This is a genomic window from Campylobacter sp. IFREMER_LSEM_CL1890 (genome assembly GCF_025772045.1).
Classification (GTDB): domain Bacteria; phylum Campylobacterota; class Campylobacteria; order Campylobacterales; family Campylobacteraceae; genus Campylobacter_D; species Campylobacter_D lari_D.
The window spans coordinates 1-57,671 of sequence record NZ_JAKMRK010000011.1; the positions used below are offsets into that span (position 1 = coordinate 1).

Consider the following 57,671-nt stretch of genomic DNA (forward strand, 5'->3'; position numbering starts at 1 on the left):
AAAAAGAAGATAAAAAAGAAGATAAAAAAGAAGATAAAAAAGAAGATAAAAAAACTTCGGCACAAAAAGAGCTTTTTATTCTTGATGTTAAAAAATTAGATAATGGTGTTTTGCTTGATTTGAGTGAAAAAATTAGCCAAAAAGATATAAAAAATTTTACTTTAAAAGGTGATAATTTTCGTTATGTTGCAGATTTTGATGGAATTTTAAAAGGGCCAAAGAGAAATTTTGAATTTAAAGATTTTGATATTATTGTATCACAATTTAATCCAACTAGCATGCGTTTAGTTTTGAGTTCTAAAAAAGAGTTAAAAGTAAAAATAGAGCTTAAAGATCAAAGTCTTTTTATGGGACTTGAAAAAATAGAAAAAAAAGAAGAGCCTAAACCTATAGTTAAAAAACAAAGCGAGATTAAAAAAACAGAAGTTAAAAAAGAAGTTGTTAGAAATGAACCTTTATATATTTTAAAATCAAGTAAAGATAAAAGTGGTGTTAATTTAAAATTAAACAATGATATTGATATTGAAGATATTAAAATCAACTCTTTTAAAGATGGTAAAATGTATCGTTCTATTGTGAGTTTTGAAGCCATTCTAGAAGGTGATAGAAAAAAAATTGATATTAATAAAAATCAATCTATCACAATAGTGCAGTTTAATAAAACTACAGTAAGAATTGTTTTAAATTCTACTAGTGATTTTAAGACTAGTCTTGATTTGGATGATGATGAGCTATTTGTAGGATTTGAGAAAAAGATTAAGAAAACGCCAGTAAAAAATACTTCAAAAGTAGCAAAAGCTACTATCAAAAAATCAGGCAAAATTATAGTAATTGACCCAGGTCATGGAGGCAAGGATCCAGGAACTTTAGGAGATAAGGGTGTTAGAGAAAAGGATGTAGTTTTAAGTGTGGCTTTAAAACTTGGAAATGAGCTAAAAAAAAGAGGATATAAAATTTATTACACAAGAAGTACTGATAAATTTATAAACCTTAGAGATAGAACTTCCATGGCTAATGAGAAAATGGCAGATTTGTTTATTTCTATCCATGCAAATGCAGCACCAAATAAACAAAGAGCTAAGACTTTGCAAGGAATTGAAACTTTCTTTTTATCTCCTGCAAGAAGCGAAAGAAGTAAAAAAGCTGCTGAAGCAGAAAATCAATCAGATTTTGAAGAAATGAATTATTTTTCCAAGCAAACATTTTTAAATTTTTTAAATCGTGAAAAAATAGTTGCTTCAAATAAATTAGCTATCGATGTGCAGAAAAAAATTTTGAGCAATGTAAGAAAAAAATATAAAGTTGTTGATGGTGGGGTTAGAGAGGCTCCGTTTTGGGTTTTAGTAGGAGCACAAATGCCAGCGATTTTGATTGAAACAGGTTATATTAGCCATCCTAGTGAAAGAAATAGATTGACAAATAAAAATTTCCAAGAATTATTAGCCATTGGTATTGCCAATGGAATTGAAAGTTATTTTTATAAGAATCAATGAAAAAAGCAAATATTATTATAAAAAATAATGCGCCTTTTTCTTTGGATTTTGATGATTATTATTTTAATTCTAGTGATGGTTTAAGTGAAAGCAAATTTATATATACAAATGCTTTTGACTTTGAAAACAAACAAACTATTGTAGCAGAACTTGGTTTTGGTATAGGCTTAAATTTCTTTCTTACATTAAAGCGTTTTTTAAAAGAAAAAAAACACAATCAAAGACTTTTTTATCTTAGCTTTGAAAATTTTTATATAGAAAAAGATAAATTAAGAGAAATTTATAAAAAACTTGGTTTTTATGAGGAATTTAAAGAAGTTTTAGAGCAATTTTTAAATTTTTATCCTCCATGTAAGGATGGAGTTTATAGGTTTTATTTTCAAGATTGTTTTTTAGATTTGGTGTTTGGTGATGCTAAAGAAAATCTACAAAATTTAGACTTTAAGGCAAATATTTGGTATTTAGATGGTTTTTCACCTTCTAAAAATCAAGATATGTTTGATGATAATATTATAAACGATGTTGCTAAAAACTCAAAAATAAATGCTAAGGTTTTAACTTTTTCTTCTGCTAGTGTTTTAAAAAAGGCTTTAATTAACAACAATTTTCAAGTGCAAAAGATAAAAGGTTTTAGAAAAAGAGAAATGATACAAGCCATTTTTAATGGTTTAGAATTTGAAGATAAATTTGCATATTTTAATACCCCATCTTTAAAAAAAGAGATTCAAAAAATAGCTATTATCGGAGCAGGTATAGCCGGAGCAAGCATGGCTTATGAGCTTTCTTTAAGAAATGTTCAAGTAGATGTTTTTGAAAAAGAAAATTCATTAGGAAAAGGCGCTTCTGGAAATATCAATGGAATTTTAAGTTCTTTGATTTTAAAACCAGATGTTTTATTGGGTGAGTTTTCACAATATGCTTTTTTAGAAGCAAGTAGATTTTATAGACAAATTTTAAATTTAATTCCACAAGGGGTTTATGAATTTGCTCATAATGAGCTTATGCAAGAGCGTTTTGATAGTCAAAAAGATAATGTTTTATTTGAAATTATTAATAATCAAGCCTTTTTAAAAGATGGATTTTGTATAAAACCTCAAGAGCTTGTGAAGACACTTTTGCAAAAAAGCAAGGCTAGGGTATTTTTTGAGTATGAATTTAAAGATTATTCTTATAAAAATGAAAAGTTTTTTTTAAATTTTAATAATCAAAAAATTTTAAAAGATTATGATGTGTTAATCTATGCTCAAGGTGCTGATGTTAAGAATTTTTTAGAGTATAAATATATGAAATTAAGTAGTGTAAGAGGTCAATGTACTCATTTAAAACCATTTTTAAAAAACCCGCATGCCTTATCTTCTAAAGGATATATTTGTCCTATTAATGAGGAGCTTAATTTACAACTTATTGGCGCAAGTTATGATAGGCTTAATCAAGATACAACGCTTTTAAAAAATGATGATTTGCAAAATATTGAAAATGTAAAAGAGTTTTTGCACGATGAAAATTTAGAGATAATGGGCGGTAAAGTAGGATTTAGATCATATTCTAGTGATAGATTTGCCATAGCAGGTCAAGCCTATGATGAAAATTTTTATATGCAAAATTATAAAGCACTTTTATGGCATAAAAATAAAAATCAAGTCATACCAAATGATTTTATTCCTTTGTATTTTTCTATTGCTCATGGATCTAGAGCTTTTGCTAGTGCTATTGTTTGTGCTAGAGTGATGAGCTCATTGATTTTTGATGAGCCAAGAATAAAAAAAGAATTTTTATATGCCTTACATCCTGCAAGATTCTTAATTAGAAAGCTTAAAAAAGGACTTATTTAATCCTTGATTTATTAATTTTATATATTGGTATATTAAAATTAATATTTTAAGGAGGGTATATGAAAAGAAAAATTTTGCCAAATAATAATCAAAAATTTTTCAATGACGGACAAATGATTATTTCCAAAACAGATACTACAGGAAAAATCATATATTGCAATAGAATCTTTATTTCTCTTTCGGGCTATAGTGAGGAAGAATTATTGGGAAAACCTCATAATATAGTGCGTCATCCGGATATGCCAAAAGTTGTTTTTGAATTACTTTGGGAAAGACTTAAGAGTAAAAAAGAGATTATAGCTTATGTTAAGAATCTATCAAAAGATGGATCATTTTATTGGGTTTTGGCTTTTATCAGTCCTTCGTTTGATTCCAAAGGAGAAGTTGTTGGGTATTATTCTATGCGTTTAAAACCCAAAAAAGAAGCAGTTGAAAAAATAGAAAAATTATACAAAGAGCTTTTGATTGAAGAGCAAAAAGGTGGAAAAGGTGCATCAAGGAAGAAACTTGATGATTATTTAAATACAAAAGGGATGAGTTATGAAGAATTGGTTTTATCAATATAATATCAATCAATCTGTAAATTATTTTGCTTTATTTTTATTTTGTTTGATGGCAATCTTGGAAATAGTAGAAAATAATATTTTTGGTTTTATTTTTTGTGTGATTGGAACTTTAGTGGTGTTATTTGGGCTTGCTAGTGCTTATTATAGAAATAAAGAAGTTTTAAGGATTACTCAAGTTTTAAATGAGCTTACAAAAGGAAATTTGGAAGCAAGAATTACTCATATAGCTGTTCCAAAATCTGGAGTAGGAAAATTAAGTTGGGTTGTGAATGATTTAGCTGATCAAATGGAGGCTTTTAACAGAGAAATTCTTAATGCTATTTTAGCTGTAAAAGAACAAAGATTTTATAGAAAAGCAAGATTAGAAGGCTTAATGGGTACTTTCGCATATAATGCTAAAATTATTAATGAAGCTACTTTAGAAATAGAAAAAACTCAAAATTTATCCATAAGAAGTATTGTCGTTGAAAATGTTTCTAAGGATATGTCAGATTCTTTGCAAAAAGAATTAGCTTTGATTAATGTGAAATTAAATGATAATGCAAGCACTATGCATGATATATATGAGCAGGCAAATGATATTTCTACTCATTCTTCAAAAAGTGCCAAAAATGCAGAATTAATTTCAGTCGATTTGCAAAATTTAGGTGAAAATATCACTCAAATTCATACTTTAATGGATACTTTTTCACAGCAAATTAATAATGTTTCTTCTTTTATATCTATTATAGAAGATATTACAGAGCAAACCAATCTTTTAGCATTAAATGCAGCTATTGAGGCAGCTCGTGCAGGAGAGCATGGTAGAGGTTTTGCGGTAGTTGCAGATGAGGTAAGACATTTAGCTGAAAAAACTCAAGAGGCCGCCAAAGAAATTTCTGTGATGATTAAAGTATCAATAGAGCAAATGAGTAATATTAAAAATATAACTAATGAAGCTTATAAAGTTGCTAAAAAATCTAACTCAAGTTTAGAAGAATTTCAAGAGGTGTTTACCGGTGTTGATGAAAAAGCTAAAATTTTATTAGATGAGATTTCTAAGACAAGTGTTGATACTAATAAAATATTGCTTTATTTAGAGTGTTGCTTAAAAACATATCTAGCTTGCTCTTGTGTGATTAATTCCAAAATAGAAGATATAGAAGATAAAAATTTAGCCAAATTTGATTCTACAAGTAATATTTATGTTTTAAATCAAAATTTAAATTCTTATATAGAAAAATTATTTGATTATATAAGAAACAATCAAATAGTCAAAGAGGAAAGAAAAATTTATGCACATATTAAGCAAATTCAAGATATAAATGAAAAAATGATAAGCGAAATAGAGCATAAAAAACATATTTAATAAGAGGTTAAATGAAAAAATACATTTTTTTAAGTTGTATATGTTTAAATGTGCTTGCTTCTAATTTAGAAGAAAGCTTAAGTGAGGGTGATGTTAATATAACTAAAGAACAAAAAACAAATGCAATTTCCAAACAAGTATTTTTTCAAAAACCGCAGGAGTATCAAGCTCAAAATGTTGATTTTGGTACTTTTGCTAGTAATTCTTTAGCACAGGTTTTAAATTTAAGCTCAAAGGATAAAACAGAAGCTAGTTTAGATTATAACGCTTTAAATGTAAATATTAAAAATATCAACTCAATTTTAGATTATGATAATGCTACTTTACTTTTAGAAAAACAAGCAAGAATAGGGCAGTTAGAGCAAGCTTATTCTTTGGGAATTATTAATCGTTATGAATTTGATGAAATCAATTTTGGTTTTAATTATTTTAACGATCAATATAAACAAGCTTATGCAAAAAATAGTTTTGGTGCTGAATTGCAATTTAGTCAATATTTTAAAGCATATGCTAATCATTATGATATAAAAGAAAATAATAGTGATGATAGTACAGAGTTTGGGGTTATATTTGATTTACCTTATTTAAATGTTTTAAATGTAAATTCTAACATGAAAGAAACACAAAATCAGTATAACATTACTTATTCTCCAATTTCTATTTTGGATTTATCACTTAATTATCAAGATGAAAAAACAAGTGCAAAAGATCAAACGGCAATGTGGGTTAAGTTTAGACTAAATTATGAACAAAGTTTAAGTAAGCAATTTTATAATAGCTTTTATCGTAAAAATAGTATAGCCGAGTTTAATCGCTATGATTTTGCTACTAGGACTTATTAATTGCTTATAAAACGAGTAATGTCGTTGTAAGTTACAAATACCATTAAGCTTAAAAGTAAAGCCATGCCAAAATAACTAAGATATTCAAAACATACTTTTGGTACTTCTTTTTTAAAAATTAATTCATAAAGATTAAAAAGTATATGTCCTCCATCTAGTGCTGGTATCGGAAGTAAATTTAGTACTCCAAGATTGATGGAAATTAAAGCTGTGATTAAAAATAAAACTACTATACTAGTATTTGCTGCTTTGGAGGTTATATCCACCATAGTGATGATTCCACCCATATTTTTAGCATCTAATTCCCCACTGATGATTTTAGCAAGACCTTTGAAAATAAGCAAAGAAGCATTTATGCTTTCTTCATAAGCATATTTCAAACTGCTAATTCCTGAGTGATAAATAGTAACAAACTCACCCTTAGGTGCTATACCAATAAGAGGTTTTTGAACTTTTTGATAAAACTCATTATAACCTTGGTCAATTTGCGGTGTTAAAGTGATATTGATAAATTTATTATCGCGTTCTATGTCAAGCAGGGTTGGTTTTGCGTGAACAAGTTTGCCAATTTCTTCAAAACTTTGAATTTGAACCCCATCTATAGCTAGGATTTTATCACCAATTTGTAAATTTGCTTTTTGTGCAGCTGAGTTTGGCGCTATATCTCCAACAACAGGCGCAAGTTTTTGAACTCCTAAAAAACCTATGGCTATATAAAGTAAAAATGCTAGAAAAAAGTTAAAAAATGGTCCTGCAAAAAGTATATAAATTCTAGCTAAAGGACTTAAAGTGTTATAGCTATTTGGCTCATAATTTTTTTCACTAGGATTTAAATCATCTTGTCCTTTAAGCTTAACATAACCACCAAATGGTAGGGCGGATAAGCGATATTCTGTATTTTTGTAAGTTTTTTTAAAAATAGCTTTTCCAAAACCTATGCTAAAAATTTCTACATCAACTCTCATATGTTTTGCAGCTAAAAAATGTCCTAATTCGTGAAAAAAAATTAAAAAAGATATCACTAAAAGTGTTATTAAAAAACTAAAAGAATAAAATTTAAAGCCAATAGCTAAGATAATAAATAAAAATAAATATGATTTCAATTTATACCTTTTTTTAAATGTTTTACATAAGCTAGTATGTATTCAAAAGCTGAATAAAGTGTAAGCACTAAAGCAATAAATAACAATGTATTGGCAAAAGGCCATTGCATGATTAAAAATATAATAGCTATCATTTGAAAGGTTGTTTTTATTTTGCCTGCAAAAGAAGCACTTACATCAAATTTTTCACTTACCATAACCACTCTAAAGCCGGTGATGAAAAATTCTCTTACTAAGATAATGTAAACCATCCATGGATCAGCTTTTTGCGTAAGTAATAACCCTAAAAATGCAGCTAGAATAAGCATTTTATCTGCTAAAGGATCTATAATAGCTCCAAGTTTAGTAGTTTGATTCCAAGTTCTTGCAATATAGCCATCGAAAAAATCAGTTAAAGCAGCTATGCTAAAAATAACACAAGCAAAATAATCTACCCAACTAGGATGGATATTTTCAAAATCATTAATAAGTAAAAAAAACAAAAGTGGAGCTAATAATATCCTTATAAAAGCTAAGATGTTGGGTAAATTCATACTTTTAAAATCCTTTATAAAGCACCCTTAAGGTAATATTACTTAAAGGTGGTGCCACCATCTACGATCAAAGTATGGCCTGTGATCCAATTTGCCTTATCAGAGCATAAAAATAAACATGCGCCAGCTAGATCTTGTGGCTGTCCAATGCGGTTTAGCGGACTAAGATTGATAGTTGCATTTTTTACCTCTTCATAATTTGTAAATGCTTTAAGCGCGTCAGTATCAATTGGTCCACCGCTAACTACATTTACACGGATATTTTTAGAACCAAGCTCGGTTGCAGCATATCTTGCCATAGCTTCAACCGCTGCTTTAGCTGTACCATGACCAGCATAATTTTCAATATGAACTAAATTTCCTGTTGAAGAAATAGATAATATACTACCCCCACCAACTTTTTCCATTCTTTTTGCCGCTTCTTGCGCTCCAACAACAAAAGCATTTACGGTTGCTGTGAAAATATTATTAATACCTTTTGGCTTTAATTTCATAAATTTAGTATATCCACCTACAACAGCACGACCTGAAATGATAGCATTAGAGATGAAAAAATCTATTCTATCAAAATCTTGATCAATTTTTTCAAATAACTCTTTATATGTTTCTGGTTCAAGTATATTAAATTCATAAGCCTTTGCTTTGATTTTATAATTATTTTCTAAATCTTTCACAATTTCTTGAGCTAAATCTGCATTAGAATTATAAGTAAAAGCTACATTGGCTCCCGCTTTTGCAAACTCATATACAATAGCTTTACCAATCCCTCTTGTTCCACCGCTAATTACTAAAGTTTTATTTTGAAAAAAAGTATCCATTAAAATCCTTTTATATTATAGTTTTTCATAATCGCTTCTATTTTTGTTAAATTGCAATCACTAGGTTTGCAAAGTGGCAAACGATATTCTAAAGTAGGGGTTAAACCTGCTATATACATTGCCGCTTTAATAGGTATAGGATTGCTTTCACAAAATAAAATTTTATTAATATTATATAACTCATCATTGATTTTTTTAGCTTCAATGTATTTTTCTTTTAAAGCTAGATGAGTTAATTTTGAAATCATATCAGGAAGTAAATTTGAAGTAACTGAAATCACACCCTTACCGCCATTTGAAAGTATAGGATAATTAATCGCATCTTCCCCGCTTAAAAGTATCATTCTAGGTTCATGCGCTAGCAAATCAACGCATTTATCAATGCTTCCACTAGCTTCTTTTACCCCGTAAATATTTTCACAATCTCTAAATAATCTTATAATAGTTTCTGTTTGAAGCTCACACCCTGTTCTTCCTGGGACATTATATAAAAGTACAGGTATATCTATACTTTTTGCTATTTCTTTATAATGAAGATATAAACCTTCTTGTGTGGGTTTGTTATAATATGGAGTAACGCTTAAAATTCCATCAGCTCCATGCTCTTGTGCAAACTTAGCTAAACTTACAGCTTCATGTGTGGCATTGCTTCCTGCTCCTGCTAAAACCTTACAAGAACTTCCTTTGCATGCATCTAGTGCTATTTCTATACAAATTCTATGCTCTTCATGGGTTAAGGTGGCACTTTCTCCGGTTGTTCCAACAGGCACTACTACATCAATTCCATTTGCGATTTGTCTTTTGATAAGTTTATGGTAAGTTTGCTCATCTAATTTTCCATTTTTAAATGGAGTTATTAAAGCTGTCATTGCTCCTATGATGATGTTATTGTCCATTTTCGCCCCTTTTTAAGATTATTGTTGTAGATTTGTCTTCATTGAAGTATTTTCTAGCACAATGAATTAAATCATCTTTGCTTAGATTTTCTATATTTTTTTCATAATCAAGCAAAGGTTTTAAATCACCCTTTGCAAGATAAGATCCATAAATATTTGCAACGCTACTTGCATTGCTTAGTGAAAAAATAAAATCACTTTTTACGGTATTTTTGATTTTTTCCATGATAGCATCATCAAATTTGGCATTTTTTACATCTTCAAGAATTTTCAAAAGCTCTTTTTCAACATCTTCTGCTTTTATATCTTCATTACAAACACAAATAAATATAAATAAATTCTCATCTATATTTTCACTTGCATAGGCATAAAATTCATTGATTAGTTCTAATTTATCAATTAAAATTTCACTTATTAAAGAACTTTTTCCATTTCCTAAAAGCTCACTCAATGCGCAAAGTTTTGGCATATCTTCATGATTAAATGCAGGAATTTTGTATGCAAGTGCTAGTAGTTGTGTATCGCTTTCTTTGTGCAAGATCACGCGTTTAGCACCATCTTGTTCAGGTTCTTTTTCATGAACTATAGGGATTTCTTTGGTGTTTTTTATATCTTGAAAATGTTTTTTAGCAAGATTGAAAACTTCATCTTCATTAATATCGCCACTCACAAGCAAAATAGCATTTTTGGGTTGATAAAAAGTTTGATGAAAATCTTGTATATCTCCTATTTTCCAATTTTGTATATCTTTAAAAAAGCCTATTGGAGTCCAATGATATGGATGATGTAAAAAGGCATGATTGTATAATCTAAAATATAAATATCCTAAAGGATTATTATCAGTTCTCCAACGCCTTTCTTCTAAAACTACATTTCTTTCAGGCTGAAACTCATCATCTTTTAAATTTAAATTACGCATTAATTCAGCAAAAAGCCACAAAGATTTGTCTAAATTTTCACTAGAGCATTTTATAAAATAATGCGTATAGTCAAAACCAGTACTTGCATTATCCACTCCACCAAAACCCTTGACTATCTCATCAAATTCGCCTGCTTTTAAATTTTTTGTACTTTTAAAATTTAAATGTTCAAGCATGTGAGCTATGCCGCTTTTTCCCATTTTTTCATTTCTTGAGCCAACTTTATAAAAAATATCTACACTTATAACCCCGCTTTTTTTATTTACAGGTAAAGTGTAAATTTCAAGTTCATTTTCAAGGGTGATTTTTTTATAATTAATCATTTAAAATTAACTCCTATAGCTTGACTAATATGATTAAAACCATCTTGTTTTAAAAGTTCAATTAATCCTTGATTGATATTTTTAACAATACTTGGTCCTTTAAAAATCATAGCTGTATAAATTTGAACCAAACTAGCTCCATTTTTAATGCGTTCATAAGCAAGTTCAGCACTATCTATACCACCGCTTGCTATTAAAATAGTATCTTGATAAATTTCTTTAGCTACTTCTTTAAAAAATGTCGCACTTTTTTGAGTGATTAATCTACCACTAATTCCACCAAAGGTTCTTGTATTATCAATTAAAGAATAATCTATACTAGTATTTGCCATGATAATACCATCAGCTTTTGCACTAATAGCACTTTTGCAAAGTGAAATTGCACTATCTATACTCATATCTGGAGCAATTTTTAAAATCACAGGTTTTTTTGTGATTTCTTTTGCTTGATTAAATAGGGTGTTTACAAATTCCTCACTTTGTAAATCTCTTAAATTTTTGGTATTTGGAGAGGATATATTAATCACAAACAAATCGCACAAATCTTTAAATTCTTTTAATAAAATAATATAATCATTAATAGCTTCTTCATTTGGAGTGATTTTATTTTTGCCTATATTTGCTACTAAAGGTATGCTAAAAGGATAGACTTTTTTTACTTCTTTTGCGATAGCATTTTTACCTTTATTATTAAAACCCATAGCATTTTGAATACTTTCTTGTTCAACAAGTCTAAAAAGTCTAGGTTTTTCGTTGCCATTTTGAGGTTTTGGGGTGAAAGTTCCATATTCTAAAAAGCCAAAACCTAAAGCACTTAGCGGTCTTATCATAGTTGCATTTTTATCAAAGCCACCTGCTAAGCCCACAGGATTGTAAAAATTTAAATTAAAAATTTCTTGATTTAAAATTTCATCATTTATTATACAATCTTTTGCAAAAAAACTAAGCCCTCCAGGAAATATACAATCTAGCGTTCGCATACTAAATTCAGCTAAAGCATGGGCATTTTCTGGATCTAATTTATATATTAAAGGTTTTAAACTTTCATAAGTCATATTTTTCCTTTTTTACAAAATAGCATATTTTACTAAAAAAATGATAATTCTTAGTTTTCATTTTCTTTAACTTTATCAGTTTTTTGTGCTTTTTGTTTTAATTTTTGATAAATTTCACAATGTTGCATTAAATAAGCATCATTTCCTATAGAAGCTATTTTTCCTTTATCAAGCACAGCAATTTTGTCAGCATTTTCTATAGTGCTAAGCCTATGAGCGATGATGAGTATTAAGCGATCTTTTTTTAAGCTTTCTATGGTTTTTACTATGGCTTTTTCACTTTCATTATCAAGTGCTGAGGTTGCTTCATCAAAAATTAAAATTTGAGGATTTTTATATAAAGCCCTTGCTATGGCAATGCGTTGTTTTTGTCCGCCGGAGAGATTTTTTCCATGTTCTTTTAATTCAGTATGTATACCACCAAGTTCTTGGACAAAATCATAAGCATTAGCTTGTTTTAAAACCTCTATCACGCGTGTTTCGTTATATTCTTTAGCATAAGCAATATTTTGAGCTATAGTGTCATTAAATATATAAATATTTTGAGTTACCAAAGAAATATTTTCTCTTAAACTAATAATATCAAAAGAGCTAATGTCTTTTTGATTGATTAAAATCTCACCACTATCTTTTTCAAAAAAATACATCAAAAGATTGATAATAGAAGATTTTCCTCCACCACTTGATCCAACTAAGGCTAGAATTTCTCCTTTATCAAAAGAAAAATTTACATCTTTTAATACCGTTTTATCTTTTTGATAGCTTAAAGAGACATTTTTAAAATGAATATTTTGGATATTTTCTGTAAGTTTTTCATCGCCACCTTTAATTTGTGGTTCTAAATCAGTTAAATAAAAAGTTCTCTCACTAGCTGCTACTGCATTTTGCAATCTTGTATAAAGTGAAGAAAGTCTTTTAATAGGAGTATAAGCCATAAATAAAGCTGTAGTAAAGCTAAAAAAAGAACCTATGCTTAAACTTCCATCAATTACTTCTTTACCACCTATTATAATTACTATTGCAAAGCCAATTGAACCCATAGATTCCATTAAAGGGCTACTTAAAGCTTCAATTCTAATGCCTTTTAAGGAAAGTTTGCAAACTTCGCTATTAGTTTGGCTGAATTTTTGCATTTCATTTTTACCTGCATTAGAAGCTTTAATAAGTTCTATATTAGAAAAGATTTCACTTAATCTTGAAGTAAGATCAGAATTTTTTTCTTGAGTATTGCGTCCTATTTTTTTGATTTTTTTAGCAAAAATAGCAAGAGGGTAAATTGCTAAAGGTAAAATAACTAAAGCAAAAAAAGCAAGTTTTGGACTTTGATAAATTACCACACTTAAAAGTCCAATCGCGGTTAAACTTTCTCTTAAAATTTCAGGTATTATAGTAGAAACTATATTTTGTAAAGCTCCAATATCAGAAGTACATCTGCTGATTAATTCTCCACTTCTGTATTTATGAAAAAAGCTCATATCTAAGCGCAAAAGATTGCCAAGAACTAATTCTCTTAATCTTCTTAAAATATCTGTCCCAACATAAGATATATAATAAACTTGCATATAAGCACCAAGATTTTTTAAAGCATAAATTAAAACAACAAGTAAAGGCATATAATAAAGCAAATCAACATTTTTTTCTATAAAAATTTTATTTAAAATAGGCTCTATGATGTATGCACTAGCAGCTGTTCCACCACTAGTTAAAAGCATACCAATAATAGCTAAAACAAAATAAAACCAATAATCTTTATAATAAGGCTTAAAGCGAGTAAAAACCTCTTTAAGCTTCATTTCTTTGTAATTTTTATCCATTTTTCTCCCATACCACACCATTTGGTGTATCCATTAAAAGAATATTCTCTTTAGCTAAATCATCACGAATTTGATCTGCTAAGGCATAGTTTTTTTCTTGCTTTGCCTTGTTGCGTAGAGCGATTTTTTCTTCTATTTCCTGACATTTTTCTTTACTAATGCCAAATTGAAAATATTTTATAGTATCCATAAAACCTATACCAAAAATAAAAGCGAGTTCTTTTAAGGTTTTTTCTAATTGTATTTTATAAGCTTTGTCTTTTAGGTTTTGATCTAAGTAAATATTACTTTCATTGATAAACTCATCAAGTAAAGCCAAGGCTTTAGAGGCATTTAAATCATCATTTAAAACTTCTAAGATATTTTTAGCTACTTCACTTTCTATGGTAGTTTTTTCATCTATAAAAGCATTTAAATTTAAGCGTTTTTTTAAACGGTAAAATTTATCAAGTCTTTTTTTAGTAGCTTGTAAGTCTTCTAAAGCGTAGTTAAAATGCGCTCTATAATGCACACTTAAAAGATAAAATCTCAAAACCTCTCCACTAAAAAGTTTTAAAGAATCTTTTAGAAAAAAGCTATTTCCCAGGCTTTTGCTCATTTTTTCACCATTAATTTGCACAAAGCCATTATGCAGCCAAAAATTAGCCAACTCATGATTGTTTTTACAACGACACTGACAAGCTTCATTTTCATGATGAGGAAAAAGTAAATCTATGCCTCCTGCATGAATATCAAGTTTATCTTTAAAAATACTTTCTATCATCACAACGCATTCTGTGTGCCAGCCTGGTCTTCCTTTACCAAAACTTGCAGGATAAAATTTTTCATCAAATTTCCATAAAACAAAATCGCTATCATTTTTTTTGGCTACACTTTCTTCTAAGCGTGATTGATTATCTTCTAAATTTCTTTTAGAGATATAAAAGTATTTATCATCTTTGCTGGTATCAAAATAAATTCCATCTTCAAGTTTATACGCTAGGTTTAATTCTGAAAGTTTTTCTATATATATAATCATTTGCTCAATATAAGCTGTAGCCTTTGGCTTAAAGTTAGGTTCTAAGATATTAAGCGCTTGCATATCCTCATCATATCTTTTAATATAAAAATTTGTAATTTCTTCTAAGCTTTTACCACTTTCTTGCATTTTTTTTAAAATTTTATCATCAATATCAGTGTAATTTCTAGCAAAAATCACTTCATAATCACTTGCTAGTAAAACTCTTCTTAAAAAATCAAAACAAACACTACTTCTTGCATGTCCTAAATGTGCATCATCATATACAGTAGGTCCGCATAGATAAATGTTTGCTTTTTTTGCCTCATTTGGGATAAATTCGCATTTTTTCTTTAAAACACTATCAAAAAAAACCATTAAAATAAACCTTTAAAAAAATGATAAATTCCAATTAAAAATTGTATTAAAATATCTTTAATTTCAAATAAGCCTAGAGCAAATAAACTTAAAAATACTATACTAATAAGCCAAAATTTAACCCTAAAAATACCCCAAAGATTTTTAAAGCCAAATTCTTTAATATTAGCATATAATAAATAAAAAGCACTAATAGATGAAGCTAATGCAATGCCTAAGCTCTTATAAGTTTCTTCTTTGATAAGTAAAATAATCGCTACGCTAAAAAATGCTGATATAAAAAGTGTTTTAAAGGCGATTACAGCGGCTATTTTTTGTTTAAATTTAGCATAAAGCCACAAAGAGAAAAGTTTTTGCAAACCAAAAGGTAAAAGTCCTAAAAGATAAGCTTGTAATAAAAATGCAGTGATTTTTGTATCTTCTTGATTAAAATTTCCTCTTTGAAATAAAAACTCCACAATTTCTTTAGCTAAGATAATCCCAACTATACTAGCTAAAATCAAAAGCACACTTAAATATTCAAAAGCTTTTTGCATAAAAGCTAAGGCTTTTTGTTCTTCATTTGCTTTTAAATGTCTTAGTATTTTTGGAAAGCTTACTTGACTTAGAGCGATTGCAAAAAGAGCTAAAGGAAGCTGAAAAACTCTGTTAGAATAATACAAATACGAAATACTTCCAGCCATTAAAAAACTAGCTATAGTAGTATCTAATAATGAACTAATTTGATTTGCCGAAGAGCCTAAAAGTCCATGGGTAAAAGTAGAATGAAATTTATCTAAACTAGTCTTTGTTTTTTTAAGTTTTATGCTTAAATACATGCTTTTTAAAATTCTAGTATTTTTTAAAGCAAAAATATGCCATATAAGTTGAGCTAAACCACTTAAGACAGTCGCATATGAAAAATAATACAAGGCCTCTAAAGGCTCATCTTGATTGACAAAAAAACCTGCAATCACAACAAAAAGATTAAAAAATGAAGCAGAAAAAGAAGTGATGAAAAAATTTTGTTTATAATTTAATAAAGAGCCTAAAAAAGTTACCAAAAAAATAAAAAACAAATACCAAAAATTAATAGAAACCAAAGGCGCAGCCAAGATAATTGTTTCTTTATTAAAGCCAAAAGCAAAAATCTTTGTAAAAAATTCAGCAAAAAAACTCACTAAAATACAGGTTAAAAACACTATAATACTAAATTGCAATAAAACATTTATACAAAAAGCACCTTTTTTACTTGCTTTTAAAAAACTTGGTAAAAAAGCTTGTCCAAAGGCCCCTTCTGCAAAAATTCTTCTAAAAAAAGCAGGCATTTTTAAAGCCACAAAGAAAATATCGCTATAAATTCCAGCTCCTAAGTACAAAGCTAAAACAATATCTCTTAAAACGCCCATAATCCTAGAAAATAAAATTCCTAAGGCATTGATGATGAAATTTTTAAAAACAATATTTTTTCTCATTAATTTTCATTCTTTAAACATTAGTTTGAGTATTATAAAATTTTTAATAGAGCTAATTTTAACTAAATTTTGATTTTATTTTTGCTAAAATCAAAATTTTATATATAATAAGGAAGCTTAAGCTATGGAAGAAAAGAAAATTTTATACACTAAAGACCCTTATAGAGAGCTTTTAATATTTGCTTCTGAAAATAAATGTGAAGTTGATGAACTTGATTTTAGGTTGTTAAGTTTTAGTACTTCTTATACTTATGATAATCAAGAATGGATAAAAGTTAATGAAAAAGAGTTGAAAATTTTTGAAGAAGATGAGAAATTTTTAAATCATGAATTAAATATAGAACAAGAATATAAAATAGAAATTTATTTTAAAAAATTTGCACGCATTTCAACTTTTGAAGTTAGTTTATATACTAATGAGCTTTGTACTTTATTAAAAGCCAGCGTTAAAGCTAGTGAAACTATTGCTTTTCATGACAAATTAGCTCTAGAGCTTTTAGAAGCTATTTATAAAGTGATGATAAAAGAGAAATACTTGCTTGGATTTAGAATTTTTGACTTTAAAAAGCAAATTATTGATTTTAATGCTAAGATTAAAGAGAAGCAAAAATTTGATTTTGAAGTTGAATTTGAAGTATGTAAAGGAATTAATCCGCAAGAGCCTACAAATGAAGAAATAAAATATCATTATTTAGAAAATCTAAAAAAGTATAACGATGTGATGAATAGAAACTATGTAGCACCTATAGGAAAAGATGAGGTGGCTATTGAGAGAATCAAGCCAAAAGAGGGTAGCGATGGCAAGGATTTAAGATTTAAAATTTTAAAAGCACTTCCACCAAAAATAAATAAAGAAAAAGTTGTTTATTCTGATAAATTTGAAGTTAAAGAAGATGATGAGAGTATAAAATATATTGCTAAAAAAGATGGTTTTATTATACAAAGAAAATCCATTTATGAGATAGAAAATTATTTAGAATTTAGTAAAGTTGATTTTAAAAGTACAGGTTCTATTTGGGCGGGTTTTGATAAGCAAGTTATTATTGTGATTAAAAATACAAACACTCTAGAAGATGCAATAGGTCCTAGAATTACTGTTGAGGCTCAGGAATTAGAAGTTACTGGTAATATGGCTCAAGATTCTGTTTTAAGAGGTAAAAAGATAATTCTTAAAGGCAATATGCATCATAAAAGCACTATTATAGGACAAAAGGTTGAGGTTAATATCTTAAGAGGATATTGTGAGGCTGAGGAGATTTTTGCTGAAACTTTGGAAAATGGCTCTATCAAGGCTAAAAAAGTAAATATTAAAAAGGCTATGGGCGGAGAGATTATTGCTGATGAAATTTACATACAAGAACTCGGCGGAAATTGTTTATGTAGTGCTAAAAGTTTAATCCATGTTGAAAAAATTCAAGGCAGTGGAAATAAATTTATAATTCAAGATCTTAAAGCTTTTGGAGAAGAAAAAAGCGGAGAAGAGATACTAATACATGTTGATGGATTGAAAAAAGAACAAGAAAATTTAGTTAAAGAAATAGAAGAGACTAAACACACAATCAATATAAGTAAAGACTCCATACGAATTTTACAGCAAAAAGTAAAAGAATTAATGAGTGCAAAAAGAGCTATACCGCAAGCTTATAAAGCTACTATTAAAGATTTTAATCAAAAGATTGAAAATCTAAGTATTTTTGCCAATAAAATAGAATCTTTAAAAGAAGAAGAAAAAGCAAATATGGAAAAGCTTAAGAAAATTCAAGAAAAACTTTTAAAATCTAAGATTATTAATAAAAGTGGAAAATGGATGGATTTAAATGAAATTAAATTCATTTTGTTAAATCCTAGAAAAGAATTAAGCTATTATCCTCATGATGAAGAAAAAATTCAATGTTTTGAGCTTCAAAAAATTAATACAGAAAATGAGATGGAACTTTTTGAAATTCGTGCTATTAGTAATTACAAGGAAGAAACTAAATGATAGTGGCAATTGAAGGAATAGTGAGTAAAAAAGAACCTACTTTTGTAGTTTTGAAAACTTCAAGTGGGGTAAGTTATGGTGTTTTTGTTTCGCTTTTTTGCTCAAGTAATTTTGAAAAAGATCAAAAGATTGAGTTTTTAATCACACAAATTATCAAAGAAGACTCTCATAAATTATATGGATTTTTAGATATAAATGAGCAAAAAATGTTTGAATTATTAATCAAAATTAGTGGTATAGGAGCAACTACTGCTATGGCACTTTGCTCAAGCTTAGATACTAATACTTTTTATGCAGCTTTGCAAAGTGGCGATGAGAGTGTATTTAAAAAAGTTCCTGGTATTGGTCCAAAGAGTGCAAAAAGAATTATAGCTGAGTTAAGTGATACAAAAATCAATATAGAAAATTCTAATCAAGACCAAGCACAAGCTTTGGCAGCTTTACTTTCACTTGGTTTTAAACAAGAAAATATTTTAAAGGTTTTAAGAACTTGTGAGAGTAAAAATACTAGTGAGCTTATTAAAGAGGCTTTGAAAAAATTAGCATAATAAAAGGAAAAATATAATGATATATGGTGTAATTTTTGGCGCAAATTCTTATGAGCATGAAATTAGCATTGTAAGTGCTGTGGTATTAAAAAAAGTACTCAAAGCACAAAAAAAATTTATATTTTGTGATAAAAATAAGGAATTTTTTCTTATAGATGAAGAAAAAATGAATGCAAAAACTTTTAGCAGCGGTGCTTATAAAAAAGAAAAAGCCTTGGTGCTAAAGCAGGGTGGGTTTTTTATAAAAACTATGTTAGGTGAGAAAAAACTTGACATTGATATAGCGATAAATATCATACATGGAAAAGATGGTGAAGATGGCAAAATAGCTGCTTTGTTTGATTTTTATGGTATAAAATACATAGGCCCACGCATAGAAGCTAGTGTTTTATCTTTTAATAAGGTTTTAACTAAACTTTATGCACAAAGCGTAGGGGTGAAAACACTTGATTATAAGGTTTTAAATTTGCATAAAGAGCAAAATGTATCTTTGGATTTTCCTTGTATTTTAAAGCCTGCAAGATTAGGTAGTAGTATAGGTATAAGCATAGTTAAAGATGAAAGCGAGCTTAAGTATGCCAAAGATGTTGCTTTTGAATTTGATGAGGATGTTGTGATAGAACAATTTGTAAGTAATATTAAAGAATATAACTTAGCAGGTTGTATGATAGATGAAAAAATGGAATTTTCTATTATTGAAGAGCCTAGAAAAAATGAAATTTTAGATTTTGAACAAAAATATTTAGGTTTTTCAGAAAGTTCTAAAGTAAGTGAAGCAAATATTAGTGAAGAATTAAAACAAAAATTAAGGGATAATTTTACGAGAATTTATAATCCTTTATTTAAAGGAGCTTTGATTCGCTGTGATTTTTTTGTGATAGATGATGAGGTTTATTTAAATGAGATCAATCCAAATCCAGGATCTTTAGCAAATTATTTATTTGAAGATTTTACTAATACAGTTGATAATTTAGCAAAAAGTATAGAACTAGAAAAGCAAATTAAGATTGATTATGCTTTTATTCACAGCATTAATGGACAAAAAGGTAAATTATAATCATGGCTACTTTTAGCAAAGATGAAATTTATACTGCAACTGAAGTGGTAAGAAATTTCAGCACTATGCTTGAAAAAACAAAAAAAAGTGAAAACGGTAGAGTGGTGATTGTGAAAAACAATAAATTTGAAGCCGTGCTTTTGAACTTTGAAGAATATGAGCGTTTAAATGAGGCTGTAATGCTTTTAGAAAAGATTTACAAAGATAAAAAAGGCTAGAAATGGCAAAAACTAGAGTATATTCTAATGGGTATTTTTATAATTTAAGTTATGAAATCATCAATCCAAAATGTGAAAAAATAATTCTTATTTTACATGGTTGGGGTGCTAATAAAGAGCTTATGAAACAAGCTTTTGAAAAGCCTTTGAGTGATTTTAAGCAAATTTATTTAGATTTACCTGGTTTTGGAAATTCAAGTATAGATGCACCTATGGATTCTTATGCTTATGCAAAGGTTGTAGAAGACTTTTTAACTACGATAGAGCAAAAAACAGATTATTTAATGGGGCATTCTTTTGGCGGAAAAGTTGCGACTATTATGTGCCAAAATGCTAATTTTCAAGGTTTGATTTTGCTTTCTAGTGCAGGCGTGGTTTTACCAAAAAGTTTTAAAGTGAAGTTTAAAATAGCCTTGTTTAAAATTTTGAAAAATCTCCCTTATGGGGATTTTTGGAGGAAATTTTTTATTAGTAAAGACGCTCAAGGCATGAATGAAGTGATGTATGAAACCTTTAAAAAGGTTGTTAATGAAAATTTAGAAAATGAATTTCAAAAGCTTAAAAATCCTATTTTGATTTTTTGGGGTAATGAAGATAAGGCTACACCTTTAAAAAACGGAGCAATTATCCATTCTTTAGCACAAAAAGGGAAATTTTTTGCATTAGATGGGGATCATTTTTTCTTTTTAAAACATGCTGATTTTATAAATGAAAAAATACATGAGGAATTTTTTAAAAATGATTAGTATGATAGCTTTTTTAAGTTTGAATTTTTTACTTGGATTTTATCTGATTTTAGCCTTACAATGGTACTCTTATAAATTTTCACGCATAATTTTACACTTTTCCAAACCCTTATGGCATTTGTATTTTTTAATAATTCCTTATTTTGCTTTTGTGTTTTCTTTATATAGTGGAAATTTTTATTTATATTTTATAGTTTTTGCTCTATCTTTACTATATGGTGGATATTTATATAAAAATTTAGATAAAAAGCTAGTTTTTACTGCTAGGATTAAGCGTTATTTTTTATTTTTGTTACTTTTTAGCTTGATTTTTATACCATTTTTTTGGATCGGTTTAGAAGCTTTAGTAGTTACATTTTTATTAAGCTTTTTTGTGGAAAAAATTAATCAGAAAAGTTTTATAAAAAAAGCAAGTAAAAAGATTTGTGATAATCCAAATTTAAAAATTATTCTAATAACTGCAAGTTTTGGAAAAACAAGTATAAAAAATTTTTTATACGAACTTTTAAAAGATGAGTTTAAGTGCTATAAGACTCCAAGAAGTGTTAATACTTTTATGGGTATAGTAAAAGATATCAATGAAAATTTGGAAAATAATACTGAAATTTATATCGTAGAAGCTGGTGCAAGAGAGCAAAATGATATTTTAGAAATTACAGAGTTTTTAAATCCTCAAATTTGCATAGTAGGTGAGATTGGTTTGGCACATTTGGAATATTTTAAAACTCAAGATAATATCCGCAAAGCTAAGTTGCAAGCTTTAAAATCCAAGCGTTTAGAAAAATACTTTTTACACTCAAGCACCTTATATGAAAATGAATTTTATGATGAGTATTTAAGTGATGTTAGGGCAAGTTTGGAAGGATTGGATTTTAAAATAAGATTAGATGATAGTATTTATGACTTTCATGCAAATTTACTAGGTGCTTTTAATGCTTATAATATTAGCGTGTGTATTTTGCTTGCACATTATTTAGGAATTAAAATAGAAAATATTACAAAAAGCGTATCGAATTTAAAGGCAGTAGAACATCGCTTGCAAGTGATTTCTAAAGAGCCTAAATTTATCATAGATGATGGCTTTAATGGAAATTTTAAGGGTATGAGTCAAAGCTATGAGCTTTGTAAAAGCTATCAAGGAAGAAGAGTTTTAGTAACTCCTGGTATAGTTGAAGTTAATGAAGAAGAAAATATAAAATTATGTAAAATTATTAATGAATGTTTTGATTTTGTGATTATTACTTCAGAGGCTAATAGCGCGATTTTACAAAAACATATCACATTAGATTTTTATGTATTAAAAGAAAAATCTCAACTTGTGCAAACTTTATCAAGATTAACTCAAAATGGGGATTTGATTTTATTTTCCAATGATGCGCCAAGTTTTATGTAAAACCATTTAGCTTAAAAAGGCCAAATGGTCTCCATAAATTTTGTCCCCCAAGGCTTGCGTGTAGATTTGTCTATATCGCCTTCGGTTTTATAAAGAATCTTTGCATCAGCTATATATTTACTATCTATCATATTATCTTGAGAAATATCATAAGGTCTTATAACCCCACTTAGTTGAATGATTTGTTTTTCTCCATTGATTAAAAGCTCACGACTTCCTTCTATAAAATAATTTCCATTAGATAAAACCTTAATTACTCTAGCAGAAATTGTAGTTTGGAAATTTTCACTTCTAGTTTGGCTTCCTGTGCCTTGATATTGTGAAGTACTTGCTGTGGTATAGCCTATATTTGTATAGTCATTAACAAAATCTCTAACTTTGCTAAGTCCAGCACCTGTAGTTATTTGTCCACCGCCTAAATTTACATTGTTGTTTTTGCTTGTAGATTTAGAGCCTTGTGAATTTTGTGTAGCATTTTCTCTAATGACTACGGTTACCAAGTCATTTACATTCATTGCTTTTTTATCAGAAAATAAAGGGTTATCTCCTTTACCAAACAGCGATCCAGGATTGCTTTGAGTATTATGATTTTGCTTAGGAGCTAGTTCTTCTACATAAGTAGGTGGTTTCATATTAATATGTGGATCAACTGTGGCACTACAGCCAAACATTACAAAAGGTAACAAGTAAAAATTAACATTTTTAAATTTCATAGCTTTATAACCTTATATTATTATGATGAATTTTAAAATAATTATATTATAAAAAACAATTATTTTGTTAAATAAAGAGGAAAAAATGAAATCTATGTTTTTATTAAACTGCATTGATGAAAAATTTTTGCAGCAGTATTTAGAAAAGGTACGAGGTAAAATAGCTTTTTACTTTCCTGTTTTTTGTGAAAAAAATAAAGAAAAAATTACTTCATTTTGCACAAAAAGAAATCTTAAAATAGATTTTTTTAGTAGTTTTGAAAAAAATGAGTATCAAGGTAAATTCACTCAAAATTTAAATGATTTTTTTAAAAAAATTATTGAAGATTTTGAGAAAACAAAAAAAGAAAATGATTTTACTATAGTAGTTGGAGTAGATGATTTTGGCTTGATGGGGGATTTAAGTTTAAATATAGCCTTAGCTAAAGAGCTAAACACTCCATTGTATGCAAAAAGTCAAGATGAAAATCATACTATGTTAAATTTTTTACTAAGCCAAAAGCTTAGTGACTTTGTTTTGTTAAAAGAAAATGAAGATTTTACTCAAGATTTATTACAAGAATATACTTATAAAACTCAGGCAAGATTTTCTTATGAGCTTTTTGAAAAAGCAAAAGCAGATAAAAAAATAGTAGTTTTACCTGAAAGTTTTGATGAAAGAGTATTAAAAGCTAGTGAATTTTTAATACAAAATGAAATTGTTGATTTGATTTTGCTAGGTGATAGCAATGAAATTTGTACGAAAGCCAATAGTTTAAATATCAATATCGATGGTGTGCGTATTATAAATCCTAAAAATTCTCAATATAATGAAGAATTTGAAGAGCTTTTATATGAAGCTAGAAAAAGCAAAGGTATGAGTAAAGAAGAAGCTAAAAAACTCGTGCAAGATAAAACTTATTTTGCGACTTTACTTGTACATACTCAAAAAGCCCATGCTATGGTAAGTGGTGCAAGTACAACTACTGCTGAAACTATTCGTCCTGCTTTGCAAATTATCAAAACAAAACCTGATGTGAGTTTGGTTTCTGGTATGTTTTTTATGTCTTTAGAAGATAAGGTTTTGGTTTTTGCTGATTGTGCTGTTATGCCAAATCCAACCCCTGAACAACTTGCTGAAATTGCTTATGTGAGTGCAAATAGTGCTAAAGCTTTTGGACTTGAACCTAAAGTGGCTTTACTTTCATATTCTAGTGGAGATAGTGGGAGTGGAGCTAGCGTGGATGCAATTAAAGAAGCTACTAAAATAGCTAAAGAAAAATATCCTCAACTTGAGCTAGAAGGTCCTATACAATTTGATGCAGCATATGATATGCTAACAGCAAAAAGTAAAATGCCAAATTCTAAAGTAGCAGGAAAGGCAAATGTATATGTGTTTCCTGATTTAAATGCGGCAAATATTTGCTATAAAGCAGTACAAAGAACAGCAAATTCTTTAGCTATTGGCCCGATTTTACAAGGTCTTAAAAAGCCAATTAATGATTTAAGTAGAGGTTGCTTGGTGGAAGATATTGTTAATACTGTGATTTTAAGTGCTATTCAAGCACAAGAATAAGGAGAAAAATGAAAATATTAGTTTTAAATTCAGGTTCATCTTCAATTAAATTTAAGCTTTTTGAAAAAGATGAAGCCCTAGCATCTGGTTTAGTGGAAAAAATAGGCGAGCAAAGCTCTAAAATAGAACTAAAAGATCTAAAAAGTGGTCAAAAATACCAAAAAGAATTAGCAATTAAAGATCATGAGCAAGGTATTGAATTAGTAAATGAATTATTTTCTCAAAGTGGAATTTTACATGATTTAAATGAGCTTGATGGGTGTGGACATAGGATAGTTCATGGAGGTCCAAATTTAACTAAACATTGTTTAGTAGATGATGAAATTTTAAAAGAAATTGATAGGGTTTCTCATATAGCACCTTTACATAATCCTGCACATTTAATAGGTATTAAAACTATGATAAAAGCAGCTCCAAAAGTTCCCAATGTGACAGTTTTTGACACAGCTTTTCATCAAAGCATGCCTGATTATGCTTATATGTATGCTTTGCCTTATGAGTTTTATGAAAAACACCAAGTTAGAAAATACGGCTTTCACGGTACTTCACATTCTTATGTAAGTAAACAAGCTGCACATATACTTGGTAAAAATATTAATGAATTTAATGCAATTAGCGCTCACCTTGGAAATGGTGCGAGTGTTTGTGCTATAGAAAATGGAAAATGCGTAGATACTTCTATGGGTTTTACTCCACTAGAAGGTTTGATTATGGGAACTAGATGTGGTGATATTGATCCTGCTGTATTGCCATTTTTAGCAAAAGAATTAAATTTAAATCCATCTGATTTAGATACTATAATGAATAAAAAAAGTGGTGTTTATGGAATTTGTGGGTTTAATGATTTTAGAGATATTGAAGCGCAAATTGAAGAAAATAACGAAAAAGCAAGACTTGCTCTTGATATGTTTTGTTATCGTTTGAGTAAATATATTGGCTCATATTTTGCGATTTTACCTAGAGTCGATGCGTTGATTTTTACAGCTGGTATTGGAGAAAATGATAATATTGTTAGAGCAAAAGTTTGTCAAAGACTAGCACATTTGGGATTTGATATAGATTTAGATAAAAATACACAACTTAGAAATGGTGAGATTAATAAAAAAGACTCTAAAATTAAAATTTTAATTGTTCCAACAGAAGAAGAATTAGAAATAGCTAAAATTACCACAGAACTTATTAAAAAATAAATAACCTTGAGTTTTAAACTCAAGGTTTGTTTTAAAATGCAGGAACTACGGCACCTTGGTATTTTTCATTGATAAAATCTTTTACTTTTTGACTTTGCAAAGCCTTTATTAAAGCTTTGATTTTAGGATTATCTTTATTATCTTGTGTAGTTACTAAGATATTTGCATAAGGACTTTCTTTACTTTCTATTAAAATAGAATCTTTTACAGGATTTAAATTTGCCGATAAAGCATAGTTTGAATTAATCACTGCAAAATCAACATCATCTAAAGCTCTTGGAAGTTGTGCTGCTTTTAACTCTTTAAATTTGATATTTTTTGGATTATCTTTAATATCAAGTGGAGTTTTTAATGCGATATTTTTAAAACTAACTAGTTTAGTACTAGCGATAATATCTAAAGCTCTGCTTTCATTTGTCGGATCATTTGGTACAGCTATAGTAGCATTTTGTGGAAGATCTTGGATATTTTTATATTTTTTAGAATAAACAGCCATTGGTTCGATGTGAACTTTTGCAACGCTAATTAATTTTGTGCCTTTATTGGCATTAAACTCATCCAAATAAGGTTGGTGTTGGAAGAAATTCGCATCAAGTTCTTTACTATCTGTACTAAGATTTGGTAAAACATAGTCATTAAATTCTTTAATTTCTAATGTGTAACCTTCTTTTTTTAATAAATCTTTAGTTTGTTCTAAAATTTCAGCATGAGGAACAGGTGTTGCACCTACAGTGATAACTTCATTAGCAAATAAACTTGCACCTAAAATTGTGCTTACAGCGAGCAATTTTAACAATTTCATATTAACTCCTTTTTTATAGTTTTTTAAAATGTTTGATTATATTGTAAAAATATTAATAAGATGAGAAAAGTTTTATTTTTGTTTGTTTTTATATTCTTTAGAAAAGCATTTAAGTTCTTTTATAAATTTTATATAACCACCTTTATACCAACTTTTTTGAGCATTAATAAGGGCTTTTCCAATTTTATAAGAATAAGTATTTTGATTTTTAATACCTTCGCTTTTGTAATCATCATAGCTTGATAAAGGTGGAAGTTTAAGGTAAGGTTTTGTTTTCAAATCTTTTTGGTATTGTTTAGCTAGTTTTGTGTGTTTGTAATAAATCTTTAGTAGAGTAAAAGGTAAAAAAGGAATTTTTTTCTTATTCTTAGCACACTCTATAAAGGCATAACCTAGTTTGTATGATAAATGATATCTTGTGCGTTGGATGGATTGCTTATTGTCTTTGTGAAAAGAGCCTATATATTTACTTCCTCCAAATTTTAACCATTTTTCATAATATTCTTGCCATTTAGGCCATGTTTGATTGCAAAATTTACTATTCCAAAAACGACTGTTGGTGCCACAAGCATGAACTATAGAAGCATTTTGTGTAAGATTTGTAAGATAATGAGTACTTCCAGTGTATTTGTCTTTTAAATCTTTGACTTTAAAGTGATTTTCATAAACCATTAAGGAAAAAATTCCTTGATCTTGCCAATTTTTAGTATTTTGTGAAAGATAATTATAAATGAATTGATAACACTGTAAAGGATTTGGTATAAGATCGTTAAAGACTAAAATTCCTGTTTGATATACACGCTTATTGAAATATTTTTTTTCTAAAGGCAGTGCTGTGTGAATTAATGTTTTACCTAATCTTGCACCAAAATGATATTTTCTAGCTCTTAATTTACTAAGTTCATCTATACTTTTTAAAAGTAAAACATCAAAATCAAGATAGATAATACTTTCGCATTCATCTAAAAACTTAAAAGCTTCAAATCTTGCAAAAGCCATATGCGTCCATCTTTTTAAGAAAAATAAATTATTAATATCGTTTTGATTTTTATCAAGAGTGGTTAAAAAATCTTCTTGGGTAAAAAGAATAAATTTAATTGTTTTATTTTTAACAATTTTTTGCATGATATTTTGATCATTCAAGCTAAAACCATCATGTAAAATATAAAATATATCTACCTTTTCGCCCATAACATCCATGATGTTAATGAGCAAGGTTCCTATGGTAAAACTTGAATTTTTAGTCGCTGCTAGTAAGATACCAAGTTTATGTTTCATTGTTTATCTTTTGGTGATTTTATAAAGAATATTTCCTATAAATTGTATGATTTGAACTAAAACAATTAAAACCACAACAGTTTGAATCATAATATCAGTTCTAAAGCGCTCATAACCATAGCGAATGGCCACATCACCTAAACCACCACCACCAACAGTTCCTGCCATAGCAGAAAAACCAATAACAATAATCAAAATTAAAGTAATACCATTAATAATACTTGGTAAAGCCTCGCTAAACATAACTTTAAAGATAATTTGTGTTTTACTAGCTCCATAAGATCTTGCTGCTTCAATGATAGCAGGATCAATTTCTTTAAAAGCACTTTCTATCATTTTGGCTAAATAAGGTGCAATTCCTATGGTAAGTGGTACTATGGTAGCAGTTGTTCCTATGCTAATACCAATGAGATATTTTGTAAAAGGACTTAAAACTACAATAAGTACTAAAAATGGAAAAGATCTTAAAATATTAATGATAAAATCAAGCACACTGTAAATGCTTTTATTTTCCCATAAGCCACCTTTATCAGTTACAGTAAGCACAATTGCAGGGATAAGTGCGATTAAAAAGGCTAAAAAAGTGGCTGTAAAACTCATATAAAGAGTTTCTAGTAATGCTGGATAAAGTATATTTTCAAAATTTCTTAAAATTGTTTCTAAGTTCATTACACAAGCTCCCAAATAACGCCATTTTCTTGTAAATAATTTAAAACTTTTTCTTGATCTTTAGCTTCTATATTGATTACCAAATTTCCCAAAGCATTGTTGTTTAGTTTTTCTATCTTACCCCAAACTATATTAAAATCAATATTTAAACTTCTAGCCATATGAGTGATTATGCTTTGGTTTGCCTTTTCTTTGCAAAAGTATAAGCGCACATTGACTCCATTTTGTGGTAAAAAATCACTTTCTCCTAGAAATTCACGCATTTTTTCACTTGGTTTTAAGAATAAATCTTCGATTTTCCCTTGACCTATGATTTGTCCATGCTCTAGCAATACAGCTTTTTGTGCTATTTGTTTTACTGCTTCCATTTCATGGGTTACTAATACTACACTGATGTTAAATTCTTGATTGATTTTGGCAATAAGTTCTAAAATATTATTTGTAGTATTTGGATCAAGCGCAGAAGTAGCTTCATCACTTAGTAAAATTTTAGGATTTAAAGCAAGGGCTCTAGCTATGGCTACTCTTTGTTTTTGCCCACCACTTAGCTCATTTGGATAAGCTTTGCTTTTAGCTAAAAGTCCCACAAGATCTAAAAGTTCATTAACTCTTTTTTGAATTGTGCTTTTGTCAAAATTATGAATTTCTAAAGGCATAGCTACATTTTCAAATACATTTTTTCTACTCATAAGCGCAAAATGCTGAAAAATCATCCCTATATCTTTTCTAAATACTCTTAACTCTTTTTCTTTTAAAGTAGCTATTTCTTTACCAAAAACTTCCACACTACCGCTTTGATAATTTTCTAAACCATTAATACATCTTAGCAAAGTTGATTTTCCTGCCCCGCTGTGTCCAACAAGAGCATAAATTTCTCCTTCTTTAACTTCTAAAGAAACATCATTTATAACTAATTCTTTGCCATAATATTTTTTAAGATTTTGTATTTTTATCACTTATTAGCCTTCTAAATTAGAAATTTCATCATTGATTTTTTCAAGTTGAGCTTTAATATTTTCAAGTTGAGCTTTATTTTGTTCAACAACCGCAGCCGGTGCATTAGAGATAAATTTTTCATTTTTCATCATAGTATCTAGCTTGTTAAATTCTTTTTCAAGTTTTGTTTTTTGACTATTAAGTCTATTTAAAACACCGCTTAAATCAAGATCTTGAGTTGGTATAAATACTTCTAAATTCTCGCTTACATCTCTAATGGATTTTTCTAAATTTGTATTGATAAACTCGATGTTTTCACATTTTGCAAGTGTTGAGATGAAATTGGTGTAATTTTTTAACTCAGCCATTAAACTCTCATCGTTTAATTTTATACAAGCTTTTTGAATTTTTGCATTTGCAAGCTCTACTAGGGTTTTTGCACGGCGTAAACTCACTATACTTTCTATAATGATATTAAATAATTTTTCTATTTTTTCATCTCTAGAATTAAATTTAGGATATTTTGAAATCATTATAGATTCATGAGTTTGAATAGAGGTTTTACTTAACTCATGGTATAAATACTCACTAATAAATGGCATAAAAGGATTTAAAAGTTTTAATGCTTCTTTAAAAATACTTCCAAGTTCTTTTATACTTGATTTTTCAGCCTTGCTAAGCTCAATCCCCCAATCACAAAATTCATCCCAGAAAAATCTATACAAAGTATTTGCCACATCATTAAAACGGTAGTTGTCTAAATTTTCTCTTGTTTCTTTTACGCATACTTCAAAACGAGATAGCATGTATTTTGCCAAGTTAGTTTGAATTTTGCTTTTATCTAAATCTTCAAATTTTTCTTCATTTAAGAGTAAAAATTTACTTGCATTATAAAGCTTGTTGGTAAAATTTCTAACTTGTATGAGTTTGTCATTACTTAACTTTATATCTCTACCTTGGATAGCTAAAAGAGCAAGAGTAAAACGCAAGATATCAGCACTATATTCATCCACGCTTTGCACAGGATCAATGACATTACCTAAAGACTTACTCATTTTTCTACCTTGCTCATCTTTAACCAAAGCATGCAAATATATATCTTTAAAAGGAAGTTCACCTAAGGCATTAGTGCTTTGAAACATCATTCTAGCAACCCAGAAAAATAAAATATCAAAACCAGTGATTAATAAAGAATTTGGATAAAAGTCTTTTAAATCATCTTCATGCCAAAGTGTATTTTTACCCCAGTCTTTATTACCCCAACCTAAAGTACTCATAGCCCAAAGACCTGAAGAAAACCAAGTGTCTAAAACATCAGGATCTTGTTTGAAATTAGTGCTTTGGCATTTTGGGCATTGGCTTGGAGTTTCTTCACTTGCCCATTCATGAGAGCATTCACAGTAATACACAGGAATTTGATGACCCCACCAAAGTTGTCTTGAAATACACCAATCTTTTAAATCTCTCATCCAAGCATTAAAACTATTAATCCAATGTGCAGGGTAGAATTTGCTTCCACCAAGATTAACTTTTTCTATGCTTTCTTTTGCAATTTCATTTTTTACAAACCATTGTTTAGAAATATAGGGCTCAACCACATTTTTACAACGATAACAATATCCCACTTGATTAGTGTAATCTTCTATTTTTTCAACAAAACCTTTTTCTTGTAATTCTTTTATAATAACATCTCTTGCTTCTAATCTTTCTAAGCCTTTAAAATGCAAGCAATGTTCATTTAAGATACCTTTTTCATCAAAGATAGTAATAAATTCAAGTTTATGTCTTAAGCCTACTTCATAGTCATTATGATCATGTGCTGGGGTTACTTTCACAAAACCTGTACCAAATTCCATATCCACATGCTCATCAGCAATAATAGGAATTTTTCTATCTATTAAAGGTAAAATGACATTTTTGCCTATTAAATGCTTAAATCTTTCATCGTTTGGATTAACCATCACAGCACTATCACCAAAATAAGTTTCTGGTCTTGTGGTGGCTACTACGATATATTCTTGAGAATTTTCTAAGAAATATTTTAAATAATATAATTTTCCTTTATTTTCTTTGTGTTCTACTTCTATATCGCTTAATGCTCCATCATGAGTGCACCAATTTACCATGTAATTTCCACGCACAATAAGCTTTTTATCATAAAGATCCACAAAGGCTTTTTTTACTGCATTTACTAAACCTTCATCCATAGTAAAACGCAAACGACTCCAAGCGGGAGTGATACCCAAAATTCGCATTTGCTTAACTATGGTACCACCGCTTTGCTCTTTCCATTCCCATACCTTTTTTATAAATTCTTCTCTACCGAGTTCTTCTTTTTTAATGCCTTGAGCTAAAAGTTGCTTTTCTACAACATTTTGTGTTGCAATCCCTGCATGATCAAGTCCTGGCTGATAAAGAGTTTTGTAACCATCCATTCTTTTATAACGCGTTGTGATATCTTGTAAAGTACAAGTTAGAGCATGACCTATATGCAAAACACCTGTTACATTAGGTGGTGGCATCATAATACAAAAGTTTTTACCTTTTTCTTGAATTTTTTCATTACCATTGATTTCAAAATATCCGCGTTCTTCGCAAATTTTATAATATTCTTTTTCTAGTGATTTATCATACATAATTGCTACCTTGAGAATGAAAATAAATTGTTATGTTAGCTTAAAATTGTTAAAGAAGTTTTGAAATTTAGAAATTAGTTATAAAAACTAATTTCTACTTTACGATTATTTTGTCTTTGAGAATCAGACTTATCTTTAGTAGGATAGGTGTCTTTTCCCAAAGATTCTATTTCTATAACCTCAGTAAAACTAAAGAAATGTTTAGCCACATTCATTGCTCTATTTAATCCTATCATATAGTTTGCAAAAGTACTACCTCTATCGTCTGCATAACCTTGAATTTTAACTCTTTTGAGTATATCTTCTCTTGCTAGATTTTGATTGATTTTTTCAAGTAGATTTTCATTGCTGTATTCACTATATCCATTTCTTTCAAATAAAAATTTCAAATCAGAAATTTTAACATCTACATAATTGTATTTTTTCTTATTTTTAGCAAAAACAATATCTTTATTATATATGCTTAGTTTCATATTGTCATTTGAAAGCATATCGATAAAAATAGTTAAATTGTAATCTTGAGAATTAATTTTAACAGGATTAATCATTTCTTTTAACATATCAACCCTATAATCACTTAAACTTTTTCCATCCAATACATAAACTTTAACAAAATCATTACTTAATCTTGGTTCATATCTGCTAGTTTTACCTTTTGTAATGTATTCTTGCATAGTATTTTTATATTTTGTTGTTTTTTCTTTTTTTACACTTGTTTGTTTGTTGTTTTCAACGAGAACTTTTTGTTCTTCTTGGGCTACTTTAGGAGTAATAGTTTCATTTTTAGAAACTTCAGCTATATTTGTTTGGGTTGTTGGTGCGACTTCTTGAGTGCTTGTATTTTCATCTATGATAGGATTATTTTGTACCGGAGTTTCTTCTTTTAAAGACTCCGGATTTATTTGCTGTGATGGATAATAAGTATTATCACTTATATTATTTCTTTCTTGATTGTATTGAGTACTTGGCGGAGTGTAGCTTTGATAAGAACTACTTTTTTTATAATCATATACATAAGTATTTGAATCATCTTCAAAATACCACATATAAAAACCAATACTAGCGCCTATTAGCACCACAAAAGCTATACTAAAAGCAATAATACTTTTCATTTTTTATCCTTTGTGAAGTCCTCAAAAGGACTTTGATTATTTATAATTTTTAATAGAATTTTTTAAAATTTCACTTGCTTTTTCAATACCTGCAAATTCTTTTACTTTTACCCATTTGTTTGGCTCAAGCATTTTATATGTTTCAAAGAAATTTTTGATTTTATCTAGGCTTGCTTTTGGTAAATCATCTAAACATTTAATATTATCATATCTTGGATCTATTTTACTTACAGGAACAGCAAGTAATTTTTCATCCATACCGCTTTCATCTTCCATTAATAATACCCCTATTAAACGACAAGGAATCACAGCTCCTGCTTGGATAGGATATTCATTTAATACTAAAACATCAATAGGATCGCCATCGTCTGCAAGAGTATTTGGTATAAAACCATAGTTTGCTGGATAAAACATAGCTGAATACATCACGCGATCAACCATGATGGCTCCGCTTTCTTTGTCAAGTTCGTATTTAATGTTTGATCCATAAGGAATTTCAATAACTGCATTAAGTTTATTTGGTACTTCTCCAACTTTGATTTTGCTAATATCCATTTTTTATCCTTTATTTTAATAAATCATTGATTAAATTTTTCATATCGGCTACGATAGCTTCAATACTTCTTTCACCATTGATTACATGGTGGATATTTTCTTTAGTATAAAAATTTGTTATTTCTTCTAAAGGTTCTAAATAAACTTTCATTCTATTATTAAAAACTTCTTCGTTATCATCAGCACCTCTAGCACGCCCTAAAACTCTTTCTCTAGCAACTTCTTCGCTAACTTTAACTTCTATCACACCTTTTAAAATTACTTCACTTTGATTTTTTAATACCTTATCAAACTCAAGCATTTGTTCAACACTTCTTGGATAACCATCTATTAATATAGTATTAGTTGGTGCATTTTTTAAAGCAGTGATGATAGTATTAACTACCACTTCCAAAGGAACCAAATTTCCTTTAGAAATAAAACTATCAATAGTCTTTCCAAGTTCGCTTCCACTAGCTACTTCTGCTCTTAGCAAATCACCTGTAGAATAATGAGTAATGCTCGCATCATCTGTAGCTATGATGCTTGCATCAGTTGTTTTACCACTACCTGGTGCACCTATGATTAAAAATAATTGTTTCATTTAGTATTCTCCCTTAATCTTATACCTAGTTCTCTCATTTGTTCATTGCTTACTTCACTTGGAGCTTGAGTCATAAGACATTGCGCTCTTTGTGTTTTAGGAAATGCTATAACTTCTCTAATACTTGAAGATTTTGTTAAAAGCATGATAAGTCTATCAAGGCCTATTGCTATACCACCATGTGGTGGTGCTCCAAAACTTAATGCATCAAGTAAGAAGCCAAATTTCTTTCTTTGTTCTTCTTCATCAATATTTAAAAGCTTAAATACTTTTTGTTGGATAGGACTTTTGTGAATTCTTATACTACCACCACCTAATTCTACACCATTTAACACTACATCATGTGCAATAGAATTAATTTCTTCTAAGTCTTGCTCATCAATATTTTTTGGCATAGTAAATGGATGGTGCATTGCAGAATAGCTTCCATCATCATTTTGCTCAAACATAGGAAAATCAATAACCCACAAGAATTCTAATTTATCCTCATCGATAATTTTCATTTCATCAGCAAGGAATAATCTAAATCTGCCCATATAATCAAGCACAGTTTTTTTAATCCCTGCACCAAAAAATACTACATCACCAACTTCTAATTCACATCTTTGGATTAAAGCATTTAAGTCCTCTTCGCTAAAGAATTTACAAAGTGGGCCTTTAGGACCATCTTCTTTCATTTGTATAAATGCAAGCCCTGCTGCTCCAAATTTACGCACAAATTCTTCAAATCTTTGCATTTGGCGTTTAGAAAAAATCGTATCGCCTTTTGGAACTCTTAAAGCTTTAATACGATTTTTCTTCGTGTCTTTTGCAATATTTGCAAAAATTTCATTATTTGATTTTGCAAAAATATCAATCACATCAATAAATTTCATATCAAATCTTAAATCAGGCTTATCAGAGCCATAATTTTCCATAGCTTCTTTGTAACTCATTTGCCTAAAAGGTATGCTAATTTCTTTTCCGCAAGCTTTGAAAATATCTTTAAGTAAATTTTCTGCCATGGCTATGATATCTTTTTGCTCACAAAAACTCATTTCTATGTCTATTTGAGTAAATTCAGGTTGACGATCTGCTCTTAAATCCTCATCTCTAAAACATTTTGCAATTTGAAAATATCTATCAAATCCTGAACACATTAAAAGTTGTTTGAAAAGTTGAGGGCTTTGAGGTAGGGCATAAAATTCACCTTGATGTACGCGTGATGGTACTAAATAATCCCTTGCGCCTTCTGGGGTAGCTTTGGTTAAAATAGGGGTTTCAACTTCTAAAAATCCCATTTTTGCTAAAGAATTTCTTGTTGCTATACAAGCAGTTGATCTTAGAGCAAAATTATCATAAAGTTTTTTGCTTCTTAAATCTAAAAATCTATATTTCAATCTTAATTCTTCATTTACACTTTCATCGCCTATAGCAAAAGGTACTACAGCACTTTCATTTTCAATAGTAAGTTTATTTATAACAACTTCTATTTCTCCGGTTTTTAATTTTGGATTTACAAGTCCTTCACCGCGTGGGCGAATTTTTCCTTGTGCTATTAAAACATATTCATTTCTTACTGATGAAGCTATATTATGTGCTTCTTGATTATCTGCTGGATCACATACTAATTGTATAAGTCCGCTACGATCTCTAAGATCGATAAAAATTACACCTCCATGATCACGGTAAGAATTTACCCAACCACATAATGTTACTTCCTCGCCAACATTTTGTATGTTAAGCTCTGTATTATAATGAGTTCTCAAAATTTTTCCTTAGCTTAATTTTGTTCAATTTTGTTATTATAGTATTTTATTCTTTTGCTTAGCTAAGTTTTGTTATAATTTTTTTATGAAAAAATGTATAAATATAGAAAAAATTCAAAAAGTAGGCTTATTTTGCAGGTTAAATACAAATTTAAATGAGCAAATTGCTTTTTTAAAAACAATTTTTTTGCAAAAAAATATAGAGCTTGTGTTATTAGATCAGAAAAAAAATAATCTTAAAGATTTACAGAAATTAGATTTTTTAATTTCTCTAGGTGGGGACGGCACGCTTTTGTCTTTATGTAGGCAAGCTTATCAAGCAAAAAAGCCTATTTTGGGGATAAATGCAGGAAATTTAGGTTTTTTAACTGCTTTTTCTTTTAATGAAGTAGAAAGTTTTTTTAAAGATTTTTTTAAAAATGATTTTAAAATAGAAAAAGCTAAAATGCTTCAAATAACGCTTTGTAAAAAGAATAAAATCATTAAAAAATTTGCTTTTAATGACGCGGTTTTTTCTCGTGATAATGCTTTAATGGCAAATGTGGAAGTTTTCTTTGAAAATAAACTTTTTAATGCTTATTATGGAGATGGTTTGATTATAGCTAGTTCAAGTGGTTCAACTGCTTATAATATTAGCGCAGGTGGGCCTATAGTACATCCTTGGAGTGAAATTTTTGTTCTAACCCCGGTTTGTTCTCATTCTCTAACTCAAAGACCTATAGTTTTGCCTTATGGTTTTGAGCTTGAGTTGAAAGTTGAGCATTGTTTGTTGTATTTAGACGGGCAAGAAGTGGTTGATCCTAAAGAATATGATAAAATTCTTATAGGGCTTAGTAAAAAAGAACTTAGTTTTATACATAAAAAAGATAGAGATTATTTCCAAGTTTTAAAAGAAAAGTTAAATTGGGGTAAGTGATGATAGAAAGTATTTTAATCAAAGAAAATTTAGGTTTTAAACAAGCAAAATTAGACTTAGAAGTGGGGCTTACTGTCTTTACTGGTTTAAGTGGTGCTGGAAAGTCTGTGCTTTTTAAGGCTATTTTAGCAGCATTTGCTTTAAGTGAGAGTGAAGCTAAAATGGTGGAAGTTTTGTTAAATGATGAGCTTGAATTAGATGAGTTTGGTATTGAAAATGAAGAATTAAATGTATTTAAACTTTTAAAAGATAAAAGCTCGCGTTATTTTGTCAATAATCAACTTATTTCAAAAAAGAATTTAGCCTTACTTTCTAAGAAATTTGTAAAATATCTTTCAGCTAAGGAAAATAATGAGTTTTCAAATGAAAGATTTTTAAACTTACTTGATTTTATGCAATCAAAAGAGGATAAGAAATTTAAAGATTTTTTAAATAAATATAAAAATATTTATAAAGAATATATAGAAAATAAAATTAAATTAGAAAAAATTCAAGAAGAAGAAAAAAAGGTAGAAGAATTAAAAGAATTTACAAGCTTTGAAATACAAAAAATCCAAAGTATTAACCCAAAAATCGGCGAATTTGATGAGTTGATGAGTTTAAAAAAAAGGCTTTCTAAAAAAGACAAAATCGATGCAGCTTGGAACAGGGCAAGCAAAATTTTTGAATTAGAATCAGCAGTGATTGAAGCTTTGCAAATTAGTGATGTTGATAGTTCATTTTTTTCAGAGTGTTTAAATGAACTAAGGGTGGTGTGGGAAAATCAAAGTTTTGATGATTTTGATTTTGATATAGAAGAAGTGCTTGATAGGATAGAAAAACTTTCTTCTTTGATTTCAAAATATGGAAGTATAGAAGAAGCCTTAGAAGCTTTAGAGAAGAAAAAAGCAGAATTAACTCATTATGAAAATTTAAGTTTTGAAAAAAAAGAATTAGAAGAGAAAGTGCAAAATGCTAAAATACTTTTAGATGAGAAAAGCCAAAAATTAAGTACTTTGCGCAAAAAAAGATTAAAAGAGCTTGAGAAATTACTTAATTTCTATCTTGAAAAACTTTATATGAAAAAGATTAAATTAGAGCTTAAAGATTGTGCTTTGAGTATTTTAGGTAAAGATGAAGTGAATTTAAATATAAATGAAGCTAGTTTGAAAAATTTAAGCTCAGGTGAGATAAATCGTTTAAGACTTTCTTTTATCGCAACTGAATGCAATGTTACTAATAAAGCTAGTGGGATAATATTTTTAGATGAAATTGATGCAAATTTAAGTGGTAAAGAAGCAATGAGTATAGCTGAAGTTTTAAAAGAGCTTGCTAAGTTTTATCAAATTTTTGCAATTTCACACTTACCACAGCTTTCATCAAAAGCAAGCAATCACTTCCTAGTAGAAAAAATAGGAAATGAAAGTAGGGTAAGAAAGATAGAAAAAGAAGAAAGAGTAAAAGAACTTGCTAGAATGGTAAGCGGGGAAAATATTACCCAAGAAGCTTTAGAATTTACTAGAACTTTGCTTTAAAAACAAAAAGTAAATTTCAATATGATATAATTAGTTTTTTAAAATTATTTAAAGAGAGTGTTTTACCATGGAAGAAAAAATTTTAATCATTGATGATAATAAAATGCTAACTAAACTTTTAGCAAAAAAAGTAGAAAATACTTTAGGATTAAAGGTAGATGTTGCTTTTGATATGAATAGTGCAAAAGATTTATTGAAAAATGATTATTTTATGGCTTTTGTAGATCTTTGTTTACCAGATGCTCCTAATGGTGAAGTGGTTGATGTAGTTTTAGAAAAAAATATCCCCGCTATTGTTCTTACAGGAAGTAATGACGGACAAACTCGTAAAAAATTTATGGAAAAAGATATTATTAATTATATTCAAAAAGAAAGTGAAGATTGTATTAATGAAATGTTAAATTCTATTAGAATGCTTCAAAAAAATAATAAAACTAAGATAATTTTAGCAATTGCAAATGTAACTTTACGCGCAGAAATGAAGAAAAACTTAAACAATCAGCTTTTTAATGTTTTAGCAGCAGCTCATGGAGAAGAGGCACTAAGTTATTTAAGTGATCATCCTGATACAAAATTAGTAATTTGCGATGCTACTATGCCGGTAATTAATGGGGAAGATTTACTTGTAGAAATTCGCTCAAAATATTCTAAAATAGAACTTGGTGTGATTATGGTTGGGGATAAAGATGATGCATTAGAAGCAAGAGCTTTTAGAAAAGGTGTGAATGATTATGTGATTAGACCTTTCCAAAAAGAATCACTTAATTGTAGAGTAAATAATTGTTTAGATTATATGCAAAAATGTGTTTTGCTAGATGAGTATAGTTTAGGTAAAGATTTATTAACAGGACTTGATGATTATGCTACTTTTGAAAAAAGATTTTTAGATTATTTAGAAGATATACAAGAAAATGAAGAAATGGCGTTGGCTTTGATTGATATTGATAATCTTGCAACAATTAATTATGAATTAAGTTATGATTGCGGTGATGGAGTGATAAAATATACAGCCGAAAAGATTAAAGATCAAATTCGTGGTATGGATTTAGCTACTAGAATTGAAGATGGTAAATTCTACATTGCTTTAAAAAATATAAGCAATAAAGAGGCTTTAAAAGCTTTTTCAAATATAAGAGTTAATATTTCCAAAGAAAGCGTTTTAATAGCTTTAGACGAGGTTGATTATAGCATCTCTGTGGGGGTTGCTTTTGGTAGTAAAGGAAGCCAAATGCAAGATTTGCTCAATAACGCACAAAAGGCATTAGATTTAGCTAAGGCTAATGGAAAAAATAGGGTAGAGGTATGTTTTTAGATTGTGATTTTAGTGAAAAAATCATAGATACTCATTGTCATCTAGATAGCCAAGCTTATTTTGGATATTTAGATGAGATGTTAACGCATGCATTTGAAAATGGTGTAGATAAAATCATTATACCAGGTGCAGATATAAAAGATCTACCAAGAGCAAGAGAGATAGCACATACTTATGATAATGTGTATTTTTCTTGTGGGGTGCATCCTTATGATATAGATGATTTTGATTTAGAAGTTTTAAAAGAATTTATAGATGATAAAAAATGTATCGCAGTGGGTGAGTGTGGGCTTGATTATTATCGTTTAAATACTAATGATGATACTATTAAAACAAGACAAAAAGAAGTTTTTATAGCTCAAATACAACTAGCTATTGAATATAAAAAGCCATTGATTGTGCATGTGCGTGAAGCTAATGAAGACAGCTTTAATATTCTAAAAACATACTCAAAAGAATTACAAGGCGGTGTTTTGCATTGCTTTAATGCAAGCGAGCTTTTACTTCAACTAGCAGATGAAGGATTTTATTTTGGCATAGGCGGGGTTTTAACTTTTAAAAATGCAAAAAAATTAGTGGAAATTTTACCTAAAATTCCAAAGGATAAACTTGTTTTGGAAACAGATGGGCCTTATTTAACTCCAGAACCACATCGTGGCAAAGTAAATGATCCTATTTTAACGCATTTTGTAGCACAAAAAATATCTGATCTTTTAAAATTATCTAAAGTTGAAGTAGTAAAACTTACGAATTTAAATGCTAATCGTTTGTTTTTTCAAGGTTTATAATGAAAAAAAACTTTATATTTTTTATATTAGTATTATTATGTTTAAATGCTAAAGCCTTGCAGGTAACTCCTGAATATTATACTCAGCAAGCTCAAATTTTAAGAAATTTAGACATAGAAGCAAGCTATCTTAGTGATATGTTATTTTTAGAATTTAAAGAATCTTCTTTAAATATGCATTCTAAAACTTTAGTTGATACCATGAGAGAATTTTATAAAATCACTCCAATTATCCGTAAAATTTTAGAAAAAGAAAATATTCCTCAAGAATTTTTATATTTGGCAATTGTAGAATCTGGTTTAAAAATTCATAGTGTTTCTAGAACTAAAGCAGTAGGTGTTTGGCAGTTTATGAAGCCAACAGCACAAACTTTAGGTTTAAGAATAGATCCTTATGTTGATGAAAGAAGAGATTTAGTCAAATCAACTTATGCAGCCATTGCTTATTTAAAGCAATTAAAAGAGCAGTTTGGAAAATGGTATTTAGCAATTTTAGCTTATAATTGTGGCGATGGTAAATTACGCCAAGCTATAAAAAAAGCAAAAAGTGATGATTTAAGAATCTTGCTTGATCCTGATAAAAAATATTTACCATTGGAAACTAGAATTTTTATTAGAAAAATTCTTACTATGGCATTTTTGGCTAATAATAATGATTTTTTGATTTCACAAGATAGTGCTTTGCTTAATTATGCTCTATCGAGTGAAGTTAAAAAAATACCTGTTCCACCAAGTGTTTCTTTAAGAGAGCTTGCTAAAGTAGCTAAGATGTCTTATAATGAATTTAAGCGTTATAATCCACATTTTAATTATGACTTTACTCCGCCTGATAAAAAAGATTATTATATGTATATTCCTTTAAGTAAAAGTGTGGCTGTGGAAAATGCATTAGAGAATGTAAAGCTAGCTAAAGTGGATACAACTATTCCGCATACAAAAATTTATATAGTAAAAAAGGGTGATAGTCTTTATACTATTGCAAAAAAACATAAAATTAGTGTTGAAAGCATTAAAGAATATAATAAAATCAAAGGAAACTTGATTAATATTAATCAAAAACTTGTGTTAAAAATTAAGGAGAATAACAATGCAAAAATCAAAACTACTCAAAAATTACCAAAAAACTCTCATACAAAAGTCGTTAGTCGTTAGTTGTGTAGGGGTTTTATTTAGTGCTTGTAGTATGGTGCCTATTAGCACACCTACTGTGTATTATCCAGAAAGAGATTTTAAAAGTATAAAGCATAATAATACAGGCTTAAAAGGCACTATGAAACCTTATACTATTAATGGTAAAACATATTATCCAACCGTAGTAGAAGTAGGTGAGACTGCTGATGGTATAGCTAGTTGGTATGGACCGGGCTTTCATGGTAAAAAAACTTCCAATGGTGAAACTTATGATCAACATGCTTATACAGCAGCTCATAAAACTTTACCTATGAATACTATAGTAAAGGTAACTAATTTAAAAAATCATCGTCAAACTACCGTAAGAATAAATGATAGAGGACCTTTTGTAGCAGGTAGGATTATAGATTTATCTAATATGGCCGCAAGAGATATTGATATGATTCAAGCAGGAACAGCTCCTGTAAGACTTGAAGTAATTGGTTTTGGAACAAGTGCAAATTCAGGTTCAGTGCATACTAATTCTAATTTAGGTAGCAGTGGGGAGATTGCTGATAGTGGCCATATTTTCCAAGGTGGAGCTTTTATGGTGCAAATTGGGGCATTTAGAAATAAAAGTGGCGCAGAGTTAATAGCAAGTAGATATAAAAATTATAATTCTTATACTTCAACAATACAAACAAGTGCTAAAGATGGTTTACATAGAGTATTTTTAAAAGGCTTTAGAAGCGAGCAAGAAGCAAGGGATTTTGTTGATGGTGGTTCTTTTCCCGGTGCGTTTATAGTAAGAGAGTAAAATTATGATAGAGCTTATTTTTTTAGATGTAGATGGTTGTCTAACAGATGGTAAAATCATCTACACACAAAATTATGGTGAAATTAAAGAGTTTAATGTAAAAGATGGTGCAGCAATTGAGGCTTGGCAAAAGCTTGGCAAAAAAGTTGCTATTATTACAGGCAGGACTAGCGAGTGTGTGTATTTTAGAGCTAGAGATTTAAAAATTGATCTAGTATATCAAGGTATTAGTGATAAATTAACTTGCGCTAAAGAAATTTTAGAAAAATTAAATTTAGACTTTTCTCAATGTGCTGCTATTGGGGATTATTATAATGATATGAGCTTACTTGAAGCAGTTGCTTATAGTTTTAAGCCAAAAGATGCGCATAAGGCTTTAAAAACTGATAAAGTTTTAAACAGAAAAGGTGGTAATGGAGCAGTGAGTGAGATGATAGAAATTTTAATTGAACATAATAATATGCAAGCTCAATGGGATAAACTTTGGCGATAAAAATTTTTGCTATATTAATGAGTTTATTTGCCTTTGTTATGGTGATTTTAAGTACTCAAGATCCTTATTTGTTTGCAATAAAACCGCAAAAGGTAGATGTGGCAAATATGCAAGCTTTTGATGTGCTTGATTATGAGCTTAATACATCTGTTACAAAAGCTAGCTATCAAGCAAGTCGTTGGGTAAAATACCAAGATAAAGATATTTTTGATGATTTTAAAGTGCAAGCACTTGATTATAATTTAAGTTCGGATTTATTAGTAAGAAATGATGAAAAATCCATTTTAGAAGGTAATGTAAGTTATTTTGATCAAAATCAAACTTCTATTTTTACTCAAAAAGCAATTTATGATATGAAAAATAAAATTTTATTTTCCAATGAAAAATTTAAGGCATATATAGGGTTAAATGAGGTTTTTGGGGATAATTTTTTATATGATGTGAGTCAAAAAGAATTAAAAATTCAAGGAATAAAAGCATGGTTTTTAGAGCAATAATTTTTTTGTGTTTGTTAAATTTATTTGCATTTAGTGCTCAAAAAATAGAAGTTTATGCTAAAGATTTTTATTTGGATGAGAAAAATGAAACGAGCATATTAACCGGTGATGTGGAAGTAAAAAAAGGTAAAGATATTTTAAATTCGCAAAAATTAGTCATTTATATGAAAAATAAACAACCCATTAAGTATATAGCTACTAAAGATGCTAAATTTAAAATTATGATGAAAGATAAGATTTATCATGGAAGTGGTGATGAGTTTGTTTATAATGTAGCTAAAGATACATATGAAATTAATGGTAATGCAAAAATTATAGAAGTGCAGTCAAAAAAAGAGCTTATAGGTGATAAAATTATAGTAGATAGAAAAAATATGACTTATAGAGTAGTTAGTAAAGATAAAAAACCTGCTAAATTTGTATTTGAAGTAAAAGAATGATATTAAATGCTAAATTTTTAACTTCTGCTTCTAAAATAAATGAAGCTCCACAGCCTATATATACTGAAATTGCATTTTTAGGCCGCTCTAATGTAGGAAAAAGTTCTTTGATTAATACTCTTTGTAAGAATAAAAATTTAGCAAAAAGTTCTTCAACTCCGGGCAAAACCCAACTCATTAATTTTTTTGAAGTTGATTGTAAAAAAGATGAGGATAAATTTAAATTGATGTTTATTGATTTACCTGGTTTTGGCTATGCTAAAGTGAGCAAAAAAACTAAGGCTATTTGGAATAAAAATTTAGATGAGTTTTTAAAAGAGCGTAGTTCTATCAAACTTTTTATTCATCTAATAGATTCAAGACATGAAAATTTAGATATTGATGCAAATTTGGATTTGTATTTAGATTCTTTTATTAGAGCTGATCAAAAAAAAATAATAGTTTATACAAAAGCAGATAAGCTCAATCAAAGTCAAAAAGCAAAAATTTTAAATGTAAATAAAAATGCCATTTTAGTTTCAAATTTGAAAAAAAGTGGTATTGATAAATTAGAACAAAAAATTATTTTAGAGAGCTTAGGTTTTAATGAGGAGTAGAAATTTAGTAAAAAATAGATTTGATTTTTCTTATTTATTTTTTTATTTATCTTTGATTTTTTATCAAGTGCTAAGCTCTGTTTATTATTGGATGCCTCCTTTGTTTGGCGTGTTTTTTTGTTATATGATAGTGCTTTTAAAAGAAAAAGAAAGAACTCTTAATAAGCTTGATTTTAGATGGTATTTTTCTTTGTTTTATCTTTTATTAATTGATATTATCCATGGATTTTATCTTTTTAGTTCTTGGATAGCTTTTTTTGTTTTTTATCATCTTTTTGTTGATTGGTTTAAAAGTAAATTAAAACTAGGCCATTATTTGCTCGTTATATTTACCTTTTGTGCTTATATTTTTATCTATCTTTTTGATGTATTTTTGGCGTATTTAGATAATAGTCAAATTTTAAAATTTGGTATTGAATATCTGTGGTTTTTTGTCGTTGAAGCTTTGATTTCTTTTGTTATTTTTAAAGGGAAAATCTAATATGCGTATGCGTTTGGTGATGGGATTTATAGCTTGTTTTTTTATACTTTTACTTGCTAGAGTGTATTATATAAGCATTAAATCTAATGTTTATTATGAAGAAATAGCTAAGCAAAATGCCATTAAAACGCAATTTTTAGCACCTGTAAGAGGGCAAATTTTAGATGTTAAAGGTAGGCCCTTAGCAGTAAATAAATTAGGTTTTTCAATCTCTATAAAGCCATATTTGTATATAAAAAAGAAAAACAGAAATCTTTTAGAGCAGGAATTGCAAGTTATAGTAGATGCTTTTCCTGATTTAAACATAACTAAATTAAAACGAAATTATATAAAAGCAGATTCTTATTATAATCAAGATTATATAGAAGTGGTTCCATTTATAGAATATGATGCTATGATTAAGCATTTTACTAAGCTTAATTTGCGTGAAAATATGCAAGTTAAATCTACTACTCAAAGATTTTATCCTTATGATGCTTTAGCTAGCCATGTTATAGGTTATGTTGGAAAAGCAAATTTAAACGATATGAATGAAAATGAAATTGCAAGACTAACTAGCTATGTAGGGCGTAGCGGTATAGAGCGTTCTTATAATGAAATTTTGCAAGGTCAAAAGGGTGAAAAGGTTAGCAAAGTAAATGCGTTAAATAAAGAAATAGAAGAACTTTCTTATAAAAAACCTACTTCAAGTAATATCACTTTAAGCATTGATCTTGATTTGCAAGAATACTTGGCTAGTATTTTTGAAAATTTAGCAGGTGCTGCTATAGTAATGGATGTAAAAAGTGGAGCTATTTTAGCAGCGGGTAGTTTTCCTGAATATAATCTCAATCCTTTTGTTACCGGTATTAGTCAAGAAGAATGGGATAAACTTTCTAATGATTTAAACCATCCTTTTACTAATAAACTCATTAATGGTCTTTATCCTCCAGGTTCAGTTATAAAAATGGGAACAGCTTTAGCATTTTTAGATAGTGGAAAAGTGAATGAAAATCATAAATATTTGTGTGATTCTAACTTTGAACTTGGTGGTAGAAAATTTAGATGTTGGAAGGCTATAGGTCATGGTTATGTAGATATGACAGATGCTATTAGAGAAAGCTGTGATGTATATTTTTATAAAGGAGCTTTGGAGGTTGGTATTGACATTATTAGTTCTGTTTTTGAAAGAATAGGTTTTGGTACAAAAACAGGAGTAGATTTACCTAATGAATTTATAGGAACGGTTCCTAATAGAATTTGGAAAAAAGAAAAATACAATCAACCTTGGTATCAAGGTGAAACTTTAAATACAAGCATAGGTCAAGGTGATTTTCTTGCTACTCCTATGCAAGTGGCTAAATTTACAGCTATGATTGCTACGGCTAAAAATATCACACCGCATTTTTTACATAGTATTGATGATAATGTTACTAAGGTAAATTTTGACAATAATGAAAGTGTTTTTACGACTTTTGAATTATCAAAACTTCCACTTTTAAGGCGTGCGATGTATGAGGTGGCCAATGTTGATGGTGGAACTACAGCAAGATTTTTAAGAAATTCTCCTATTACTATAGCAGCCAAGACAGGAACAGCTCAAGTAGTTGGAATTTCCCAAAGTGAAAAAAAGCGTATTAAAGAAGAGGATTTAGAGTATTTTTTAAGATCTCATGCTTGGATTACTTCTTATGCGCCTTATGAAAAACCTCAATATGTAGTAGTAGTTTTAATCGAACATGGAAAAAGTGGTAGTAGCGCAGGCGGACCTGTACTTGCTAAAATTTATCAAAAACTTATAGATTTGGGTTATATTGATAAAAAATATATTAAGAAAAAAGCTAAATGATTAGCATTCCATCGCCATAAGAATAAAAACGATATTTGTTTTTTATAGCTTCATGGTAAAGCTCTAAAGTTTTTTCTCTACCTATAAAAGAGGCCACAAGCATAATAAGAGTTGATTTTGGTAAGTGAAAATTAGTGAGTAAAAAATCAAGTCTTTGTGGGGTATTTTGTGGGTGTAAAAACAAATCACAAAAACCTTCTTTTAATTTTTTTCTATGATAATACTCTATACAACGAGTAACTGTGGTACCTACACCAAGTATTTTTTTAGAAGAATTAATCAAAGCACAAGTTTCATCATCAACATAGAAAAATTCTGAATGCATTTTATGCTCGCGTATATCTTCGCATTCTACACCTTTAAAAGTTCCCGCACCAACATGAAGTGTGATAGTATGGATATTATGATTTTTTTTAAGTTCTTTTATCATTGCTTCATCAAAGTGCAAGCTTGCAGTGGGTGCAGCAACCGCACCTTGATTTTTGGCAAAAATGCTTTGATAGTTAATGTTATCTTGTGCTTCATCTGCTCTTTTAATATATGGTGGTAAAGGTATATGGCCTATTTTTTCTAAAATTTCAAAAACTTCATGATGATTGAATTTTTTTTCATCATTAAAAAATTCTACTTCTCTTGTGCCATCATCGTGTAATTTTTTGATTTTAGCTTTTAAAGAATTTTCAAAATATAAAATTTGTCCTTCTTTAACCTTGCCACGAATTTGAACCAAAAAATCATTATTTTTTAAAGGGTGATTAATGAAAAGTTCTATTTTGCTACCACTTTCTTTAAATCCATAAATTCTTGCTTTTATTACTTTAGTGTCATTAAAGATAATTTCACAAGGTGGTAAAATTTTAGCTAAGTCCTTAAAATGTAAATGTAAAATTTGATCTTTACATCTTTCATAAACTAAAAGTTTAGCATTCTCCTTGGGTAAGATAGGAAAATTTGCTATAAGTTCATTAGGTAAATCATAATCATAACTAGAAAGCAAAAGATCTTTATCAATCGTTTTCATCATTTTCTTTTTGACTAGGATTAACTTTTTTGGCTATATAAATAGAAATTCCATAAAGCCCGCACAAAGGAACGGCCATTAAAAATTGTGAGATTATATCAGGTGGTGTCATCATAGCTGAAAAAACAAAAATTACTAAAACTGAAACTCTAAAGTGTTTTTTTAAAAATGCATCATCAATAAGTCCAAGTTTGGCAAAGAAAAAGGTTATCACAGGCATTTCAAACGCTAAGCCAAAGGCAACTACAAGTTTAGTAAAAAATCCCACATACAAGCCTATGCTGATTAAAGGTTTAAAATCTTGAGTTTGCACCCCAAAATCAATTAAAAATTTAAAAGCCAAAGGTATGACTATATAATAACAAAACAAAGCTCCAAGCGCAAACATAATGCTAGCAAAGCTTACAAAAGGCACTACTAGTCTTTTTTCATTATCATAAAGTCCTGGTGCTACGAATTTCCAAAACTGCCAAAAAATAACCGGTAAAGAAATTAAAAAAGCTGTAAAAAATGAAACTTTCATTGCTGTAAATAAAGGCTCTTGTAATTCAACGAAAGTCATTTGTTTTGAAATTTCAGGTAAAGCTGCTTCAACGGGTGCTTTTAGTATATCTATGATATAACTATTAAAACTAAAGCATACAAAAAACATTACAACAACACAAGCTACGCTTATAAATAATCTTTTTCTAAGTTCTACTAAATGCGGTTTTAATTCTTCAAACATTCTTAGCTTTCCATTTTTTGAGTATTTTTTTCATCTTTTTGAGTTTTTTCTTCTACACGCGAAAGTTCTTGTATATCTTTTTCTAAATCATTAATTTCACTTTTTAACTCTTTGGTATTATTTAAAATATCTTCTTTGAGTTGATCAAATTCTTCAAAACTCAGTTTTTTTCTGATATTTTCGTTAGTTTGTGAAAATTCATCTTTGTATTTTTGTGCTTCATCTTTTAACTCTGCTATTTTTAATTCTTTATTGATACTTGCTTTTGCTTCATCAATATTACTTTTAATGGCTTTTAAAATTTTTGCAATTTCAACTATAGTTGAAGGTAGTTTTTCAGGCCCAAGAACTAAAATAGCTATAACTAAAATAACTAAAATTTCTCCAAAACTCATTATTTTATCTTCTTTCGCTTAAATATATAGTTTGCATTTTACATAAAAATACTTAAAAATACTATTACTTTTATAATATTAATATATAAATATATATTGATATATTAATATATTTTTGTTATGCTTATTTTAAAATGAAATGGAGTGAAAGATTATGGAAAAGTTATTTTTTATTTTTAAAGATTTTTTGATTTTATTTATTGAAATTTCTATTTTATTTATATTAGTTAGTATGCTCATTGCTTATCTTAATGAGCGTTATGCTAAATTTTTCAATGAACATTTAAAGAAAGATTCTTTTGTAAGTTATATAAAGGCTATTCTTTTGGGTAGCTTAACTCCCTTTTGTTCATGTTCAAGCATACCACTTTTAAATGCATTTTTAAAAGCTAAAGTACCACTTGGAGTATGTATAGCTTATTTGATAACTTCGCCTTTAATTAATCCTATTATAGTAGTGATGTTTGTAGTAAGTTTTGGCTTAAAAATCTCTTTATTTTATGTGGGATTTTTATTTAGCGTGATTTTATTTATTGCTTTTTGTGTTTCAAAAATAAACACTCAAAGATTTTTTAATGAAGACTTTTTAAAAAATGATTTAGAGCAAACTTCAAAGTGTTGTTCTAATGATACTTCTAAAAGTTTATGCTGTGAAAAACCTAGCTCTATTTTTGTTAAAAATTCTAAAATTAGCAGTAAAATTTTAAAATTTAAGACTAAAACAAAAGAAAATAAAATCAAAATATTATTTATGCAAAGCTTTAATGAATACAAAAAAATTCTGCCATATATTATTATTGGTATGGGTATTGGGGCTTTTATACACGGCTTTTTTCCGCAAGATTTTTTTCAAAATTATATGAAAGATTATGGGGTATTGGGTGTATTTATAGCAGCATTTATAGGGGTTTTGCTTTATATGAATTGCACTGCTATGATTCCTGTAGCACTAGCTTTAACTACCAGTGGAATTCCGCTTGGTATAATGATGAGTTTTTTAATAGCAGGAGCAGGGTGTTCTTTACCTGAGCTTATTTTGCTTAAAAGAATTTTTAAAACAAGCTTTTTGTTTTTATTTGCAGGTATGATTGTTTTTATTGCAATTAGTTTTGGACTTTTAATGTTTTTTATATAAGGAATTTTATGCAAGAATTTTTAAAAATAACAAGTGCAATTAACGATGAAAGCAGGATTTTAATCCTAGCTTTTTTACAAAAATATGGAAAACTTTGTGTGTGTGATTTGCAAAGCTCTTTAAATATGAGTCAATCAAGGCTTTCAAGACATTTAAAAATTTTAAAAGAAGCTAATTTTTTAGAAGTAGATAGACAGGGTGTTTGGGCGTATTATGGAGTAAAAGAAAATTTAAATAATTTTTGCAGCGATATATTAAAAAATATCAATGAACTTTCTATAAAGCTTCCTGAATTTAAAAGAATTTCTTGTGAATGCAAAGCTTAAGTGCTAATATACAAAGCTAGTTCATCGCTTAAAAGATAATTAGTATTATAAAAAATTCCATTTTTATATACTAATTTCCCTTTTTTGCTAAGAAACATTGCCTTTTCTTTTTCTAAAGGTTCTAGCTTTGTTTCATCCACTCCTATAATGCTTCTAAGTCCTAGAAAAATATGCTCTAAACACAAATCTTTTGAATTTAAATTTTCAACCTCCCTAAAACAAGGATTTGCTATATAATCTTTTAAACTTTTTTTAGTATAAAATCTTTGATTTTTTGAAAATCCTACTGCACTTAAACCACATCCTATATAGTCTTTTCCTTGCCAATAAGCAAGATTATGTTTGCAAATTTGTCCAAAATTACTGATTTCATATTGTTTATAACCAAGATTTTCAATTGCTTTGATAAAATGTTTTGCAAGGCGTGGAGCGTTTTTTTTATAATGAAATTTTTTAGCAAATCTTGTCTTTTCTTCTATAGTTAAATTATAAGCACTCACATGGCTAATATCAATTAAAGCGAGTTTAGAAATTTCATAATCAAGCATTTTACTATCATCGAGTTTTGTATCATAAATTAAGTCTAAATTTATATTATTAAATCCTGCTTTTTTTGCATTTTCTATACTTGTAAAAATGTTTTTTTGATCATGAATACGCCCAAGGAATTGTAATTTTTTTTCATGAAAACTTTGCACCCCAAAAGAAATGCGGTTAAAACCTAAATTTTTTATCTCTTTAAGCCAAGAAAAATTGCTTGAGTTAGGATTTGCTTCTATGCTTATTTCATTATTTTTTTGTAAATAACTTTGCAAAAAAATAAAAATTTTTTCATAAAAATTAACACTCATTAAACTAGGAGTACCACCACCTATAAAAATAGTTTTTATGGAATTTTTATCAAGCATAAAAAAATCTAATTGATATTTTATATCTTGCATTAATGCGTTTAGATAATCTTTTTCAAAATCTTTTTTTTTAAGTGAAGTAAAAGAACAATAAAAACATTTACTTTCGCAAAATGGTATATGTATATATAAATGCATAAAACTTCTTTAAAATGTGATTATAAATTCGTATTTTTTTGTTAGAATTATATTATCAAAAAGTCAAGGATAAGAAAATCATGGAAAAAGAAAAAAAATATAGGCCAAATGTAGCCGCAATAGTGCTATCATCAGCTTATCCTTTTGAATGTAAAATTTTACTTGCTAAACGCAATGATATGGAAAATATATGGCAGTTTCCTCAAGGTGGAATAGATGAGGGAGAGGATGCTGAAAGTGCGTTATTTAGAGAATTAAAAGAAGAAATAGGTACAGATGAGATTGAAATTTTAGCCGAACATCCTGAATGGATTAGTTATGATTTTCCACCTAAGGTTGCACAAAAAATGTATCCTTATGATGGTCAAAATCAAAAATATTTTTTAGTTAGATTAAAAAACAAAGCTATTGTTAATCTAAATACTAAAAATCCTGAATTTGATGCTTATAAATTTGCTTCATTAGAAGATGTGTATGATATGATTAATCATTTTAAAAAGCCTATATATATTAGAGTTTTAAAATATTTTAAAGAAAGGGGGTATATTTAATGCTGGTCGTACAAAAATATGGGGGAACGAGTGTAGGAACGCTTGAGCGTATTGATGAAGTTGCTAAAAGAGTGGCAAAAAGTAAAAAAACTTGCGATAAATTAGTTGTAGTAGTTTCTGCAATGAGTGGAGTTACCAATGAGCTTATTGATTTTGCACATCATTTTAGTAAAAATCCTTCAGGTCGTGAGATGGATATGCTTTTAAGTAGTGGTGAGCGTGTAACTTCATCTTTACTTGCTATTGCATTAAATGAAATGGGTTTAAAAGCTACTGCATTTTCCGGACGCAATGCAGGGATTATTACAGATGATGTTTATACTAAAGCAAGAATTGAACACATTGATACTACAAATATCAATACAGCTTTAGATGAGGGGTATATTGTAGTAGTTGCTGGCTTTCAAGGTATCGACAAAATGGGTAATGTTACTACTTTGGGTCGTGGTGGAAGTGACTTAAGTGCAGTTGCATTAGCAGGAGCTTTAAATGCTGATTTGTGTGAAATTTATACTGATGTAGATGGGGTATATACTACCGATCCTAGAATTGAGCCAAAGGCTAAAAAGCTAGATAAAATTTCTTATGAAGAAATGCTAGAGCTTGCAAGTTTGGGAGCTAAAGTTTTACAAAATCGCTCTGTAGAGCTTGCTAAAAAATTAAATGTAAAATTAGTTACTAGAAGTAGCTTTAATGAAAATGAAGGGACGATCATTACTAAGGAGGAAAATATGGAACAAGCTTTGGTTAGTGGTATAGCACTAGATAAAAACCAAGCAAGGGTTACTTTAAGAAATATTGATGATAAGCCAGGAATTGCTGCTGAAATTTTTGGGACTTTAGCAAATGAAAATATCAATGTAGATATGATTATCCAAAATGTAGGTGTAGATGGAGCTACAAATTTGGGCTTTACTGTGCCTGAAAACGAGCTTGATTTAGCAACTAATGCTATGAAAAAAGTTTTAGGTGCTAATGCTAATATAGAAACAGATAGTGCAGTGGTAAAAGTTTCAGTTGTGGGTGTGGGTATGAAATCACATTCTGGAGTAGCTTCAGCAGCTTTTAAAGCATTGGCAAATGAAAATATTAACATACAAATGATTTCTACAAGCGAAATTAAAATTTCAGTCATCGTGCATGAAAAATATGGCGAATTAGCTGTAAGAGTATTGCATGAAGTTTATAAACTAGATGTATAAATGAGCAATAGTTTTTTAAAATTTACCCTAGAGCAAATCCGAGAAAATGGCACTTATACAAGTTGGTTAGAAGAAAGGCGTCTTGAATGGTCGCCTTTGATAGCTTCTAAATTAGCTTTGCTTTTACAAGGTTATACTTTTATTGTGATTACTGATGAGCAAAGAGCTTGGTTTGAAGAGTATTTTTTAAGCCAAATCAATGCTAGTACCACAAGACCTTTAGTGCCTTTTGTGTCTTTAAAAGGAATTTATAATAAGGCTTGCAATACCCAAGAAGATATAGATTTGCTAAATGATCTTTTGAGTATTTCTTTTCCTAATGGTTATGCTTTTTTTTATATAGGAACTAATACAGGATTTAAATTTAAAATCGCTAATTCTAAAGCAGAAAGTATGCTTTGGCTTTTTGATGAGCAATTGCAAAATAGCTTTTATCTTTCCTCACGCGATAAGGAATTAGACTATAAACTTATTTCTTTATATAAAGTATTTGAGCAAAGCTTAGAGGCTGTGCTTTTTTCTAAGGTAGAAATTTGAATCTAAGAAATAAAATCATTATCCATAATGATTTTGAGTTTATGCAAGAAAAACTCACAGAAGAATATGGAACAAAAAATCTTAGATTTTTCATACCTAAAAACCCTGATTTAGAATTAAGATTAAATGACTTAACTTATGACAAAAACGCTCAAGCAACGGCAAGGGCTATTATAAAAGAAAGTTATATGGCTGAAGCACAAGCTAAAATTATTGTTATACTAGCTAAGTCTTTTCGTGAAGAAGCACAAAATTTTTTATTAAAACTTTTTGAAGAGCCACCAAAAAATGTATATTTTATTATCGTAGCTCCTTCAAAAAATGTTTTTTTACCTACTATACTTTCAAGATTTATCATAGAAAAGCATAAAATTCAAAAAGAAAAGATGTCTTTAAATTTAGATCTTAAAAAAATGGATCTAGCTCAAATTGCTTCATTATTAAAACAATATGAAAATATAGACAAGCATGAATGTTTAGATTTAATTAGTGTTTTAAGCTATGAGTGTTTTAAACAAGATATAAAATTAAACGATGAAGAAATTGATTTTTTTTATAAAGCTTATGAGTTAGCTAAATTAAATGCAAAGCCAACTATTTTACTAAGCACCATAGCTTTAATTTTACACGAGAGAAAAAATGAAAATCATTAAAATCAATCCTAACACAGACTTTGAGCAAATTTCTAAATATATAAAGCCACATAAAGCAGGTAAGAAAATTATGAGTGAAAAAACTCAAATTCATTTTTTTCTTATCAAAGAACTAAGAGCACCTGCTGCAAATATACTTAAACAAGACGCACTAAGGGTTGGAGCTGAACTTGTAACACATAAAGAAGTTATACTAGGTAAAGAACATACTAATGCCTTACTTATGGTAACGCAAGATCAAGCTAAAAAGCTTATAGAAAAAGAAAAACTACAAGATTTTAAGCTTAAAAATTTAGCACTATTTTTAAAGTCTAATTTCGCTAAACCAAAATATGCAAAAATTATGGGTGTGATTAATATTAATGAAGATAGTTTTAACGCTCAAAGTAGGGTTAAAGAAAATGAAGTTTTAGAAAAAATCGAACTTATGATCTCTCAAGGGGCTGATTATATAGATATAGGCGGGGTTTCTTCAAGGCCTGGAAGTATGTATTGTGGGAAAGAAGAAGAGTTTAAACGCTTAAAAAATACCCTAGATTTAATCTATAAAGAAAAACTTTATGAAAAATGTATTTTTAGTTTAGATAGTTTTGATGAGTATTGTTTAGAATATGCTTTAAATAAAGGCTTTAAGCTTATTAATGATATCACCGGTTTTAAAAATGAAAATTTAGCCAAACTAGCTTTAAAATACAAAGCCACTTATACACTCATGCATATACAAAATACCCCACAAAATATGCAAGATAACCCGCATTATGAAGATGTATTAGCCGAGCTTGATGATTTTTTTACGCAAAAGCTAGAAAGGCTAAGTGAGCTTGGTTTAGAAGATGTGATTTTAGATGTTGGCATTGGTTTTGGTAAAAGTCCTTGGCATAATATGATGTTAATCAAACATTTAGAGCATTTTTTACGCTTTGAAAAAGAACTTTTAATCGGAGCTAGTAGGAAAAGTATGATAAATGCTTATTTTAGCTCAAGTGTTGAGCAAAGACTAGCGGGTACGCTTTATTTGCATTTAGAGGCTTTTAAAAATGGTGCAAGTATTATAAGAGCGCATGATGTGTATGAACATAAGCAAATGTTTGAACTTGCAAAAGCTATGGATGAACTTTCTTTGGAGTAGTGATGACTTATCAAGAGTATTTAGAAAAGGTAAAATTAGCAAAAGAATGGATGAGGGCTTATTATGAAGATGATGAGCCTTTAGCAAGCGATGAAGAATATGATAAACTTATAAGAGAGTTAAAAGCATTTGAAACGCTTCATCAAGAAAAGATTTCTAAAGATTCTCCTACGCAAAATATCGCTCCTATTATACAAAGTGAATTTCACAAACTTGCACATAGTGCAAAAATGTGGTCTATGGAAGATGTTTTTGATGAAGCTGAGCTTAGAGCTTGGGCAAAAAGAGCTAAATGTGAGTTTGGTTTTTTCATAGAACCTAAGTTTGATGGAGCAAGTTTAAATCTTACTTATGAAAATGGTATTTTAATCAGCGGTGCTACAAGGGGTGATGGAGAAGTGGGCGAGGATATTACTTTAAATGTAAAAGAAATATCAAACATACCCCAAAAAATTCCTTATAAAGACAAGATAGAAATTCGTGGCGAAGTAGTGATTTTAAAAGAAGATTTTGAAAAAATCAATGAAAAAAGAGCTAAAGATGGCTTGAGCTTATTTGCAAACCCACGCAACGCAGCAAGTGGCTCTTTAAGACAGCTTGATACAAGCATTACAAAAGAAAGAAATTTAAAATTTTATCCTTGGGGAGTGGGGGAGAATTCTTTAGAATTTAGCAAGCACTCTGAAGTGATGGAATTTATAAGAAGTCTTGGTTTTTTAAAAGATGATTTTGTTTTTTGTGTGAAAACTTTAGATGAGGTTTTAGAAAAATATCACGAGCTTTTAGAAAAAAGAGATCAAAAGCCTATGATGATGGATGGTATGGTTGTAAGGGTAGATGATTTAGCTCATTGTAAGCTTTTGGGTTATACAGTGAAATTTCCAAAATTTATGGCTGCGTTTAAATTTCCTGCTTTGGAAAAAACTACAACATTGCTTGGGGTTAATTTACAAGTTGGAAGAAGTGGGGTAATTACCCCTGTGGCAGTGTTAGAACCTGTAAATTTAGATGGGGTTATAGTAAAGTCTGCAACCTTACATAATTTTGATGAGATAGCTAGACTTGGAGTGATGATAGGCGATAGCGTAAGTGTGATAAGAAGTGGAGATGTTATACCTAAAATCACTAAAGTTTTTACTCAAAGGCGTGATGGTTTAGAAAGTAAGATTGCTAAACCAACTCTTTGTCCTGAGTGTTTAAGTGAGCTTTTAGATGAGGGTGCTTTTTTAAAATGCCAAAACTTAGATTGTAAAGCAAGACTTGTAAATTCCATTATACATTTTGTATCTAAAAAGTGTTTAAATATAGACGGCCTTGGAGAAAATATCGTCGAGCTTTTATTTAAAGAAGGAAAAATCACTAATATAGAAAGCATATTTTTCTTAAAATATAGTGATTTTGAAGGATTGGAAGGTTTTAAAGAGAAAAAAATCAACAATCTTCTAAGTGCTATTGAAAATGCAAAAAAATGCCCTTTATCAAGGTTTATCACTGCTTTAGGTATAGAGCATATCGGAGAAGTAGCAGCTAAAAAACTAGCTCAATCTTTTGGCTTTGAATGGTTTGTGCAAAGCTATGAAGCTTATGCAAATTTAGAAGGTTTTGGCGAACAAATGGCTAAAAGCTTAGAAGAATTTACCCATGTCAATGCAAATCGCATTAAGCATTTTTATGAAATTTTGCATTTAGAGGATGGGAAAAAAGAGCTTATTATAAATGATAATATTTCTAATAAAACCTTTGTTATCACAGGCACTTTAAGCAAATCACGCGATCATTTTAAAGAACTAATTGAAAACTTTGGAGCAAAGGTAAGTTCAAGTGTGTCTAAGAAAACTGACTTTGTATTATATGGAAGTGAAGCAGGCTCAAAGCTTGAAAAGGCTCAAAGTTTAGGAGTTAAGTGCATCAATGAAGCTGAGTTTAACGCTCTTTTAGGCGGTGATGATGAGGTATGATGTCTTTGTAAGTGCAAAGTTAAACATTTCTCGCAACAAAGCTTGTGAGCTTATAGAAAACAAGCAAATTTTACTCAATAGTGAGTTTAAAAAAACTTCTTTTAAAAT

Annotated in this window: 56 protein-coding genes and 1 pseudogene (1 of these 57 running past the window's edge); 34 read left to right on the plus strand and 23 right to left on the minus strand. The window is 28.9% G+C overall.

Annotation, left to right across the window (positions count from 1 at the left end; genetic code table 11):
• The 5 genes from L8W57_RS06285 to L8W57_RS06305 form a co-directional block, all read left to right on the plus strand.
• A partial coding sequence (locus tag L8W57_RS06285) for an N-acetylmuramoyl-L-alanine amidase family protein (protein ID WP_263662225.1) occupies positions 1-1,493 on the plus strand: 1,493 nt, incomplete at its 5' end.
• The gene (gene mnmC, locus L8W57_RS06290) at positions 1,490-3,325 is read left to right on the plus strand and encodes a bifunctional tRNA (5-methylaminomethyl-2-thiouridine)(34)-methyltransferase MnmD/FAD-dependent 5-carboxymethylaminomethyl-2-thiouridine(34) oxidoreductase MnmC (RefSeq protein ID WP_133319245.1); all 1,836 of its coding nucleotides are present in this window, start codon (positions 1,490-1,492) and stop codon (positions 3,323-3,325) included. The genes L8W57_RS06285 and mnmC, both read left to right, overlap by 4 nt.
• A gap of 59 nt (positions 3,326-3,384) precedes the next feature.
• Positions 3,385-3,891, plus strand: a complete 507-nt coding sequence (locus L8W57_RS06295; RefSeq protein ID WP_133319244.1) for a PAS domain-containing protein — start codon at positions 3,385-3,387, stop codon at positions 3,889-3,891.
• A gap of 550 nt (positions 3,892-4,441) precedes the next feature.
• A complete protein-coding gene (locus L8W57_RS07960; RefSeq protein WP_263662238.1) occupies positions 4,442-5,239 on the plus strand; it encodes a methyl-accepting chemotaxis protein in 798 nt (265 codons plus the stop codon).
• Positions 5,240-5,250: 11 nt separating this feature from the next.
• Positions 5,251-6,081 (plus strand): hypothetical protein, encoded by an 831-nt coding sequence (locus L8W57_RS06305; protein ID WP_133319242.1) that lies wholly within the window; start codon positions 5,251-5,253, stop codon positions 6,079-6,081.
• Here L8W57_RS06305 and rseP read toward each other — a convergent pair.
• From rseP to murJ, 9 genes are read right to left on the minus strand one after another with little or no spacing between them, the layout of a single operon-like run.
• Positions 6,078-7,184 carry an RIP metalloprotease RseP gene (gene rseP, locus L8W57_RS06310; protein ID WP_263662227.1) on the minus strand — a complete coding sequence of 369 codons (1,107 nt, stop codon included), beginning with the start codon at positions 7,182-7,184 and terminating at the stop codon, positions 6,078-6,080. The two genes, L8W57_RS06305 and rseP, sit on opposite strands and share 4 nt — an antisense overlap.
• Positions 7,181-7,717, minus strand: coding sequence for a CDP-diacylglycerol--glycerol-3-phosphate 3-phosphatidyltransferase (gene pgsA / locus L8W57_RS06315; protein ID WP_133319240.1), 537 nt, complete (start codon positions 7,715-7,717; stop codon positions 7,181-7,183). The genes rseP and pgsA overlap by 4 nt, the downstream gene beginning before the upstream one ends.
• A 38-nt stretch (positions 7,718-7,755) precedes the next feature.
• Positions 7,756-8,535, minus strand: a complete 780-nt coding sequence (locus L8W57_RS06320; RefSeq protein WP_087689753.1) for an enoyl-ACP reductase — start codon at positions 8,533-8,535, stop codon at positions 7,756-7,758.
• Positions 8,535-9,431 carry a 4-hydroxy-tetrahydrodipicolinate synthase gene (gene dapA, locus L8W57_RS06325; RefSeq protein WP_133319239.1) on the minus strand — a complete coding sequence of 299 codons (897 nt, stop codon included), beginning with the start codon at positions 9,429-9,431 and terminating at the stop codon, positions 8,535-8,537. The genes L8W57_RS06320 and dapA overlap by 1 nt, the downstream gene beginning before the upstream one ends.
• A complete protein-coding gene (locus L8W57_RS06330; RefSeq protein WP_133319238.1) occupies positions 9,421-10,674 on the minus strand; it encodes a M16 family metallopeptidase in 1,254 nt (417 codons plus the stop codon). Before L8W57_RS06330 ends, dapA begins: the two co-directional genes overlap by 11 nt.
• Positions 10,671-11,729 carry a quinone-dependent dihydroorotate dehydrogenase gene (locus tag L8W57_RS06335; RefSeq protein ID WP_263662228.1) on the minus strand — a complete coding sequence of 353 codons (1,059 nt, stop codon included), beginning with the start codon at positions 11,727-11,729 and terminating at the stop codon, positions 10,671-10,673. Before L8W57_RS06335 ends, L8W57_RS06330 begins: the two co-directional genes overlap by 4 nt.
• A gap of 50 nt (positions 11,730-11,779) precedes the next feature.
• Positions 11,780-13,543 (minus strand): ABC transporter ATP-binding protein, encoded by a 1,764-nt coding sequence (locus L8W57_RS06340; RefSeq protein WP_133319340.1) that lies wholly within the window; start codon positions 13,541-13,543, stop codon positions 11,780-11,782.
• Positions 13,536-14,918 carry a cysteine--tRNA ligase gene (cysS, locus tag L8W57_RS06345; protein WP_133319236.1) on the minus strand — a complete coding sequence of 461 codons (1,383 nt, stop codon included), beginning with the start codon at positions 14,916-14,918 and terminating at the stop codon, positions 13,536-13,538. The genes L8W57_RS06340 and cysS overlap by 8 nt, the downstream gene beginning before the upstream one ends.
• Positions 14,918-16,372 carry a murein biosynthesis integral membrane protein MurJ gene (murJ, locus tag L8W57_RS06350; RefSeq protein WP_133319235.1) on the minus strand — a complete coding sequence of 485 codons (1,455 nt, stop codon included), beginning with the start codon at positions 16,370-16,372 and terminating at the stop codon, positions 14,918-14,920. Before murJ ends, cysS begins: the two co-directional genes overlap by 1 nt.
• Positions 16,373-16,496: 124 nt before the next feature.
• Between murJ and L8W57_RS06355 the strand changes: the two genes are divergently transcribed.
• The 6 genes from L8W57_RS06355 to L8W57_RS06380 are packed head-to-tail and all read left to right on the plus strand — an operon-like array spanning position 16,497 to position 22,315.
• The gene (locus L8W57_RS06355) at positions 16,497-18,353 is read left to right on the plus strand and encodes a FapA family protein (protein ID WP_263662229.1); all 1,857 of its coding nucleotides are present in this window, start codon (positions 16,497-16,499) and stop codon (positions 18,351-18,353) included.
• A complete protein-coding gene (ruvA, locus tag L8W57_RS06360; RefSeq protein ID WP_133319233.1) occupies positions 18,350-18,901 on the plus strand; it encodes a Holliday junction branch migration protein RuvA in 552 nt (183 codons plus the stop codon). The genes L8W57_RS06355 and ruvA overlap by 4 nt, the downstream gene beginning before the upstream one ends.
• A gap of 16 nt (positions 18,902-18,917) precedes the next feature.
• Positions 18,918-19,958, plus strand: a complete 1,041-nt coding sequence (locus L8W57_RS06365) for a D-alanine--D-alanine ligase (protein ID WP_133319232.1) — start codon at positions 18,918-18,920, stop codon at positions 19,956-19,958.
• A 2-nt stretch (positions 19,959-19,960) separates the two neighbouring features.
• Entirely contained in the window at positions 19,961-20,176 is a 216-nt protein-coding gene (locus tag L8W57_RS06370) for a type II toxin-antitoxin system Phd/YefM family antitoxin (protein WP_087699049.1), read from the plus strand.
• Positions 20,177-20,178: 2 nt separating this feature from the next.
• Entirely contained in the window at positions 20,179-20,922 is a 744-nt protein-coding gene (locus L8W57_RS06375) for an alpha/beta fold hydrolase (RefSeq protein WP_263662230.1), read from the plus strand.
• Positions 20,915-22,315 carry a Mur ligase family protein gene (locus L8W57_RS06380; RefSeq protein ID WP_263662231.1) on the plus strand — a complete coding sequence of 467 codons (1,401 nt, stop codon included), beginning with the start codon at positions 20,915-20,917 and terminating at the stop codon, positions 22,313-22,315. Before L8W57_RS06375 ends, L8W57_RS06380 begins: the two co-directional genes overlap by 8 nt.
• An 11-nt stretch (positions 22,316-22,326) precedes the next feature.
• Here L8W57_RS06380 and flgH read toward each other — a convergent pair whose 3' ends face one another.
• Positions 22,327-23,028, minus strand: a complete 702-nt coding sequence (gene flgH / locus L8W57_RS06385; protein ID WP_133319229.1) for a flagellar basal body L-ring protein FlgH — start codon at positions 23,026-23,028, stop codon at positions 22,327-22,329.
• 85 nt (positions 23,029-23,113) lie between these two features.
• Here flgH and pta point away from each other — a divergent pair, with 85 nt between their 5' ends.
• Positions 23,114-24,583 carry a phosphate acetyltransferase gene (pta, locus tag L8W57_RS06390; protein WP_318529544.1) on the plus strand — a complete coding sequence of 490 codons (1,470 nt, stop codon included), beginning with the start codon at positions 23,114-23,116 and terminating at the stop codon, positions 24,581-24,583.
• An 8-nt stretch (positions 24,584-24,591) separates the two neighbouring features.
• On the plus strand, positions 24,592-25,773 hold the full coding sequence (locus L8W57_RS06395; RefSeq protein WP_133319227.1) for an acetate kinase: 1,182 nt from the start codon (positions 24,592-24,594) through the stop codon (positions 25,771-25,773).
• A gap of 31 nt (positions 25,774-25,804) precedes the next feature.
• On the opposite strand, the gene L8W57_RS06400 is transcribed toward L8W57_RS06395, so the two are convergent.
• From L8W57_RS06400 to aspS, 9 genes and pseudogenes are all read right to left on the minus strand, one after another.
• Positions 25,805-26,575: a MetQ/NlpA family ABC transporter substrate-binding protein gene (locus L8W57_RS06400; protein ID WP_133319226.1), complete on the minus strand. Its 771-nt coding sequence runs from the start codon at positions 26,573-26,575 to the stop codon at positions 25,805-25,807.
• A 72-nt stretch (positions 26,576-26,647) separates the two neighbouring features.
• On the minus strand, positions 26,648-27,853 hold the full coding sequence (locus tag L8W57_RS06405; protein ID WP_263659597.1) for a glycosyltransferase: 1,206 nt from the start codon (positions 27,851-27,853) through the stop codon (positions 26,648-26,650).
• Positions 27,854-27,862: 9 nt separating this feature from the next.
• Positions 27,863-28,519: pseudogene (locus tag L8W57_RS06410) on the minus strand (methionine ABC transporter permease); the annotation flags it as partial.
• 2 nt (positions 28,520-28,521) lie between these two features.
• Positions 28,522-29,478 carry a methionine ABC transporter ATP-binding protein gene (locus tag L8W57_RS06415; protein WP_133319223.1) on the minus strand — a complete coding sequence of 319 codons (957 nt, stop codon included), beginning with the start codon at positions 29,476-29,478 and terminating at the stop codon, positions 28,522-28,524.
• Positions 29,479-29,481: 3 nt separating this feature from the next.
• Entirely contained in the window at positions 29,482-32,094 is a 2,613-nt protein-coding gene (locus L8W57_RS06420; RefSeq protein WP_263662232.1) for a valine--tRNA ligase, read from the minus strand.
• A gap of 74 nt (positions 32,095-32,168) precedes the next feature.
• Positions 32,169-33,206, minus strand: a complete 1,038-nt coding sequence (locus L8W57_RS06425) for an OmpA family protein (RefSeq protein WP_133319221.1) — start codon at positions 33,204-33,206, stop codon at positions 32,169-32,171.
• A 36-nt stretch (positions 33,207-33,242) separates the two neighbouring features.
• Positions 33,243-33,761, minus strand: coding sequence for an inorganic diphosphatase (gene ppa, locus L8W57_RS06430; protein ID WP_133319220.1), 519 nt, complete (start codon positions 33,759-33,761; stop codon positions 33,243-33,245).
• Positions 33,762-33,771: 10 nt separating this feature from the next.
• Positions 33,772-34,344 (minus strand): adenylate kinase, encoded by a 573-nt coding sequence (locus tag L8W57_RS06435; protein ID WP_220566653.1) that lies wholly within the window; start codon positions 34,342-34,344, stop codon positions 33,772-33,774.
• Positions 34,341-36,092 (minus strand): aspartate--tRNA ligase, encoded by a 1,752-nt coding sequence (gene aspS, locus L8W57_RS06440; protein WP_133319218.1) that lies wholly within the window; start codon positions 36,090-36,092, stop codon positions 34,341-34,343. The genes L8W57_RS06435 and aspS overlap by 4 nt, the downstream gene beginning before the upstream one ends.
• 85 nt (positions 36,093-36,177) lie before the next feature.
• On the opposite strand from aspS, the gene L8W57_RS06445 reads away from it, so the two are divergent.
• From L8W57_RS06445 to mrdA, 12 genes are all read left to right on the plus strand, one after another.
• Complete coding sequence (locus tag L8W57_RS06445) at positions 36,178-37,008, plus strand: NAD(+)/NADH kinase (protein ID WP_133319217.1); 831 nt, start codon at positions 36,178-36,180, stop codon at positions 37,006-37,008.
• On the plus strand, positions 37,008-38,522 hold the full coding sequence (locus L8W57_RS06450) for a DNA recombination protein RecN (protein WP_263662233.1): 1,515 nt from the start codon (positions 37,008-37,010) through the stop codon (positions 38,520-38,522). The genes L8W57_RS06445 and L8W57_RS06450 overlap by 1 nt, the downstream gene beginning before the upstream one ends.
• Before the next feature lie 67 nt (positions 38,523-38,589).
• A complete protein-coding gene (locus L8W57_RS06455) occupies positions 38,590-39,834 on the plus strand; it encodes a diguanylate cyclase (protein WP_263661305.1) in 1,245 nt (414 codons plus the stop codon).
• On the plus strand, positions 39,825-40,622 hold the full coding sequence (locus L8W57_RS06460) for a TatD family hydrolase (RefSeq protein ID WP_220566657.1): 798 nt from the start codon (positions 39,825-39,827) through the stop codon (positions 40,620-40,622). The genes L8W57_RS06455 and L8W57_RS06460 overlap by 10 nt, the downstream gene beginning before the upstream one ends.
• Entirely contained in the window at positions 40,622-41,773 is a 1,152-nt protein-coding gene (locus L8W57_RS06465) for a lytic transglycosylase domain-containing protein (protein ID WP_133319213.1), read from the plus strand. Before L8W57_RS06460 ends, L8W57_RS06465 begins: the two co-directional genes overlap by 1 nt.
• Positions 41,709-42,548, plus strand: coding sequence for a septal ring lytic transglycosylase RlpA family protein (locus L8W57_RS06470; RefSeq protein ID WP_133319212.1), 840 nt, complete (start codon positions 41,709-41,711; stop codon positions 42,546-42,548). The genes L8W57_RS06465 and L8W57_RS06470 overlap by 65 nt, the downstream gene beginning before the upstream one ends.
• Positions 42,549-42,552: 4 nt before the next feature.
• Entirely contained in the window at positions 42,553-43,041 is a 489-nt protein-coding gene (locus L8W57_RS06475) for an HAD hydrolase family protein (protein WP_133319211.1), read from the plus strand.
• Entirely contained in the window at positions 43,032-43,538 is a 507-nt protein-coding gene (locus L8W57_RS06480) for a hypothetical protein (RefSeq protein WP_133319210.1), read from the plus strand. The genes L8W57_RS06475 and L8W57_RS06480 overlap by 10 nt, the downstream gene beginning before the upstream one ends.
• The gene (gene lptA / locus L8W57_RS06485) at positions 43,520-43,978 is read left to right on the plus strand and encodes a lipopolysaccharide transport periplasmic protein LptA (RefSeq protein ID WP_133319209.1); all 459 of its coding nucleotides are present in this window, start codon (positions 43,520-43,522) and stop codon (positions 43,976-43,978) included. The genes L8W57_RS06480 and lptA overlap by 19 nt, the downstream gene beginning before the upstream one ends.
• Positions 43,975-44,574 carry a ribosome biogenesis GTP-binding protein YihA/YsxC gene (gene yihA, locus L8W57_RS06490; protein ID WP_133319208.1) on the plus strand — a complete coding sequence of 200 codons (600 nt, stop codon included), beginning with the start codon at positions 43,975-43,977 and terminating at the stop codon, positions 44,572-44,574. The genes lptA and yihA overlap by 4 nt, the downstream gene beginning before the upstream one ends.
• Entirely contained in the window at positions 44,564-45,055 is a 492-nt protein-coding gene (locus tag L8W57_RS06495; RefSeq protein WP_133319207.1) for a hypothetical protein, read from the plus strand. Before yihA ends, L8W57_RS06495 begins: the two co-directional genes overlap by 11 nt.
• 1 nt (position 45,056) lies before the next feature.
• On the plus strand, positions 45,057-46,883 hold the full coding sequence (gene mrdA, locus L8W57_RS06500; protein ID WP_220566662.1) for a penicillin-binding protein 2: 1,827 nt from the start codon (positions 45,057-45,059) through the stop codon (positions 46,881-46,883).
• On the opposite strand, the gene queA is transcribed toward mrdA, so the two are convergent.
• From queA to tatB, 3 genes are read right to left on the minus strand one after another with little or no spacing between them, the layout of a single operon-like run.
• Entirely contained in the window at positions 46,876-47,904 is a 1,029-nt protein-coding gene (queA, locus tag L8W57_RS06505) for a tRNA preQ1(34) S-adenosylmethionine ribosyltransferase-isomerase QueA (protein WP_133319205.1), read from the minus strand. The genes mrdA and queA overlap by 8 nt on opposite strands.
• Positions 47,891-48,631: a twin-arginine translocase subunit TatC gene (gene tatC, locus L8W57_RS06510; RefSeq protein ID WP_133319204.1), complete on the minus strand. Its 741-nt coding sequence runs from the start codon at positions 48,629-48,631 to the stop codon at positions 47,891-47,893. Before tatC ends, queA begins: the two co-directional genes overlap by 14 nt.
• 2 nt (positions 48,632-48,633) lie before the next feature.
• Positions 48,634-49,026 carry a Sec-independent protein translocase protein TatB gene (gene tatB / locus L8W57_RS06515; RefSeq protein WP_133319203.1) on the minus strand — a complete coding sequence of 131 codons (393 nt, stop codon included), beginning with the start codon at positions 49,024-49,026 and terminating at the stop codon, positions 48,634-48,636.
• A gap of 154 nt (positions 49,027-49,180) precedes the next feature.
• Between tatB and L8W57_RS06520 the strand changes: the two genes are divergently transcribed.
• Together L8W57_RS06520 and L8W57_RS06525 are read left to right on the plus strand one after the other, a co-directional pair.
• Positions 49,181-50,161 carry a permease gene (locus L8W57_RS06520; RefSeq protein ID WP_220566665.1) on the plus strand — a complete coding sequence of 327 codons (981 nt, stop codon included), beginning with the start codon at positions 49,181-49,183 and terminating at the stop codon, positions 50,159-50,161.
• A gap of 8 nt (positions 50,162-50,169) precedes the next feature.
• Entirely contained in the window at positions 50,170-50,487 is a 318-nt protein-coding gene (locus L8W57_RS06525; protein WP_133319201.1) for an ArsR/SmtB family transcription factor, read from the plus strand.
• Here L8W57_RS06525 and hemW read toward each other — a convergent pair.
• Entirely contained in the window at positions 50,484-51,533 is a 1,050-nt protein-coding gene (gene hemW, locus L8W57_RS06530) for a radical SAM family heme chaperone HemW (protein WP_133319200.1), read from the minus strand. The genes L8W57_RS06525 and hemW overlap by 4 nt on opposite strands.
• 80 nt (positions 51,534-51,613) lie before the next feature.
• Here hemW and L8W57_RS06535 point away from each other — a divergent pair, with 80 nt between their 5' ends.
• The 7 genes in view from L8W57_RS06535 to L8W57_RS06565 are tightly spaced (at most 41 nt apart) and all read left to right on the plus strand, a layout consistent with a single transcriptional unit that may run on beyond the window.
• Entirely contained in the window at positions 51,614-52,084 is a 471-nt protein-coding gene (locus L8W57_RS06535; protein WP_263662234.1) for an RNA pyrophosphohydrolase, read from the plus strand.
• Positions 52,084-53,286: an aspartate kinase gene (locus L8W57_RS06540; protein ID WP_263659611.1), complete on the plus strand. Its 1,203-nt coding sequence runs from the start codon at positions 52,084-52,086 to the stop codon at positions 53,284-53,286. The genes L8W57_RS06535 and L8W57_RS06540 overlap by 1 nt, the downstream gene beginning before the upstream one ends.
• Positions 53,287-53,823 carry a HobA family DNA replication regulator gene (locus L8W57_RS06545; RefSeq protein WP_263661313.1) on the plus strand — a complete coding sequence of 179 codons (537 nt, stop codon included), beginning with the start codon at positions 53,287-53,289 and terminating at the stop codon, positions 53,821-53,823. It begins immediately after the preceding gene.
• Positions 53,824-53,864: 41 nt separating this feature from the next.
• Positions 53,865-54,476, plus strand: a complete 612-nt coding sequence (locus tag L8W57_RS06550; RefSeq protein WP_318529545.1) for a DNA polymerase III subunit delta' — start codon at positions 53,865-53,867, stop codon at positions 54,474-54,476.
• Positions 54,463-55,605, plus strand: a complete 1,143-nt coding sequence (folP, locus tag L8W57_RS06555) for a dihydropteroate synthase (RefSeq protein ID WP_263662235.1) — start codon at positions 54,463-54,465, stop codon at positions 55,603-55,605. Before L8W57_RS06550 ends, folP begins: the two co-directional genes overlap by 14 nt.
• 2 nt (positions 55,606-55,607) lie before the next feature.
• The gene (gene ligA / locus L8W57_RS06560) at positions 55,608-57,563 is read left to right on the plus strand and encodes an NAD-dependent DNA ligase LigA (RefSeq protein WP_263662236.1); all 1,956 of its coding nucleotides are present in this window, start codon (positions 55,608-55,610) and stop codon (positions 57,561-57,563) included.
• Positions 57,553-57,671, plus strand: partial view of a TlyA family RNA methyltransferase gene (locus L8W57_RS06565; protein WP_263661375.1) — the 5' portion only. 604 nt of this gene lie beyond the right edge of the window; the window shows 119 of its 723 coding nt (coding positions 1-119); it begins with the start codon at positions 57,553-57,555; its stop codon lies beyond the right edge, outside the window. The genes ligA and L8W57_RS06565 overlap by 11 nt, the downstream gene beginning before the upstream one ends.

Bases quoted from the DNA above. Each gene is read 5' to 3' on its own strand.
- L8W57_RS06535 (WP_263662234.1), top strand. From the start codon at position 51,614: ATGGAAAAAGAAAAAAAATATAGGCCAAATGTAGCCGCAATAGTGCTA.
- L8W57_RS06450 (WP_263662233.1), top strand. From the start codon at position 37,008: ATGATAGAAAGTATTTTAATCAAAGAAAATTTAGGTTTTAAACAAGCA.
- L8W57_RS06370 (WP_087699049.1), top strand. From the start codon at position 19,961: ATGGCTACTTTTAGCAAAGATGAAATTTATACTGCAACTGAAGTGGTA.
- L8W57_RS06465 (WP_133319213.1), top strand. From the start codon at position 40,622: ATGAAAAAAAACTTTATATTTTTTATATTAGTATTATTATGTTTAAAT.
- L8W57_RS06455 (WP_263661305.1), top strand. From the start codon at position 38,590: ATGGAAGAAAAAATTTTAATCATTGATGATAATAAAATGCTAACTAAA.
- tatC (WP_133319204.1), bottom strand. From the start codon at position 48,631: ATGTTTGAAGAATTAAAACCGCATTTAGTAGAACTTAGAAAAAGATTA.
- L8W57_RS06435 (WP_220566653.1), bottom strand. From the start codon at position 34,344: ATGAAACAATTATTTTTAATCATAGGTGCACCAGGTAGTGGTAAAACA.
- queA (WP_133319205.1), bottom strand. From the start codon at position 47,904: ATGAAAACGATTGATAAAGATCTTTTGCTTTCTAGTTATGATTATGAT.
- L8W57_RS06355 (WP_263662229.1), top strand. From the start codon at position 16,497: ATGGAAGAAAAGAAAATTTTATACACTAAAGACCCTTATAGAGAGCTT.
- L8W57_RS06445 (WP_133319217.1), top strand. From the start codon at position 36,178: ATGAAAAAATGTATAAATATAGAAAAAATTCAAAAAGTAGGCTTATTT.
- mrdA (WP_220566662.1), top strand. From the start codon at position 45,057: ATGCGTATGCGTTTGGTGATGGGATTTATAGCTTGTTTTTTTATACTT.
- L8W57_RS06405 (WP_263659597.1), bottom strand. From the start codon at position 27,853: ATGAAACATAAACTTGGTATCTTACTAGCAGCGACTAAAAATTCAAGT.
- ruvA (WP_133319233.1), top strand. From the start codon at position 18,350: ATGATAGTGGCAATTGAAGGAATAGTGAGTAAAAAAGAACCTACTTTT.
- L8W57_RS06540 (WP_263659611.1), top strand. From the start codon at position 52,084: ATGCTGGTCGTACAAAAATATGGGGGAACGAGTGTAGGAACGCTTGAG.
- L8W57_RS06425 (WP_133319221.1), bottom strand. From the start codon at position 33,206: ATGAAAAGTATTATTGCTTTTAGTATAGCTTTTGTGGTGCTAATAGGC.
- L8W57_RS06525 (WP_133319201.1), top strand. From the start codon at position 50,170: ATGCAAGAATTTTTAAAAATAACAAGTGCAATTAACGATGAAAGCAGG.
- L8W57_RS06395 (WP_133319227.1), top strand. From the start codon at position 24,592: ATGAAAATATTAGTTTTAAATTCAGGTTCATCTTCAATTAAATTTAAG.
- murJ (WP_133319235.1), bottom strand. From the start codon at position 16,372: ATGAGAAAAAATATTGTTTTTAAAAATTTCATCATCAATGCCTTAGGA.
- lptA (WP_133319209.1), top strand. From the start codon at position 43,520: ATGGTTTTTAGAGCAATAATTTTTTTGTGTTTGTTAAATTTATTTGCA.
- L8W57_RS06545 (WP_263661313.1), top strand. From the start codon at position 53,287: ATGAGCAATAGTTTTTTAAAATTTACCCTAGAGCAAATCCGAGAAAAT.
- L8W57_RS06400 (WP_133319226.1), bottom strand. From the start codon at position 26,575: ATGAAATTGTTAAAATTGCTCGCTGTAAGCACAATTTTAGGTGCAAGT.
- yihA (WP_133319208.1), top strand. From the start codon at position 43,975: ATGATATTAAATGCTAAATTTTTAACTTCTGCTTCTAAAATAAATGAA.
- L8W57_RS06380 (WP_263662231.1), top strand. From the start codon at position 20,915: ATGATTAGTATGATAGCTTTTTTAAGTTTGAATTTTTTACTTGGATTT.
- L8W57_RS06460 (WP_220566657.1), top strand. From the start codon at position 39,825: ATGTTTTTAGATTGTGATTTTAGTGAAAAAATCATAGATACTCATTGT.
- dapA (WP_133319239.1), bottom strand. From the start codon at position 9,431: ATGGACAATAACATCATCATAGGAGCAATGACAGCTTTAATAACTCCA.
- L8W57_RS06295 (WP_133319244.1), top strand. From the start codon at position 3,385: ATGAAAAGAAAAATTTTGCCAAATAATAATCAAAAATTTTTCAATGAC.
- L8W57_RS06320 (WP_087689753.1), bottom strand. From the start codon at position 8,535: ATGGATACTTTTTTTCAAAATAAAACTTTAGTAATTAGCGGTGGAACA.
- L8W57_RS06335 (WP_263662228.1), bottom strand. From the start codon at position 11,729: ATGACTTATGAAAGTTTAAAACCTTTAATATATAAATTAGATCCAGAA.
- L8W57_RS06470 (WP_133319212.1), top strand. From the start codon at position 41,709: ATGCAAAAATCAAAACTACTCAAAAATTACCAAAAAACTCTCATACAA.
- L8W57_RS06520 (WP_220566665.1), top strand. From the start codon at position 49,181: ATGGAAAAGTTATTTTTTATTTTTAAAGATTTTTTGATTTTATTTATT.
- L8W57_RS06495 (WP_133319207.1), top strand. From the start codon at position 44,564: ATGAGGAGTAGAAATTTAGTAAAAAATAGATTTGATTTTTCTTATTTA.
- folP (WP_263662235.1), top strand. From the start codon at position 54,463: ATGAAAATCATTAAAATCAATCCTAACACAGACTTTGAGCAAATTTCT.
- L8W57_RS06330 (WP_133319238.1), bottom strand. From the start codon at position 10,674: ATGATTAATTATAAAAAAATCACCCTTGAAAATGAACTTGAAATTTAC.
- flgH (WP_133319229.1), bottom strand. From the start codon at position 23,028: ATGAAATTTAAAAATGTTAATTTTTACTTGTTACCTTTTGTAATGTTT.
- hemW (WP_133319200.1), bottom strand. From the start codon at position 51,533: ATGCATTTATATATACATATACCATTTTGCGAAAGTAAATGTTTTTAT.
- ligA (WP_263662236.1), top strand. From the start codon at position 55,608: ATGACTTATCAAGAGTATTTAGAAAAGGTAAAATTAGCAAAAGAATGG.
- pta (WP_318529544.1), top strand. From the start codon at position 23,114: ATGAAATCTATGTTTTTATTAAACTGCATTGATGAAAAATTTTTGCAG.
- L8W57_RS06550 (WP_318529545.1), top strand. From the start codon at position 53,865: ATGCAAGAAAAACTCACAGAAGAATATGGAACAAAAAATCTTAGATTT.
- L8W57_RS06365 (WP_133319232.1), top strand. From the start codon at position 18,918: ATGATATATGGTGTAATTTTTGGCGCAAATTCTTATGAGCATGAAATT.
- L8W57_RS06475 (WP_133319211.1), top strand. From the start codon at position 42,553: ATGATAGAGCTTATTTTTTTAGATGTAGATGGTTGTCTAACAGATGGT.
- mnmC (WP_133319245.1), top strand. From the start codon at position 1,490: ATGAAAAAAGCAAATATTATTATAAAAAATAATGCGCCTTTTTCTTTG.
- pgsA (WP_133319240.1), bottom strand. From the start codon at position 7,717: ATGAATTTACCCAACATCTTAGCTTTTATAAGGATATTATTAGCTCCA.
- L8W57_RS06420 (WP_263662232.1), bottom strand. From the start codon at position 32,094: ATGTATGATAAATCACTAGAAAAAGAATATTATAAAATTTGCGAAGAA.
- L8W57_RS06375 (WP_263662230.1), top strand. From the start codon at position 20,179: ATGGCAAAAACTAGAGTATATTCTAATGGGTATTTTTATAATTTAAGT.
- ppa (WP_133319220.1), bottom strand. From the start codon at position 33,761: ATGGATATTAGCAAAATCAAAGTTGGAGAAGTACCAAATAAACTTAAT.
- L8W57_RS07960 (WP_263662238.1), top strand. From the start codon at position 4,442: ATGCATGATATATATGAGCAGGCAAATGATATTTCTACTCATTCTTCA.
- cysS (WP_133319236.1), bottom strand. From the start codon at position 14,918: ATGGTTTTTTTTGATAGTGTTTTAAAGAAAAAATGCGAATTTATCCCA.
- tatB (WP_133319203.1), bottom strand. From the start codon at position 49,026: ATGAGTTTTGGAGAAATTTTAGTTATTTTAGTTATAGCTATTTTAGTT.
- L8W57_RS06305 (WP_133319242.1), top strand. From the start codon at position 5,251: ATGAAAAAATACATTTTTTTAAGTTGTATATGTTTAAATGTGCTTGCT.
- L8W57_RS06340 (WP_133319340.1), bottom strand. From the start codon at position 13,543: ATGGATAAAAATTACAAAGAAATGAAGCTTAAAGAGGTTTTTACTCGC.